At 37.9% G+C, this 47541-nt stretch carries 45 protein-coding genes, 3 pseudogenes, 1 riboswitch and 1 other annotated feature; of the genes and pseudogenes, 19 read left to right on the forward strand and 29 right to left on the reverse strand.

Features of this window, described 5'->3' with window-relative positions; all coding sequences use genetic code 11:
- Positions 1 to 376 (reverse strand): annotated as a pseudogene (locus tag ABH966_RS23710) (hypothetical protein); the annotation flags it as partial.
- A 492-nt stretch (positions 377 to 868) separates the two neighbouring features.
- The gene (locus tag ABH966_RS23715; protein WP_370082782.1) at positions 869 to 2242 is read right to left on the reverse strand and encodes an HD domain-containing protein; all 1374 of its coding nucleotides are present in this window, start codon (positions 2240 to 2242) and stop codon (positions 869 to 871) included.
- 108 nt (positions 2243 to 2350) lie between these two features.
- Between ABH966_RS23715 and ABH966_RS23720 the strand changes: the two genes are divergently transcribed.
- Positions 2351 to 2503: a hypothetical protein gene (locus ABH966_RS23720; protein WP_370082784.1), complete on the forward strand. Its 153-nt coding sequence runs from the start codon at positions 2351 to 2353 to the stop codon at positions 2501 to 2503.
- The gene (locus tag ABH966_RS23725) at positions 2503 to 2667 is read left to right on the forward strand and encodes a hypothetical protein (protein WP_370082786.1); all 165 of its coding nucleotides are present in this window, start codon (positions 2503 to 2505) and stop codon (positions 2665 to 2667) included. Before ABH966_RS23720 ends, ABH966_RS23725 begins: the two co-directional genes overlap by 1 nt.
- A gap of 189 nt (positions 2668 to 2856) precedes the next feature.
- Here the strand turns inward: ABH966_RS23725 and ABH966_RS23730 are convergent, their stop codons facing one another.
- Positions 2857 to 3081: a YuzB family protein gene (locus tag ABH966_RS23730; protein ID WP_049667962.1), complete on the reverse strand. Its 225-nt coding sequence runs from the start codon at positions 3079 to 3081 to the stop codon at positions 2857 to 2859.
- 247 nt (positions 3082 to 3328) lie between these two features.
- Between ABH966_RS23730 and ABH966_RS23735 the strand changes: the two genes are divergently transcribed.
- A complete protein-coding gene (locus ABH966_RS23735) occupies positions 3329 to 3976 on the forward strand; it encodes an RsfA family transcriptional regulator (RefSeq protein WP_370082788.1) in 648 nt (215 codons plus the stop codon).
- Between the two features lie 46 nt (positions 3977 to 4022).
- On the opposite strand, the gene lipL is transcribed toward ABH966_RS23735, so the two are convergent.
- Complete coding sequence (gene lipL, locus ABH966_RS23740) at positions 4023 to 4856, reverse strand: octanoyl-[GcvH]:protein N-octanoyltransferase (RefSeq protein WP_370082790.1); 834 nt, start codon at positions 4854 to 4856, stop codon at positions 4023 to 4025.
- A 157-nt stretch (positions 4857 to 5013) separates the two neighbouring features.
- Here lipL and hemQ point away from each other — a divergent pair, with 157 nt between their 5' ends.
- A complete protein-coding gene (hemQ, locus tag ABH966_RS23745; RefSeq protein WP_370082792.1) occupies positions 5014 to 5763 on the forward strand; it encodes a hydrogen peroxide-dependent heme synthase in 750 nt (249 codons plus the stop codon).
- A 50-nt stretch (positions 5764 to 5813) separates the two neighbouring features.
- Here the strand turns inward: hemQ and ABH966_RS23750 are convergent, their stop codons facing one another.
- A complete protein-coding gene (locus ABH966_RS23750; RefSeq protein WP_370082794.1) occupies positions 5814 to 5996 on the reverse strand; it encodes a hypothetical protein in 183 nt (60 codons plus the stop codon).
- Positions 5997 to 7175: 1179 nt separating this feature from the next.
- Here ABH966_RS23750 and ABH966_RS23755 point away from each other — a divergent pair.
- Both ABH966_RS23755 and gerQ read left to right on the forward strand, forming a co-directional pair.
- On the forward strand, positions 7176 to 7559 hold the full coding sequence (locus ABH966_RS23755) for a cell wall hydrolase (RefSeq protein ID WP_370082859.1): 384 nt from the start codon (positions 7176 to 7178) through the stop codon (positions 7557 to 7559).
- A 21-nt stretch (positions 7560 to 7580) separates the two neighbouring features.
- Positions 7581 to 7922 (forward strand): spore coat protein GerQ, encoded by a 342-nt coding sequence (gene gerQ / locus ABH966_RS23760; protein ID WP_142509394.1) that lies wholly within the window; start codon positions 7581 to 7583, stop codon positions 7920 to 7922.
- A gap of 274 nt (positions 7923 to 8196) precedes the next feature.
- On the opposite strand, the gene ABH966_RS23765 is transcribed toward gerQ, so the two are convergent.
- The 5 genes from ABH966_RS23765 to ABH966_RS23785 form a co-directional block, all read right to left on the reverse strand.
- Positions 8197 to 9375, reverse strand: a complete 1179-nt coding sequence (locus ABH966_RS23765; RefSeq protein WP_370082796.1) for a M20 family metallopeptidase — start codon at positions 9373 to 9375, stop codon at positions 8197 to 8199.
- A 216-nt stretch (positions 9376 to 9591) separates the two neighbouring features.
- Complete coding sequence (locus ABH966_RS23770) at positions 9592 to 9972, reverse strand: DUF423 domain-containing protein (protein WP_370082798.1); 381 nt, start codon at positions 9970 to 9972, stop codon at positions 9592 to 9594.
- A gap of 270 nt (positions 9973 to 10242) precedes the next feature.
- Entirely contained in the window at positions 10243 to 10509 is a 267-nt protein-coding gene (locus ABH966_RS23775; RefSeq protein WP_370082800.1) for a YwdI family protein, read from the reverse strand.
- Complete coding sequence (locus ABH966_RS23780) at positions 10506 to 10685, reverse strand: uracil-DNA glycosylase (protein WP_068985233.1); 180 nt, start codon at positions 10683 to 10685, stop codon at positions 10506 to 10508. The genes ABH966_RS23775 and ABH966_RS23780 overlap by 4 nt, the downstream gene beginning before the upstream one ends.
- A 141-nt stretch (positions 10686 to 10826) precedes the next feature.
- A complete protein-coding gene (locus ABH966_RS23785) occupies positions 10827 to 11504 on the reverse strand; it encodes a uracil-DNA glycosylase (RefSeq protein ID WP_370082802.1) in 678 nt (225 codons plus the stop codon).
- A gap of 527 nt (positions 11505 to 12031) precedes the next feature.
- On the opposite strand from ABH966_RS23785, the gene thiD reads away from it, so the two are divergent.
- Positions 12032 to 12862 carry a bifunctional hydroxymethylpyrimidine kinase/phosphomethylpyrimidine kinase gene (thiD, locus tag ABH966_RS23790; RefSeq protein WP_370082804.1) on the forward strand — a complete coding sequence of 277 codons (831 nt, stop codon included), beginning with the start codon at positions 12032 to 12034 and terminating at the stop codon, positions 12860 to 12862.
- 275 nt (positions 12863 to 13137) lie between these two features.
- Here the strand turns inward: thiD and ABH966_RS23795 are convergent.
- Positions 13138 to 13630, reverse strand: a pseudogene (locus tag ABH966_RS23795) (Rrf2 family transcriptional regulator).
- A 10-nt stretch (positions 13631 to 13640) separates the two neighbouring features.
- On the opposite strand from ABH966_RS23795, the pseudogene ABH966_RS23800 reads away from it, so the two are divergent.
- Positions 13641 to 13859, forward strand: a pseudogene (locus ABH966_RS23800) (NAD(P)H-dependent oxidoreductase); the annotation flags it as partial.
- A 34-nt stretch (positions 13860 to 13893) separates the two neighbouring features.
- Here ABH966_RS23800 and ABH966_RS23805 read toward each other — a convergent pair.
- A complete protein-coding gene (locus ABH966_RS23805; protein ID WP_142509401.1) occupies positions 13894 to 14445 on the reverse strand; it encodes an acyl-CoA thioesterase in 552 nt (183 codons plus the stop codon).
- Positions 14446 to 14627: 182 nt separating this feature from the next.
- Between ABH966_RS23805 and ABH966_RS23810 the strand changes: the two genes are divergently transcribed.
- The gene (locus tag ABH966_RS23810) at positions 14628 to 14957 is read left to right on the forward strand and encodes a hypothetical protein (RefSeq protein WP_370082806.1); all 330 of its coding nucleotides are present in this window, start codon (positions 14628 to 14630) and stop codon (positions 14955 to 14957) included.
- Between the two features lie 396 nt (positions 14958 to 15353).
- Here ABH966_RS23810 and ABH966_RS23815 read toward each other — a convergent pair whose 3' ends face one another.
- Positions 15354 to 15716 (reverse strand): DUF779 domain-containing protein, encoded by a 363-nt coding sequence (locus tag ABH966_RS23815; RefSeq protein ID WP_370082808.1) that lies wholly within the window; start codon positions 15714 to 15716, stop codon positions 15354 to 15356.
- A gap of 21 nt (positions 15717 to 15737) precedes the next feature.
- Positions 15738 to 17258, reverse strand: coding sequence for an acetaldehyde dehydrogenase ExaC (exaC, locus tag ABH966_RS23820; RefSeq protein WP_370082810.1), 1521 nt, complete (start codon positions 17256 to 17258; stop codon positions 15738 to 15740).
- 277 nt (positions 17259 to 17535) lie between these two features.
- Between exaC and ABH966_RS23825 the strand changes: the two genes are divergently transcribed.
- The gene (locus ABH966_RS23825) at positions 17536 to 17886 is read left to right on the forward strand and encodes a YojF family protein (RefSeq protein WP_049667947.1); all 351 of its coding nucleotides are present in this window, start codon (positions 17536 to 17538) and stop codon (positions 17884 to 17886) included.
- Between the two features lie 13 nt (positions 17887 to 17899).
- Positions 17900 to 18589 (forward strand): bacillithiol biosynthesis deacetylase BshB2, encoded by a 690-nt coding sequence (gene bshB2 / locus ABH966_RS23830; protein ID WP_370082812.1) that lies wholly within the window; start codon positions 17900 to 17902, stop codon positions 18587 to 18589.
- A 51-nt stretch (positions 18590 to 18640) separates the two neighbouring features.
- Here bshB2 and ABH966_RS23835 read toward each other — a convergent pair whose 3' ends face one another.
- A complete protein-coding gene (locus ABH966_RS23835; protein ID WP_370082814.1) occupies positions 18641 to 19384 on the reverse strand; it encodes a TerC family protein in 744 nt (247 codons plus the stop codon).
- Between the two features lie 245 nt (positions 19385 to 19629).
- Between ABH966_RS23835 and ilvA the strand changes: the two genes are divergently transcribed.
- A complete protein-coding gene (ilvA, locus tag ABH966_RS23840; RefSeq protein WP_370082816.1) occupies positions 19630 to 20892 on the forward strand; it encodes a threonine ammonia-lyase IlvA in 1263 nt (420 codons plus the stop codon).
- A gap of 237 nt (positions 20893 to 21129) precedes the next feature.
- Here ilvA and ABH966_RS23845 read toward each other — a convergent pair whose 3' ends face one another.
- The 7 genes from ABH966_RS23845 to ABH966_RS23875 form a co-directional block, all read right to left on the reverse strand.
- Positions 21130 to 22095 carry a nuclease-related domain-containing protein gene (locus ABH966_RS23845; protein WP_370082818.1) on the reverse strand — a complete coding sequence of 322 codons (966 nt, stop codon included), beginning with the start codon at positions 22093 to 22095 and terminating at the stop codon, positions 21130 to 21132.
- A 257-nt stretch (positions 22096 to 22352) separates the two neighbouring features.
- Entirely contained in the window at positions 22353 to 23147 is a 795-nt protein-coding gene (locus ABH966_RS23850) for an ABC transporter ATP-binding protein (protein WP_370082820.1), read from the reverse strand.
- On the reverse strand, positions 23140 to 24168 hold the full coding sequence (locus ABH966_RS23855) for an ABC transporter permease (RefSeq protein WP_370082822.1): 1029 nt from the start codon (positions 24166 to 24168) through the stop codon (positions 23140 to 23142). The genes ABH966_RS23850 and ABH966_RS23855 overlap by 8 nt, the downstream gene beginning before the upstream one ends.
- Before the next feature lie 511 nt (positions 24169 to 24679).
- The gene (locus tag ABH966_RS23860) at positions 24680 to 25699 is read right to left on the reverse strand and encodes an ABC transporter substrate-binding protein (protein ID WP_370082824.1); all 1020 of its coding nucleotides are present in this window, start codon (positions 25697 to 25699) and stop codon (positions 24680 to 24682) included.
- Between the two features lie 346 nt (positions 25700 to 26045).
- Positions 26046 to 26624, reverse strand: a complete 579-nt coding sequence (locus tag ABH966_RS23865) for a TetR/AcrR family transcriptional regulator (RefSeq protein ID WP_370082826.1) — start codon at positions 26622 to 26624, stop codon at positions 26046 to 26048.
- Positions 26621 to 28813 (reverse strand): FtsX-like permease family protein, encoded by a 2193-nt coding sequence (locus ABH966_RS23870; RefSeq protein ID WP_370082828.1) that lies wholly within the window; start codon positions 28811 to 28813, stop codon positions 26621 to 26623. Before ABH966_RS23870 ends, ABH966_RS23865 begins: the two co-directional genes overlap by 4 nt.
- A 17-nt stretch (positions 28814 to 28830) precedes the next feature.
- Positions 28831 to 29523: an ABC transporter ATP-binding protein gene (locus ABH966_RS23875; RefSeq protein ID WP_370082830.1), complete on the reverse strand. Its 693-nt coding sequence runs from the start codon at positions 29521 to 29523 to the stop codon at positions 28831 to 28833.
- 241 nt (positions 29524 to 29764) lie between these two features.
- Here ABH966_RS23875 and ABH966_RS23880 point away from each other — a divergent pair, with 241 nt between their 5' ends.
- From ABH966_RS23880 to trpB, 4 genes are all read left to right on the forward strand, one after another.
- Positions 29765 to 30010 carry a hypothetical protein gene (locus tag ABH966_RS23880; RefSeq protein ID WP_370082832.1) on the forward strand — a complete coding sequence of 82 codons (246 nt, stop codon included), beginning with the start codon at positions 29765 to 29767 and terminating at the stop codon, positions 30008 to 30010.
- Positions 30011 to 30082: 72 nt separating this feature from the next.
- Positions 30083 to 30478 carry a DUF1259 domain-containing protein gene (locus ABH966_RS23885; RefSeq protein WP_370082834.1) on the forward strand — a complete coding sequence of 132 codons (396 nt, stop codon included), beginning with the start codon at positions 30083 to 30085 and terminating at the stop codon, positions 30476 to 30478.
- Between the two features lie 303 nt (positions 30479 to 30781).
- Positions 30782 to 30826, forward strand: a riboswitch (PreQ1 riboswitch).
- Positions 30827 to 30832: 6 nt separating this feature from the next.
- Entirely contained in the window at positions 30833 to 31315 is a 483-nt protein-coding gene (locus ABH966_RS23890; protein ID WP_370082836.1) for a QueT transporter family protein, read from the forward strand.
- A 93-nt stretch (positions 31316 to 31408) separates the two neighbouring features.
- Positions 31409 to 31609 (forward strand) — a binding site (T-box leader).
- Positions 31610 to 31669: 60 nt separating this feature from the next.
- A complete protein-coding gene (gene trpB, locus ABH966_RS23895; protein WP_370082838.1) occupies positions 31670 to 32833 on the forward strand; it encodes a tryptophan synthase subunit beta in 1164 nt (387 codons plus the stop codon).
- A 43-nt stretch (positions 32834 to 32876) separates the two neighbouring features.
- Here trpB and ABH966_RS23900 read toward each other — a convergent pair whose 3' ends face one another.
- Positions 32877 to 34502: a long-chain fatty acid--CoA ligase gene (locus ABH966_RS23900; protein WP_370082840.1), complete on the reverse strand. Its 1626-nt coding sequence runs from the start codon at positions 34500 to 34502 to the stop codon at positions 32877 to 32879.
- 299 nt (positions 34503 to 34801) lie between these two features.
- On the opposite strand from ABH966_RS23900, the gene ABH966_RS23905 reads away from it, so the two are divergent.
- Positions 34802 to 35794, forward strand: coding sequence for a serine hydrolase domain-containing protein (locus tag ABH966_RS23905; RefSeq protein WP_370082842.1), 993 nt, complete (start codon positions 34802 to 34804; stop codon positions 35792 to 35794).
- Positions 35795 to 36108: 314 nt separating this feature from the next.
- Here the strand turns inward: ABH966_RS23905 and ABH966_RS23910 are convergent, their stop codons facing one another.
- Positions 36109 to 37062 carry an L-threonine 3-dehydrogenase gene (locus ABH966_RS23910; RefSeq protein WP_370082844.1) on the reverse strand — a complete coding sequence of 318 codons (954 nt, stop codon included), beginning with the start codon at positions 37060 to 37062 and terminating at the stop codon, positions 36109 to 36111.
- Between the two features lie 323 nt (positions 37063 to 37385).
- A complete protein-coding gene (locus tag ABH966_RS23915) occupies positions 37386 to 39059 on the reverse strand; it encodes a methyl-accepting chemotaxis protein (RefSeq protein WP_370082846.1) in 1674 nt (557 codons plus the stop codon).
- Positions 39060 to 39451: 392 nt separating this feature from the next.
- Here ABH966_RS23915 and ABH966_RS23920 point away from each other — a divergent pair, with 392 nt between their 5' ends.
- Positions 39452 to 40621, forward strand: coding sequence for an FtsW/RodA/SpoVE family cell cycle protein (locus tag ABH966_RS23920; protein WP_370082848.1), 1170 nt, complete (start codon positions 39452 to 39454; stop codon positions 40619 to 40621).
- 168 nt (positions 40622 to 40789) lie between these two features.
- On the opposite strand, the gene ABH966_RS23925 is transcribed toward ABH966_RS23920, so the two are convergent.
- The 3 genes from ABH966_RS23925 to ABH966_RS23935 are packed head-to-tail and all read right to left on the reverse strand — an operon-like array spanning position 40790 to position 45129.
- Positions 40790 to 42142: an aspartate aminotransferase family protein gene (locus ABH966_RS23925; protein WP_370082850.1), complete on the reverse strand. Its 1353-nt coding sequence runs from the start codon at positions 42140 to 42142 to the stop codon at positions 40790 to 40792.
- A 24-nt stretch (positions 42143 to 42166) separates the two neighbouring features.
- Positions 42167 to 43696 carry a CoA-acylating methylmalonate-semialdehyde dehydrogenase gene (locus tag ABH966_RS23930; protein ID WP_370082852.1) on the reverse strand — a complete coding sequence of 510 codons (1530 nt, stop codon included), beginning with the start codon at positions 43694 to 43696 and terminating at the stop codon, positions 42167 to 42169.
- 23 nt (positions 43697 to 43719) lie between these two features.
- On the reverse strand, positions 43720 to 45129 hold the full coding sequence (locus ABH966_RS23935; RefSeq protein WP_370082854.1) for an amino acid permease: 1410 nt from the start codon (positions 45127 to 45129) through the stop codon (positions 43720 to 43722).
- Positions 45130 to 45355: 226 nt separating this feature from the next.
- Here ABH966_RS23935 and ABH966_RS23940 point away from each other — a divergent pair, with 226 nt between their 5' ends.
- The gene (locus ABH966_RS23940) at positions 45356 to 46924 is read left to right on the forward strand and encodes a PucR family transcriptional regulator (protein WP_370082856.1); all 1569 of its coding nucleotides are present in this window, start codon (positions 45356 to 45358) and stop codon (positions 46922 to 46924) included.
- Positions 46925 to 46927: 3 nt separating this feature from the next.
- Here ABH966_RS23940 and ABH966_RS23945 read toward each other — a convergent pair.
- The coding region (locus ABH966_RS23945; RefSeq protein WP_370082858.1) for a hypothetical protein at positions 46928 to 47541 on the reverse strand (614 nt) is incomplete at its 5' end.

The raw sequence follows: 47541 nt of genomic DNA on the forward strand, positions 1-47541 counted from the left end.
GTTGTTCGACTTCACCCGTGGAACCAGTACTAGTCCCTTCACCATTTCCAGACTCTTTTGGTGTTTCAGGTTGTTCTCCTACACCTGTGGAACCAGTACTAGTCCCTTCACCATTTCCAGGTTCTTTTGGTGTTTCAGGTTGTTCGACTTCACCCGTGGAACCAGTACTAGTCCCTTCACCATTTCCAGACTCTTTTGGTGTTTCAGGTTGTTCTCCTACACCTGTGGAACCAATACCATCATCTTTTCCAGATTCAGCTGCAGGTGCTACAGGTTGTTCTTGCTCTACTGCAAACACTGAAATCGGTGATAATACCGTTTGGAATACGAGTAGCATTAAGATCATTGCTATGTTTAATTTTTTTAATTTCTTCATGTTTCTCTCCTTTTCTAAGTTCAGAGGGATACCTGTTGGTATTTGCTGACGACGTTGCATCCTTTCTGCATGTTGCAAAAGTATGCCACAAACAATAGGTTGGTCTCTCTTTCCTTCTATTCAGATGTCGTCATACATTCTATTAAGTACTCACGAGTAGGTATTCATGATGACTTATGTATGTTCGATGTACAATTCGAATGTATACATAGTACTTTTGTGACACCTTTAATAATCGACCTCACCCCCCTTAGGGTTTTAGGCTCATTATATAAGATGATACTAAACAATTTCTAAACAATCACGGACTTTCTATTTAAAAAATTCTAAAAAATTCTATATTATTTCCACTTTTTTCATCTTTATACACGACAAAAAAACAGTGAAAATAACTCAATTAGAGTACTTTCACTGTTTTTCACTATTTGTATGTTGAAATACTATTTAATTTAATTATTTTATATACACATTTTTATACATAAAAAAAATTTTTTAATTTTTCCCTTTTCCTTGAAGTAAGGCTAATATTTTCTTCTTAATATCGGAATGGGTACTGTTGTATTCTAAGAAATCTAGAGGGAAATAGACTTTATGATCTCGCTTCATGCGGCCAGAAATAGAATCAACAATAATAGATTCACGCGATAGCTCTCGTAGCTCTCCATTTTTCATTTCTAAGAAAATAGGAACACGCACTTCTTCCTCTCCAGGTCGATAAAAGTCATAAGGTAAATCTGCCGTCGTATCGTGGACAAGGTAATATTCTGGATTTAAATCAGCTTGCTTGAAGAGTTCTTGGAGTTTTTGATATTTATCTAGCTCTACACCTGGGTCTAAATCGATGTATTGAAATAACTTTCGATTAACAAAACGGCGGCTTAAGTCACTTAGTATAGCATCTTCCTCTTGCATCCAAAGCTGAAAATATGTAAAAAGAATACTTTCATCTAATGCAAGATAATCCTCAAGGGTAATTGAGTTGCGGAAAAACGCTAAGAAGTGTGTAGGCTCGTGCTTAAATTTGTAGCCTGCCAAGCTTAGTTGTTTAGCTCGTTTTAAAATATTATTTAAAACAACCTCTGCACTGCGAGATACTGGGTGGAAATAAATCTGTAAATACATTTGATAGCGGCTCATTATATAATCCTCTACCGCATGCATGCCCGTCGTCTTAATAACGACCTGATTTTTTCGTGGACGCATCACTCTTAAAATACGTTCCATATCAAAATGACCATAGCTTACACCAGTGAAATAAGCATCACGCTGTAAGTAATCCATACGATCTGCGTCTATTTGGCTCGATATTAAACTGACGACCTGCTTATTCGGATATGTTTTTTCAATTACCTGTGATACTTTCTCTGGAAAATCAGCTGATACTTTTTTTAATACTGCATTCACTTCTGTATCGCCGAGCAAAATTTGTCTTGTATAAAATTCATGATCAAGCTCAAAGACATTTTCAAAAGCGTGTGAAAATGGTCCATGCCCTAAATCGTGTAATAGGGCTGCACAAAGCACAAGCAGTCGTTCATCCTCATCCCATTCAGGACGACCTGCAAATATATCATCTACTATGCGGCGTACAATTTCGTAAACGCCAAGCGAGTGACTAAAGCGGCTATGCTCCGCTCCATGGAATACTAAAAATGTTGTACCGAGCTGGCGAATTCGTCGTAATCGCTGAAATTCTTTCGTGCCAACTAGATCCCAAATCGCTTGATCCCGTACATGCACATAGCGATGCACTGGATCCTTGAATACTTTTTCCTCTTGTAATTTAGCTTTTGCATAATGTGTCAATTGTACAGCACCCCCGTTTCCTATTTGTTCTATTATATGCGATAAATATAGGACTAGCATACATATTTCCTTTTAATTATAGAGACTATCAACCTAACTCGCTGTATTCTCGTCTTAATTTAGGATTCTATTGACCTAATTTCCATGCTCATCACCATAACGTGGGGGTTGATTTCCGTTCCAACTGGGCGCTTTCCTGGGAGTCTAACCGTCGCTTTGGCTCTTCTTTCCGTCACCTCGATGACTTTCCGTCGCTCTGATGATTTTATCCGTCGCTCCAGCTCTTCTTTCCGTCACCTCGATGGCCTTCCGTCGCTCTGATGATTTTATCCGTCGCTCCAGCTCTTCTTTCCGTCACCTCGATGGCCTTCCGTCGCTCTGATGATTTTATCCGTCGCTCTGGCTCTTCTTTCCGTCGTTTCGATGAGTCTTTCCGTCGCTCTGGTTCTTCCTTCCGTCACCACAGAGTCTTTCCGTCGCTCTGATGATTTTATCCGTCGCTTCGATGAGTCTTTCCGTCGCTCTGGCTCTTCTTTCCGTCACTTCGATGATCTTTCCGTTGCTTCAATGATTCTATCCTTCGCTTCAACTCTTCTATCCGTCGCTATATTAAAAATGCAGAAAAAACAAAAACTATCTCCAACTAGACTAGTGAAGATAGCTTTTTGTTTTACTTATTTTTTTAACTTTGCTAAAACCTTTTCCATTAGTTCTTCTTCCGTTAATGCAGCAACAGGACGGCTATTTACAAAGGTAAATGTTTTTTTACGTCCTGGGCCACAATAAGAATGACAGCCAATTTCGATGGTTGCATCAGGATCGATTTCCTTTAATTTTGGAATTAACGTTTTTAAGTTAACGGCCTGACATTCATCGCAAACTTTAAATTCGTTTGCCATTTTGTCAACAACCCTTTCTATATAGTATTTTTTTAATCAAAAAATCAAAAATTCGTCTCTATTGAACGTATGACTTTCACATAGTTAAGTATGTAGCATACGTACAAACCTACATCGGGTATTGTATCGCATTTTTCCCCTTGTATTCAAGCATAATAATTCCTTTCACATAGATGAATAAAAGGTTAAAAGATTGGTCATGCTAGTTGTAAATAAAAGTTCCAAATAAAGGTGGGAGGATTTTAATATGAGTAAAGTAAGACAAGATGCTTGGTTAGAAGAAAACGATGAATTATTAGCAGAGGCGGTTATTCGCCATGTGACGGAAGGTAGTACACAATTAAATGCCTTTGAAGAAGCTGGTGATGCTTTAAATCGTACTGCTGCTGCATGTGGTTTTCGTTGGAATGCTGTTGTTCGTAAAGAATATGAGGAACAATTATCAGAAGCCAAAAAGGAAAGAAAAGAAAGAATGCGAGTGTTAGGAGCTCCAGCAAGACGCCGTGCTTCTAGTATGTTTACAGTTAATAGTAGTGCTGCAGAGGGTAAATCGATTCCTCTATCTGCATTAAATCTTGATATTGTTATAGCCTATTTACTACGTTTACAACACTCTGGTGAAATAGGTAATGAGTCTTCAAAATGGAGACAACTAGTACACGTAACATCTGAGAAAAATAAAAAACTAGAGAAGACAATTACACAGCTAGAAGAGGAAAATAGAGCTATTCGAAAAGATTACGAGCAATTTGTTCAAATTATGAACCGTGCTAGACGACTAGTAACACTAGATGAAGAGGAAGAACGAATTGCACCTGTTTTCAAAATGGAGAAAAACGGAAATCTTGTTGTAAGTAGCACTTATACACAAGAAAATGGCGATGCGCTTAATTAGCAGCATCGCTTTTTTCTTTGAACATGGCACCCTTACTGATTATGCTTCACTTTGGTTCAAGCATTTTCTTATTCCGATCTAAAACACGTTGTAAATAAAACGCATATAGCGTCAATTCTTCATCATGAAAAGATTCAGCTCGAATGTCTTCTGCCATGTTGTGAAGAAGCTGCTGTAAACGAATAACAACGACTTCCACTGTTAATGATGCATCAATTAGTTCAGATAATGACGCCATCACATCAGGGACAATGTTTGGATACGTAAATTTTGTTTCCTCACCCTTTAGACTTTCCTCATAAAAGTCACGAATGAGTGCAGCTCGATCTGAACCGCTTCCTTCAATACATAAATAAATTTGCACTGCTACCCCTTGACGTAAGCGTCTCTGAGAAATACCAGCAAATTTCTTTCCTGCAATACTTAAATCATAGGAACCTGGACAATAGGAGCCTACAATTTCATAGGCTTCAATTTGATCCGCTACTTCAGGGAACAAGCCTTTTACTAGAGCTACCATGACATCATAGCCATCATTAATGCTTAGCGCTTCCGTTTGTTCAGATAAAACAATAGAAATATTCAGTACACCTTCATCAAGCACCACTGCTAATCCGCCTGAATTGCGTATAATAGGATCGTAGCCACGTTCTTTGAGCAAGTCCATGCCCCGCTGCACATATGGTAAACGGTGATCCTGAATACCAAGCACAACCGATGCATCATGTACCCATGTACGAATAGTTGGTGGAGAGGCTAATTGCCCAACTAACTGACATAAAGTATCGTCTGTTGCAAAGGATTCAAGTGGCGATCTTTGCTTTGCGCTAATGGATTGATCGTAAAAACGCCAAATCGGCTGTTGTAAAATACTTTTCATGATTGGAGCTCCTCTATCTACATCTATTCTCTTTAGAATACATTATCTATAGAAGGTGTCAAATTCGTGAAATGCCATCATGAACTTAGGGAATTTGTACAAACTATGATAAACTAAAATTTGAATGGTATTCACTTATAAAGGAGTGTTTTTAATAATGAATGAAGCAGCAATTACTTTAGATGGTTGGTACGCTTTACATGATTTCCGCTCAATTGACTGGGCTTCATGGAAACTAGTTTCTGCTGAGGAACGCCAAGCAGCAGTAGAAGAATTCATTGCATATTTAGAAAAATTAAACGAGGCTGATATCGCTAAAACAGGTGCTCATGCATTTTACGCAATCGTTGGTCAAAAAGCTGACTTTATGATTATGACATTACGTGAAACAATGGATGAGCTACAAGAGCTTGAAGCTGAATTCAATAAATTAGCGATCGCTGATTTTACTATTCCTACATATTCGTATGTATCTGTAGTAGAGCTTTCTAACTATTTAGCCGGTGATTCAGACGAAGATCCTTACCAAAATCCACATGTGCGTGCTCGTCTATATCCTGAACTTCCACGTGCTAAACATGTATGCTTCTATCCAATGGATAAGCGTCGTCAAGGCAATGACAACTGGTATATGCTTTCAATGGATGAACGCAAATCTCTAATGCGTTCTCACGGTATGATTGGTCGTGGCTATGCAGGTAAAGTTAAACAAATCATTACTGGTTCTGTTGGCTTCGACGATCACGAATGGGGCGTAACACTATTCGCAGATGACGTACTACAATTCAAAAAATTAGTTTATGAAATGCGTTTTGATGAAGTTTCAGCTCGCTACGGTGAGTTCGGTGCATTCTTCGTTGGAAACCTTCTTGATAACGAAAAACTTGTGAAATTCTTAACTGTCTAAAATGCTTTTAAATATAAAAATGCGAGTCCATAGTAGCGGACTCGCATTTTTTAATATTCATTTTCTTCGCTGTTCTCTGATTCCAATATTAAAATAATTGTATGAATAAAAAAGCCAGTTAGAATCATAAGAAAAACTAAATACCAATTATAAGGTTGATGATAGTATTCTGCTATACCAACGGCCATGAATGCACTTATGATAATTGCTACAAACGTACCAAAACTATGCATTATAACACTCCTTCATGAAAGCAAAAAATAATTTTCCACTTTAGTATGTCACAATTTGTTTTTAATATACTTGCAAAACATTAGATTTCATCTATTTAATCAAAAAAAATTAACAAAAAATAAGAAAGTGTCACCACAACGATGACACTTTCTTATTTTCATACCTCAAGACCTTTCATCCTTAACCTTCAAAATTAGTATGATTGTATGGATGAAAAATCCTACTACAATTATTAATATAAAGAGATACCAATGGAGTGGCTGTCCGTAAAAACTCCCTACTAAAAATGCCAGCACAGCACTCAACAAAATGCCTACCCAAACACCAATCTCCATACCCTATCACCTCACATGTATTCAATACACATGCAATTTCCTATCTCACATTCCCGATTATATTTTCTATCTCCATTTACCCATTTTTGCAAAATTTAGGATCATCACCATAACGTGGGGTTGATTTCCGTTCCGGCTAGGCTGTTTCCTGAGGACGTTGGGGCAAAAAATGTTTTCTGTGTGAAAGCGTAGCGCAGCAACAGAATGCTCATCACAAGGCGTTACCACGGGACGTGATGCTATTTGCCTTCGTTTCCCTACCCTTTTGCGCTTCGGGTCTTATCTGTGACGCTGTTTCCCAAGGAGCTCATCCTCACTCCAATCAACTTATATATGGCATACGTTTGGTGTTGAATATCTAAATTTTTAAAATCTGGCCCTCTTTTACAGACTACTCGTTATTACTAATATATGCTTAGCATTTTTAAATTGTGAATTTCTTTCGATCAACTATGCCTCGGCATAGTTGTTGCTGTCGCTTCGCTTTCGCACAGATAAACAATGCGCTCGGAGGCTTTGTTTTCTGTGCGAAAGCGTAGTGTTAACGCAGCGGCAGCAACAAGATGTTGGTCACTCAGTCATTGCCACAGGACGTGGCGTTCTTAGACTGAGTTCCTCTATTTCAGCAGGTGTTTTGGCATCCACTGAAAAGTAACTTAGCCCCGTATTCATCTCCCCGCCTATAGTGGTGGGAGACATCTGTACCTGTCGCTTCGCTTTCGGTCAAAAGACATCTGCTGAAAAAAGTTAAAATTGAACATGTCTACAATACCATCATGCATATACTGTCTGCGAGGAGGAGTGAAAATCGCCGTTATAAAGACGAATGATGCACAAACAGCCATGTTAGCAAAGCTTATGCGCTCTGAGGCAGAAGGTGAAGGAAATTTAGGTATGCTGATGGTCGGCAATGTTGGCGTCAATCGTGTACGAGCCGATTGTTTAGATTTTACGGATGTTCGTACAATTGAACAAATGGTTTTTCAGCGTCCTGGGGGCTTTGAAGCGACACAAAAAGGCTACTTTTATCAACGAGCACGTGATCAAGATCTTCGATTAGCGAAGAGAGTTATTCAAGGCGAAAGATTCCATCCGGCGACTCGTTCGCTATGGTTTTTCAGACCTGAGGGAGATTGTCCAGCGCAATGGTATGGTCAGTGGAACACGGGAAGATTCAAAGCACATTGCTTCTTCTCGCCAACCGAAGAAGATTGTCCTCAAATCTAAAAGAAAGAAGGTTGATAACTTATGATGCCTTATTATTGGACACCGACAACGCAACAACAAATGCCTCCACAGGTAATGCCTCCACAGACGACTGGAGCACGACCACCTGGACGGGAGCAATCGTATATTGAAAATATTTTCCGTTTGAATCGCGGAAAACCTGGTACTTTCCATTTTTCCTTCGAGCATGCGGTAGAGCAAGGGAAAAACACGAAAACTGTGCGAGGCGTTGTAGAAGCTGCTGGTCGAGATCATGTTATTTTACGTGAACTCAAATCGAATCATCGTTTCCTATTCCCAATGATTTACTTTGATTTTGCTGAGTATGATGAAGAAATGGCTTATTTTAACCAAAATCCATAAGAAATAAGCTATTCAAAAATTCATATTTTCTTATATGGTAAAATCCCGCTCCTCTATATGCGAATAAAATAAGTACAGAATCGGTTTGCTCCTTCGCTCCGTTTTACTCACGCTTCGTCGCATTGCAAGTTCCGCTAGACTGCCAATTGGGTCTGGTGTTCTTGCTTGCATTGCAAATATTTTCGTATGTAACGAGGAATCTGCATGGATATTTACCATTAGATCAAAAGAATTGGCATGTTAGGATACCTCCTAGCATGCCAATTTTTATTTACTATTGGTTTTCTTGTAAAAACTGCAATGTTGCTTTTCCTAATGTTTTAGCAGCAATCAACATTGCACGTTCATCAAAGTCAAAGCGTGCATGATGGTGAGGATATGCTACTTCCCATTCTGGCTTTTTAGCACCTGTGAAGAAAAATGTTCCTGGTACATTCTCTAAATAATACGCAAAGTCCTCACCAATCATAAATGGTGGGCACGTTATTATATTTTCTACTCCAGGTATATCTGCTGCAAGTTGTGCAATAAATTCTGTTTCTTTCACATGATTATACACAGGTGGATAGCCTCTTGTATAACGATAGTCATAACTTGCACCGAATGCCAAACAAGTGGCATTTAAAATGGCCTCAAGTTCTTGCTCCATTTGTTTACGTACCTGCTCTTCAAAAGTACGGACTGTTCCAGCTAATACTACCCGTTCGGCAATAACATTGAAAGGATTAATCGCCTCCAAATGACCAATCGTTAAGACGGCTGATTTTAATGGATCAATACGTCGAGATATAATTTGCTGTGCATTAACTACAAACTGTGACGCAAGTGTAACTGCATCTATAGAATGATGAGGCTCCGCACCGTGACCACCTTTGCCATGAATCGTAATTTCCACTTTATCCGCAGCAGCCATAATTGCTCCATCTCTCACCAATATATCCCCTAACGGTGTTGGTGCCCATAAATGTGTACCGAAAATAACATCTACTCCATCTAAACAGCCATCTTCAATCATAGGCTTTGCTCCACCTGGTGCCATTTCTTCTGCATGCTGATGAATAAATACCACATTGCCCGCAATATCATCCTTTATAGCATTAAGTGCTTTAGCAAGCCCTAATAATGTTGCAGTATGACCATCATGTCCACATGCATGCATTTTACCATCCACTTTTGATTTATAAGGGACGTCATTTTCCTCCTGAATTGCCAATGCATCAAAATCAGCGCGCAGTGCCACTGTTTTACCTGGCTTCCCTCCGCGTAAAGTAGCAACAACACCACGTTCACCTACATGCTCACGAACCTCATGTCCTAATGCTCGATGAAAAGCAGCTACATAGGCTGGTGTTTCCACTTCCTCAAAGGATAATTCCGGGTATTCATGTAAATGACGACGAATCGCTACCATTTCATCATAGTTATTATCTAGTAAAGTAAAAAGCTTCTCCATATCACAAAACCTCACTTCCTATTTGTCGAACTTATTTGATAATAATAGTGTACTATAAATCCTTACAAAAACAATAGGAATTAAAACTACCTTTCTATTGAAATAATATTGTTGATGAGGAAGGAAAATTCTCTTGAAAGAGGTCTGTAATAAAACAAAAACCCCCTCACACATTGTGCAAAGGAGTAACTTAGAAAGAAAATTTATATTCAATTTTTATCGCGCATGTTTAAGGGCAGCAACTATAATTAGAACCCAGCCAGTTAAAAATAGAACACCACCAATTGGTGTGATGGCACCTAGAACTTTAACGCCGCTAATTGCCAGTACATATAAGCTTCCTGAAAAGAAGACAATACCTAGGTTAAAAAAGATTCCAGCTAAATTTAACTGCTTTACTTCACCTAGTAGTTTCGAGCTCATCAATATGCCAATCACCAGTAAAGCCGTGGCATGAAACATTTGGTACTGAACAGCTGTTTCCCAAATTCCGCGACTATAATCGTCTAGAACCTCTTTTAAAGCATGTGCACCGAATGCACCCAATGCCACTGCTAAAAAGCCATGGAGTGCACCTGTTACGATAAATTTTTTCATGTCATTTTCCCTACCTTTTATCAATTTCACCTTGGCGAATTGTAGCTGACGCTTTGCTTTTGCTACAGAAAACATTTGCCGCTTTCGCGCAGATAAACAATGGTCCGGATTTTGAATTGTGCTTGCACAATTTATTCCTTTCAAAATCTGTGACATCCGCCGGAGGCTTTATCTTCATTCAGTAGGCGTTGGGACACCTACTGAAAAGGAACCACATCCGCATTCATTTAGCCACCTTCAGAGGTGGGAGTCTTCGCTGAATAAAGATAATTAAAAGTCAAAAATTGAATCACCATTTGCTCCGTCTTCTTCTTCAATTTTTGCCGTATATAGGCTTGTTTGCTTTGGCTCTGACACAAGCATTTGTGGCAGATGTTTTGACTGGGCTTTAGAAATGCTATCAGATGAGTCTAATACCACATCACATAATGCTCGGATTGCCGTTAAGGCTTCACGAATTTGTTGTTCGTCTCCTGCATTTTTGACACCAGATAATTGTTTTTCAAGTTGTTGAATAACGGCTTGATAAGGAATCATTGCATTCTCCCACTTTCTGCTTTTGGCACAAATTTTAGACAGTCTGTGCCAGAGGATTGTTTAACGACAACAGATGGTATTTGCTTCGTTTTAAAGCCATATGCTACACAGGCCCGTGGAGTTTGTGGGTCCCACGTTACTTTAAAATATTGACATTTGAAACAATTTACCTTCATCGTCGTTCCTCACTTTCTTCTATTAACTGTAACACGAAATGATGAGTGATGTGCATCAATTTCGCCTTGGTGTAATTGTTGCTGTCGCTTCGCTTTTGCTAAAAAATATTTACTGAATGAAGAAATACGATTTGTGCCAATCTAAGCTAGACTCCAATCAATTGGTTGCTCTCCCCATTCCACTAACTGTGTATTGATCTTGGAGTATGGTTTACTGCCGAAAAAACCTCGATAAGCACTTAGTGGACTTGGATGAGGTGCTTCTAAAATTAAATGTGGTGTTGAGTGTTTACGAATTAATTGTTTTTTACGTTGTGCTGGTTTACCCCACAGCACAAAAATAATTGGTTTATCTCTTGATGCTAATTTATCGATTACAGCATCGGTAAATTGCTCCCATCCTTGTTCTTTATGAGAATTCGCCTGACCTGCTCGAACAGTTAATACTGTGTTCAATAACATTACTCCCTGCTGCGCCCATTTTGTCAATGTTCCATTTTGAGGGATTGGACAGCCAAGATCATCTTGTAACTCTTGTAGCATATTGCGTAGGCTTGGTGGATGTTTAATTCCCGGCATGACCGAAAAGCTTAATCCATGTGCTTGGTTTGGTCCATGATACGGATCCTGACCTAAAATTACGACCTTTACATCTTGATAAGCCGTCGTATTAAATGCATTCATTATGTCATTTATCGGGGGATAAATTGTTTCTGCTGAATATTCATCTGCTACAAATTGACGTAGCTTTGTGTAATATGTCTTTTCTATTTCTTCTGCAAGTATTGCTTGCCAATCATTCAGGAATTCTTGTTTCATTGTAATATAAGCCCCTTCCTCTTCTTACAACGGTACAAAAAAATAATGTTGAATTCAAGTATCCCGTTCAATTATGCCTTGGCATAATTGTAGCTGACGCTTTGCTTTCGCTACAGATAAACAATGCGTCCAGATCGGCTTTGTGCTTAGACCTGCAGATGTTTTTTGTGCGGAAGCGCAGTGCTAACGTAGCGGCAGCGACAGATGTTTTTTGCGCGAAAGCGTAGCGGCAACAGCAACGATGCAGGTCAGTTAGCCTTTATCGCATGGATACAATGGTTTTAGGCTAACATCCTTATGAACTCCTTTCCGATTCTGTGACATCCGCCAGAGGCTTTAACTTCTTTCAGATGAAGAGTGAGAAAAACCCACATCCATCTCACCGTCTTTAGAGATAGGAGACTTCTACTGAAAGAAGTTAAACTGACCTTCTAAAAATATCTAACTCTGACTATTTTTATAACATCAGAATAAGACTATACTAGATGGTAATTTTAAAACTTTCATCTATAAAGGAGATATTCCACATGGCTCTTAAAAAAACTTTAACGATTGCTGGTTCAGATACATCAGGTGGCGCAGGTATGCAAGCTGATCTTAAAACATTTCAGGAGCACGGCACATATGGCATGGTGGCATTAACAGTTGTCGTAACAATGGATCCAAACGGTTGGACTCATAACGTAACGCCATTACCAACAGAGCTTTTACAAAAACAAATCGATACTGCTCTTTCAACAGGCATTGATGCCGTAAAGACCGGTATGCTATCAACAGAAGAAATTATTCGTATCGCAGGTGATGCTATCGCAAAATCTGGTACGGAAAATGTTATCATTGACCCTGTAATGGTATGTAAGGGAGAAGATGAAGTATTGAATCCTGGCAATACAGATGCCATGATTCAACATCTTTTACCATTGGCTGCAGTTACAACACCTAACCTATTTGAGGCTGGCCAATTAGCTGGAACTGGAACACCAAAAACTATCGAGGAAATGAAAATAGCCGCTCGTAAAATTCACGACCTTGGTGCCAAAGCCGTTGTGATTAAAGGTGGAAAAGCGTTAGCTACTGAAAAAGCAACTGACTTATTCTTCGACGGCGAAAAATTCTACTTATTAGAATCTGAAAAAGTAGCTTCTACTTATAACCACGGGGCTGGCTGTACATTTGCTGCTTCCGTAACAGCAAACCTCGCGAACGGTCTTTCAGTACAAGAGGCTGTAATTGAAGCAAAAGAATTCGTTTCTGCTGCAATCGCTCACGGTTGGGCATTAAATGACTATGTAGGACCAGTTATGCATGGTGCAAAATCTCGTTTTGGCGCACCACAAGTAACAGTGACAGAAATTTAAAAGCGAAAAGAGACTGGGACATAACTAGCTGATATCCAGACAAAGAGAAATCGATGTCATTCGATTTCTCTTTTTTCTTGGATTTATTGAGAAATCTATAAACGCTTTGTGCGCTTGTTTCGATACTTTTCGTTCAGAACGTAGTTTTTCAATTTTTTGATCATACGCTTGTACTTTTTCAACTAATGGAATACTGCCATTTTTGCTCCAAAAGAAAAAAGCGATTTCTCGTTATGAAAAATCACCAAATAATCTCCTTTTACTATTTCTAAAAGTTAACTTTTATTTCTTTTAAAGAATTCTTTTGCTTCTTCTATTTGCTTACTTGGTAAAGTGCGTAGTAATTCTTGTTCTAACCATGCTATTGTCTTATTCCGTAAATAATTTCGCATTTGTTCTTCAGCCTCAAGCATTACAATATTAATAGTACAGTTCGATTAACTCGAACAAGATTCACACTCTTTGTCTGTGTCTTGATAAGCAAAGTTTGCTTTAATATTCCTACACTGAAATATTGGCTTTTCACCTTCAACAGCTCGTACAACATCCCAAAACGAAATATCTTCTGGTTTCTTATTAAGACGATAACCTCCTTTTACGCCAGGTACTGAACTTACAATCCCTTCCTTAGACAACTTACCTAAAACTTTTGAGAGATAGGTTTCTGATAACCCTTGAAATTCTTATCCCAATGCTTTCACTTGGTGGTACATCTATTAAATAAACAAGACTGTGTAGGGCATATTCAACCATGACACTATATTTCATTATTCACCGGGTCGTTATACAGGCAAGTGGTTCACTCTATACAAATGACGATTGGTATACTGAAGTGGAATATTCCTATAAGTACCTTAAATCAATGTTTAATTTTCTTGGGATAGAAGATTTTAAAATCCTGCGTGTCCAAGGAACAGCATTATTGAATACAGAAGATATTTTACAAAACGCACTTAATGATTCGGACCAATTATCCGTTGAATTAGCTCATAAATAACGAAAAGGCATCTGATTAGTTTCAGATGCCTCTTTTACATATAGTAGTTCTCCATCATTTCGAGCCGATAATCCCATGGATCGTTCATCGAAATGAATTGAGCCAATGCCTTACTTTCCTTTTTACGATCTGCACGCGCCTTTGCTCGTTCAGATGCCGTTTCATGTAGTTTTGTTTCCTCTACTGTTTCTGGAATAACAGATGGAACTGGGGCTGGTTTATTATTTTCATCTAATGCAACAAAGGTTAATAAGGCTGTTGCCGCTACCTTACGTTCTCCCGTTTTCAAATTCTCAGAAATGACCTTGACGAAAACTTCCATTGAAGATGTCCCTGTCCACGTTACATAAGATTCGAAATAGACAGAATCGGTCGGGCGTATTGGATGCAGGAAGTCTACAGAATCCGTTGAGGCTGTCACACAATCTCTACGACTATGCTTAGCAGCAGAAATTGAAGCTACTTGATCGATGTCACTCATTAATCGACCGCCAAACAGTGTATTATGATTGTTAATATCATTCGGAAAAACTCGACTTGTACGCATAACTCTAGAATCTTTACAATATTTAAAGTTTTTGTTCACATCTATTCCCCCTAAAAACAACTGTTTATTTCTACTATATTGCTCTATTTTTCCATAAAAATCAAATAAATTATTTGAAAATTAAGAATTTTTATTTCAGCTGTCGTTTTTTATTAATTCTCTGGACAAGATACGCTACTACTTCATATGCCATATATTAGCTGTATACGGGAGGGAGAAAAATGGCAAGACGTAGACAACAACAAGACCCAAACGGAGAAGGGAATTTCCTAGCTGGTCAAGAAGCAGGTCTCCTAGGTGAAGATACAGGTACCCAAAGTGGAGATATAACCTCTACCAAAGTAGAATTAATATCTTCAATGGTTTTGACAATAGGGTATTCACTAGCAACCCTCTCCACCATTTTAGCATTGCAGGAAGAAGAGGCAAATGAACAAGCAAGAACATCCGACGCGCAAAATCAAAGTGTACAATTTAGACAAATGCATAAGCATCTATCACATCTCAACAATCGTCTAGATTCCATTGAACGAAAACTCAACCGATATTAACAAATACATACCCCCACAAAAACCGCTAATTATAAAAAGCCGCAATTCTCCGTCATAAAAGAGAATCGCGGCTTTTTTTACTATACTATGATAATGAACTTTCAGTCTTCTTCCCTTTTTTACAGCTATACATATCAATGCTGAAGGAATGTCATCTATTGTACCAAGATAGAATTCGTTATTACCTAGTTTAAAATTCCCTTCAACATCAAGCGCTGCCTTTCCGTCAGTTAAGGAAGAAATCATGGTCAGTATCTTTTCATTTGTGAAACCGTATACAATACAAAACGACACATTTTGTACAAAATTGCTTTCACACTCATTATATTGATATATTTCTATAATTTTTTCAAGGATATTGCTTGAAAATCTTCATAGATTAAAAGATGCAATCAATTAAAAGAGCTTTATTACTTCTCCATACTCTTCTGTTGTGAATACTCTAGAGTTTGTAATAAAATGCATATTTTCAACACTATCTAAAGAAAAACTTGCACCTCTGCCCTCAATCGCATGAATAATCAATTGCGTATGCTTAAAATATTCATATTGCGCTCTATGAATGTAAAAAGGAACGTCGCCTATTGTACCAAGATAGATATCGTTTTCACCAATTTTAAAATCTCCTTCTACATAACACATCGGTGCAGAGCCATCACAGCAACCTCCAGATTGATAAAACATGATAGCGCCATGCTGACTCTTAATTAACTCTATTAAATTTAAAGCCTCTTTTGTTGCAATCACTCGTTCTACCATGTTGTTATTCATCCTTTGGTATTAGAAAAATCCTTGTGCTTCTTTTTTGTAGCTCACTAAAAGACATTTAGTTTGTTGGTAGTGATCTAACATCATTGCGTGGTTTTCACGACCGATACCTGAAAGTTTGAATCCACCAAATGCAGCACCCGCTGGATATTGATGATAAGTGTTTGTCCACACACGACCAGCTTGAATAGCTCGACCTGCACGGTAAGCGATGTCACCAGAACGTGACCAAACACCAGCACCTAAACCATATTCTGTATCATTTGCAATTTCCATAGCTTCATCGAAATCTTTGAATGTAGTCACGCCAAGCACTGGACCAAAGATTTCTTCTTGGAAGATTCGCATTTTATTGTGACCTTTGAAAACTGTTGGTTTAATGTAGTTACCTCCTGCAAGGTCGCCTTCAAGAATATTTTCTTCTCCGCCTATTAAGCACTCAGCACCTTCTTCTTTCCCAAGTTTTAAGTAAGAAAGGATTTTTTGTTTTTGTTCGTTAGAAGCTTGAGCACCCATCATGACTTCTGTATCTAATGGATTACCAATTTTAATAGCTTTTACGCGTTCTAATGCAAGTTCAATGAATTTATCGTAAATGGATTCTTGAACAAGTGCACGTGAAGGACAAGTACAAATTTCACCTGAGTTTAATGCGAACATCACAAAGCCCTCAATTGCTTTATTTAAATATTCATCATCTGAAGCCATTACGTCCTCAAAGAATACGTTTGGTGATTTACCACCTAGCTCTAACGTTACAGGAATAATATTTTCAGTTGCATATTGCATAATTTGGCGACCAACAGCTGTTGAACCAGTAAAAGCAATTTTTGCAATTCTTTTGTTCGTTGCAAGTGGTTTACCAACTTCAACACCAAAGCCGTTTACAATGTTAAGTACGCCTTTTGGTAGAATATCTTGAATTGTTTCAATTAACACTAATAATGAAACTGGCGTTTGCTCAGCTGGTTTCATCACGATACAGTTCCCCGCTGCAAGTGCAGGAGCAATTTTCCAAGCAGCCATTAAGATTGGGAAGTTCCAAGGAATGATTTGGCCAACTACACCTAGTGGCTCTTGGAAGTGGTATGCAACCGTGTCGTTATCTAATTGTGTTGTACGTCCTTCTTGTGCACGGATAACACCTGCAAAATAACGGAAGTGATCAATTGCTAAAGGAATATCTGCTTTTAAAGTTTCGCGAACTGCTTTACCATTATCCCATGTTTCTGCAACAGCAATCATTTCTAAGTTTTCTTCAATGCGATCTGCGATTTTATTTAAAATAGAGGCACGCTCAGTTGCACTTGTTTTACCCCATGCATCTTTTGCTGAGTGTGCTGCATCAAGGGCAAGCTCAATATCTTCAACTGTTGAACGAGCTGCTTTTGTGAAAACTTGACCTGTTACAGGTGTTTTATTTTCAAAGTATTGACCTTTTACTGGAGGAACCCATTCGCCACCGATAAAGTTATCATATTTTTCTTTGAAATTTACTACTGCACCCGGAGTATTAGGATTTGCATATATCATAGTATCAATCTCCCCATATTTTATTTATGAAACCGCATACAAATTATAACGACACAATTTATATTAATCTGTTTCATGTGTCCTATATTGATACATCAAAATAGTTTTTTCAAGGAATTAACACTAATAATAGTGAAAAATAGTTTTTTTAAAATAAAGAAATTTCAGTATTTTATCAATAACATTTATGATTAGTTTGGCAACAAAGTCTTTCGATTTCCCTTTGTCATCTTTTTTAACTATACTTAAAGGAGAAATAATCGAGAGGAGTGTTAAGATGCAAGAAGTACAAGTAAAGACGTTGCAGGAATTATTGAATTCTTTCGCCAACAAAGACGTTTATATTCATCTTGAGACGACAAACGGTTCTTATGCAGCACACTATGATGAGAAATTTTTCAATGCAGGTGCTTTTATTCGCAATGCAAAAATCAACTATGAACTTGCTAAAGTGGTAGATGATTCACCCCATCGTGTCGGATTAAAAATGGCACATGGCTGGGTTTATGCTCAAGGCATCACACATTTTGAATTAGATGATTTAGGCCGTTTATTAATGGCTGGACTAGACTACTCAGGTAAATTGGCGATTGCACTCGAAATTAGCGAAACGCCATTTACTTACTAAGGGGGACAACTTTTTGAATTTACAACCACAACGTCATATTTTAATTGTTTACCCTCACCCAGATGATGAGGCTTTTTCAGTTGCTGGAACAATTGCCTACTATACAAAGAAAATGAATACACCTGTTACATATGCCTGTTTAACTTTAGGCGAAATGGGGCGTAATTTAGGAAATCCTCCTTTTGCAACACGTGAATCTTTGCCAGAAATTCGACGCAAGGAGCTTGTTGCAGCAGCAGAGGCTATGGGAATACAAGATTTACGTATGCTTGGTTTCCGTGATAAAACGATTGAATTTGAAGACGATGAAAAAATGGTAAAGCTTGTTGAAGGTTTAATAGAGGAGTTAATGCCTTCTCTTATCATTACATTCTTACCTGGTTTTGCAGTTCATCCTGACCATGAGGCAACAGCACGTGCTGTAGTAGAAGCTGTTCGTCGTATGCCAAAAGCCGCACGCCCACAAGTGTTAGGCTGTGCCTTTGCAAATGATACAATTGAAAAAAATGGTGAGCCACATGTTGTCAACGATATCAGTGAAATGAAGATGGATAAAATTAAAGCATTACAAGCACACGCATCCCAAACAGCTTGGATGATGCAAGAAACAGAAAAACGTGTTGATGACGGTGAGCCAATGAGTGAAAGCTGGCTTAATATTGAAAAATTCTATATTGTAAATCCTGATCAATATGTAAAATAACAATAAAACGGTTCTGTCCTCTTTCTTCTTTGAGAACAGAACCGTTTTATATTAAGCAACCTTCATTTTTTTTAAGAAATGAATAATGAAAGTAATAGCAAAAATAATAATTAATACAACAAAAAACATATAATGTGGAATGTGAATACCGATGACGCTGGCTAGCATTTTCAGTGCAATAATTCCAATAATAATAAATGCTGTTGCCTCTAATTCTGGTATTTTTTCAATAACGATTAAAAATAAGCCTGCAATAGTTCTCATCATTAAAATACCTAGCATTCCCCCGATTAGCAATATCCAAATTTGATTGGATATCGCAAAAGCAGCAAAAATCGCGTCAATTGAAAAGGCAATATCCATCAGTTCTACAGAAATAACCGTTGCCCAAAACGTTCCAAAAAGACGAACGATCAACCCTGTTTTTTTCATCTCCTTGGCACTATCCGCTTCCCCAATCTGCAGGAAATGAGCGACACATAGCCAACCTAAATACAGGGCTCCTAGCAATTTAATAAACCAAAACTCTACCAAATAAACACCTATTCCAATAAATAAAAATCTGAAAAAATAGGCCCCCAACATACCGTACATTAATGCTCGTTTGCGTTGCTTGTTTGGTAAATGCTTCACTAGCACTGCTAATACGAGAGCGTTATCTGCTGAGAGTAAACCTTCTATTATTACTAGCGTTGATATTAACCCCCAAGATACAGGGTCAGATAAGACCTCTTTCCACATTTCCCAATTGAAAAATTGAATGTATGTAGATAGAATTCCTTGAATGATTTCCAATTACATACCCTCCTACTTGTCCTAAGGTATTCTAGTATATGCTTGACCATTTTCGTTATGAGGAAATGTGTGCATCCTTTATTTCTACAAAAAATTCTCGTAGAAATTTAATTATTCTGCATTTTGTAGTTTCCTAGACGAAATAGACACCGAAAATTTAGAATTTACTAAAAATTAATAACAAAAAGCTTATAATATGTGCTATCATAGATAAATGTTTTATACGTATACGGAGGATGAATATTATGGAAGCTGCTGACACTAGAACTGTGCAGGTAGAAAATATCTTGATTGCACATCATTTCTTAAAAGACGTAGTGGTGCACACGCCGCTACAAAAAAATGACTATTTATCTGAGAAATATGGAGCTAATATTTATTTTAAACGCGAAGATTTACAGCATGTACGCTCATTTAAACTTCGTGGCGCCTATTATAAGATTAAAAAAATTGAAGAAGAGGCTCGTAAAGTTGGCGTCGTTTGCGCGAGTGCGGGTAATCATGCCCAAGGCGTAGCCTACGCCTGTGCACAATTGCAAATTCAAGCAAGTATTTTTATGCCTCAAACAACACCTAAGCAAAAAATTGACCAAGTGCGTATGTTTGGTCGTGAATATGTAGAAATTATTTTAGCTGGCGATACCTTTGATGATTCTGCAGAAAGTGCATTTGCTTACTGTGATGAACACGAAAAAATCTTTATTCACCCATTTGATGATTTTGATGTCATTGCCGGACAAGGAACCGTCGCTGTTGAAATTATGAATGACATGGAGGAACCGATTGATTACGTGTTCGGTAGTATTGGCGGCGGTGGCTTAATGTCAGGTGTTTCTGCCTATGTGAAAAACCTTTCTCCTAACAGTAAAATTATCGGTGTAGAGCCTGCTGGTGCAGGCAGTATGAAGGCTGCATTTGCAGAAGGTGGTGCAGTGGCACTTGATTGGATTGACAAATTCGTAGATGGTGCTGCAGTAAAGTGCGTCGGTAACCACACATATGACGTTTGTCGTCGCTACTTAGACGACATCGTACTAGTACCTGAAGGAAAAGTATGTACAACAATTTTAGATCTTTACAATAAACACGCTATTATCGCAGAGCCTGCTGGAGCATTATCAGTAGCAGCACTCGACTCCTATAAAGAGGAAATTAAAGGGAAATCAGTCGTTATCATCATTAGTGGTGGTAATAATGACATCGGTCGTATGCAGGAGATTAAAGAAAAGTCTTTAATTCACGAAGGCTTACTATACTACTTCATCGTTAGTTTCCCACAGCGTGCAGGTGCGCTTCGCCAATTCCTAACAAGCGTGCTAGGACCAAATGATGACATTACAACTTTCGAATATACAAAGAAAAACAACAAAGAAAGTGGTCCTGCCCTAGTCGGTATCGAGCTTGGCAATCGTGAAGACTACGAAGGATTACTCGCTCGCATGAACGAATTCGGCTTCAAATACAAAGAAGTAAACAACGACATTCAACTATTTGGCTTACTAGTCTAAAATAAAGGGTCACACTTGCTACTGCTAAAGTAAGTGTGGCTTTTTTAGGTTTATCGGGGCACTTTTGAGATTTATCGAGAACTTTTGATTGTTTATCTACCAACTTTTTTATTTATCTACCAACTTTATCGATTTATCTACCAACTTTTTTAATTTATCACCCAACTTTCCAAAAATATCGACATCTACCTTACAGGCGACACTATCTGACCGCACTGATAGTTTCTTCGCTTGCATTTAATCTAACAATTTGGCAGGAATTATATATTTTCTATTTTTATTTTCACCAACCACTTCAAACTTTAACTTTTTCAATAAGTAATGAGCTACTCTCTCTGAGTCAATATCAAAAAAATTACGAAATTGAGCATTAGAAATATTGTTTCCCATCATTAGTTGATAATCCTGTAACGCTACTAGCATCGATTTATTATCTGTTCGTTGACAATTGCTACAACACCATTTCCCAAAGAAATATTGTAAAGCATACTGATACTCACACTGCGAGCATAGCGCTCCTTTTCTTAGTTCACCCCAGTCCATTTCTGGTATCCATTGTGTTGGTTCATGCTTGTTTAAAATGAGTTCAGCGATATGCTTCAAATCTTTTTCACCTAAACAAACTTGTGAATGTCGTAAAAACAGCTGTTCTACCTTTTCTGTTAAACCACTCACATGAATAATCGGTTGCGCAGACAAACTTGACGTCATAATCATGTTCGGATTTGCAGAGACAATCATATAGACAATAGGTATATGATAGCCTGCCTTTTGAAAAATCTGATGCAAAAACCTAGCATGCCGCTTTACTTGATCAAAGGGATTTCTAAAACCATCTATTCTGCCATCAGAAGTAATTCGAATAAATTGATGATTATCTTCCATATATTCTATACGCCCAACGATATTTTTGATTTCCACTATTAAAACAAAATTTCGCGACATAAATAATGTATCAATTTGATGTATCGATCCACCAGCACTCTCAGCCTTAAGCTCTACATCATGCAATAAATAATACGCATGCTCCAAATAGATTTCCCGCCATTCTCGATCTACTCTTTGCTCGCCAACAATGCCTGCCTTTGTTCTTCCTAGCATTTCTTTAAAATAATCATACTTAGCGTGAGATTTAGATAGTCTTCTTTCGATCATTTCTAACACGAGCTGCTTCGATGAAACTTCGCGCTTTTTTAGTAACATAGTTTCACCTCCTTTAGCTAGATTATAATGCACTTTATCGAAAGAGTTTGCCTATTTATCGAGAACTTTTGATTGTTTATCGACCAACTTTTTTAATTTATCTACTAACTTTATCGATTTATCTACCAACTTTTTTAATTTATCTACCAACTTTATCGATTTATCTACCAACTTTTTTAATTTATCACCCAACTCCCAAAAATATCGACATCAAGCGAAAAACGCCCACACATTTTGTATGAGCGTTTTATCATTTATTATCCTAGTAGCGCACGGTCTGAGTTCATTTTCTCTCCGCGAATACGTTCGAACTCTGCCATCAAATCCGGGATGGTTAATTCATGCTTACGATCCTCGCCAACCTCTAAAATAATTTGACCTTTATCCATCATAATCAGTCGATTTCCTAAGTCTAATGCTTGTTGCATATTGTGCGTGACCATCAATGTCGTTAAGTTGTCTTTCTCAACTAAATATTTCGTAATACGTGTGATTAACTCTGCACGAGATGGGTCAAGCGCCGCCGTATGCTCGTCTAGTAATAAAATCGAAGGCTTCGTAAATGTTGCCATTAAAAGAGACAAAGCTTGACGCTCCCCTCCCGAAAGTAAGCCGACTTTTGCAGACAATCGATTTTCAAGATTTAAACCCAACATCTCCAACGATTCCTTGAAAAATTCCCGACGCTTTTTATCAACACCGAAGCGTATGCCTCTACTCTTATTCCGTGAGTAAGCTAATGCTAAATTTTCCTCAATCGTCATTGTTGGTGCTGTGCCAGCCATTGGATCCTGGAATACGCGACCAATATAGTGAGAACGCTTATATTCTGGTAAAGTAGTAACCTCATTCCCATCAATCGAAACCGAGCCGAAGTCTGGTGTTAGTGCGCCAGAGATCATATTCATCATAGTCGATTTACCAGCACCATTACTGCCGATAATTGTGACGAAATCCCCTGGCTTTAAGTGCAAATTAATTTCTGCAAGTGCAATTTTTTCATCAGGCGTACCTTCATTGAAAATCTTATTAATATCTTTTAATTTAAGCAAGGCGCTTTCCTCCCTGCTCAACTGTCTTTACGCTTGTCTTCTCTGCTGCGCGCTTCACCTTGCGTTTGCGCTCCTTACTCTTATTAATAAATTGAGGTAAAATTAGCGCTATGATAACAATGATAGCTGTTATTAACTTCATATCCCCTGAATCAAGGAAATCTACTCGTAATGCTAATGCTAAAATAATGCGATAAATGATGGCTCCAGCAATGACAGCGAAAGTTGTGCGCATAATCGTTTTTGTACCAAAGATTGCTTCACCGATAATAACAGATGCAAGGCCGATTACAATCATCCCAATCCCCATACTTACATCTGAGAACTTCGAATATTGTGCGATTAAAGCTCCCGAAAATGCAACAAGTGCATTAGAAATTCCTAGCCCTAGAATAATAAGTGTATCTGTATTTGCCGAGAAGCTACGAATCATACGCTTATTATCACCAGTAGCTCGAATAGCCAGGCCGATCTCTGTTTTCAAGAACCAGTCAGCAATGAACTTAATTAAAATTGTGATGATTAATACTACGATTATCGTACTCCATGTTGAAGGTAGTTGATGAACGCCGATGCCTTTTAATAGATTATTTAATGCCGTATCGATTCCTAAATTACTCCAAAATGCTTGAAACTTTGAAAATAAAGTCTCTGAATTTAATAGTGGTATATTCGGACGACCTATCGTATTTTCTGCCGTTGATCCCATAATACGTAGATTAATAGAATACAAAGCAATCATCATTAAAATCCCCGATAATAGAGGATTAATTTTTCCTTTTGTGTGAAGAATTCCTGTCATACATCCAGCAATAAATCCAGCAACAATTGCTACTAAAGTCGCTAAGATTGGATGGTAGCCAAGCATAATCATCGTCGCCGCTGTAGCTGCCCCTGTTACAAAGCTCCCGTCAACCGTTAAGTCCGGAAAATCTAACACACGGAATGTTAAATACACACCAAGTGCCATAATTGCATAGATGATCCCTTGCTCCATCGCGCCAAATATTGCTAAAGGCATAGTTGCATCATCTCCTCATAATTTCTTAATAAATATAAATTGGCTCATCACATAATTTTGGAGTTGATTTCCGTTCCGGCTGGGCGCTTTGTTGCTGTCGCTTCGCTTTCGCACAGAGCAAAGCTTCCTGGGGGCGTCCGATGAGCCGCTTGGGCCAACACGATGTTGGTCCCGAAGGCGTTATCACAGGACGTGATGCTTTTAGCCTTCGTTCCCCTGTGTGCTCGCTCCAGGGTCTCATCTGTGACGCTAATCCCCAAGGAGTCGCCCAGCCTCCACTCCAATCAACTTGTCCACATGACATACTTTTTAACAAAACTTATCGATGATGAACCATAACCTTCTCATAAATTAGTATTCTAATAAGATGAAACTAGAAAGGACTGCCCACATAATTGTGGATCAATACATAATTCATAAATGACTTCATTTTTTATTCTAAAAAGTAGATAAAGCGGGGGTAGTTTTAGTTCTCCCCCGCTTCGCTACATAAGACGATCATGTCAGGTCATTACTTTTCTAACAGCTCTGCACCCCAAGAATCTTTAATTTCGATTCCTAAATCATCCGCTACTTTTTTATTGATTAATAGTTTTAGTTTTTGTGGGTATTGCGCTGGTATATCAGCAGGTTTTGCTTCACCTTTTAGAATCTTCACAGCCATTTGCCCCGCTTCATAACCGATGTCATAATATTCAAAACCATATGCCGCTAAGCCACCACGTGCAACAGAGTCAAGCTCTCCTACAACTAGTGGTAATTTATTAGAGTTTGCTACATCAATTACAGACTCAAGAGCCGAAACTACTGTATTATCAGTAATAATATAGAATGCATCTGCTTTACCAATTAATGATTCAGCAGCTTGTTTTACTTCTGCAGAAGTTGCCGCAGATGCCTCAGCTACTGTTAGGCCTTGCTCAGCCATAACTTTTTTCACTTCTTTTACTTGTGCTACTGAGTTTTGCTCACCAGCGTTGTAAACCATACCTACTTTTTTCGCACCTAATTCCTTTAAGAATGCTACTGTTTTCGAAATAGTATCAGGATGTAAATCGATCGTTCCTGTTACATTTTTCCCTGGCTTCTCCATCGATTCAATAAGCTGTGCGCCAACAGCATCCGTTACAGAAGTGAAGACGATCGGAATATCACTAGTAGCTGTCGCCGCTGCTTGTGCAGATGGCGTAGAGTTAGCAAAAATTAAATCTACGTTGGCACTTACTAGATTGTTTGCAATCGTCGTGTTAAGACTGTTATCCCCTTGCGCTATTTGTGACTCGAATTCAACTTTTAAGCCCGATTCTTCAATTGCTTTTTTGAAACCTTCAGTTGCAGCATTTAAAGATGGATGCTCAACAATTTGAGTAATCCCAATCTTATATGTTTTGTCATCTGCATTGCTCTCACTTGCATTATTCTTTTCTTTCTCTTTCGAATCTGATGAACTAGAACCACCGCTACCACAAGCAGCAAGCATTAAAACTAATCCAAATAACAGGAACGAAAGCTTTTTTAAATTGCTTCTCACAAATAATCCCCCCGATATTATATTATCTTTGATATTTATCACACTTTATCCAAACAAAGTGTGAACGTATCGCTATATTATCTTTATTATATCGCTTCGTCAACAACATTATGAATGTTCTGACTTTTAAATTTAACAAAATATTTTATTTTTTCACTCAATTCGTCGCTTTAAACCGCTAAACTACGCTATTTTTACAAATTGATTTCTTTTTCTAACATAACAAAAATTTTTTTGACAATTTTCGCAAAGCTATTTTTCAGAGATTTGATTTTTTAAGAAATTTATAGAAAAACCTGACATTCCCATAAGAAATGTCAGGCCTTAAAATAGTTTTTATTCACTATTACTTCTTCAAGATATCTACTAACCAACTACTTTGGGGTAACGGGATATCCGGGAAGCATACGTGCGTTTGAGCAACACCTTGAATGGCTGAATAAAAACAACCCGCGAGTGCTTTAGGATCACCATCTCGTATTACTCCCTTAGCTTGACCCTCTTTTACTAAACTTTCGAATCCCTCAGATGCGGCAAGGTCCTTAGCAACTTGTTGAATAGTATCTGGTAGATTACTTGCTATTTGCGTTTGTGCAACTAACATTAGTAATTTTGCCGATAATGGATGAGTTTTAAAGGAATCAATGATCGACGTAACTATCACATTTAAATACTCGAACGGTTGTGCAAATTCCTCTTCTGAAATACCAATAACAGCCATACTAGTTTTAGCTCGATTTAAAAGTTCAAGGTATACCTCTTCTTTAGAGCCGAAATAATGGAACAGTAATCCTTGGCTAATTCCAACTGAATCACCAATCTCTTTTGTTGTAGTTCCTTGATAACCGTTTCTAATAAACAAATCCAAGCCCGCGTTTAGAATTTGCTCTCGTCTAACTTCCTTCTGTTCGCGGCGTTTATTCATTTCATCATAACCTCCTGCAATGTTACTGCATTCATGCTTTTTTTATAGAGTAACATAATGACCTCGTATGAAACAGCAAAGATCACGAGAGAAATTGTTATTACCTTGCTATCTGGTGTCATTGGTATTGCTACTGTTGATGATTTAGCCAATAAATCAAATAAAAATTTAGTTAAAACAATAGCATAGAGTGTGCCAATTATAAATCCGATGTAGGCAATTAATCTAAAGCCCGATAATACGATACGATTGCATTCTGCATTTGTATATCCAAATGCTTTCATCATCGCCAAGTATTTACGATTAGAGGAAATAATGATTTTCATTACAATACTAATCGTTAAAATACTTAAAGCTAAGCCAATTGAGATAAATAGAAAGGATAGCGCGAAATACGTACCTTTTTGCTGAGAACTTGCGTATAATACGTCTTCAAGTTTTGAAACAAACATATGCTGCTTCCTGTCAAACTCTACATTGTCTTCAGTAAATACACCATTATATTCTTCTTTTTTTAAAAGGCCCGCCGTGATTGCAACATTGATATTACTATAAACTACTTCCCCATACACTGATTGCTCAATAGCTGTTATAGGTAGCTGATAAGCAACATTATTTATATAAATTTTCACCGTGTCACCAATAGTCAAATCATATTTTTTGCGCATCCAATCATTCACAACAATGCCTTCCTGTTTAGAAATATCTATAGTTTCCTGGTTCTGTATACTATAGAGTTTATAAAGAGAAAGACTACTAGATAATGCCATAAACTGGCCATTATTTAATACCCCACCATTCGGAAATTCTATTTTACAATCTTCTGAAAAATAAGGTGTTTCCGAGTCTGAAAAATTCATGTCCCTCGCGTCAATAAATCGAACGTTACTTTTATATTCGGAACCTTTAAATGTTAATGAGGATACCTTATCAGACATTGTTTGCAAAGAAAAAGCAATCTGCAAATTAGCGCTAGCCATGAAACCTGTGAGCAAGGCTAAAAAGACTAATAGAATATTATTTAATACGATTGCTTTAAAGGCCACTTTTTTAAAAGGACCAGTTAGCCCTATTCGCTTAACAAGAAAATTCAATTTTGCTGACTCTGCCTTATGAATCATTTCCAATGGCGGTTTACGTAAGGTAAATACGGCAACCCCAAAAGCCATTACAGAAAAGATCAGAGCGGGGATTGCTGTAAACATTATGAATTGTACAGGATCAAAATTTTGTGTAACATTCGGCACGAGAAATGTAGCATTAATCCGATTAATAAACAAAGGACTAACTACATAGGAAACTAAATATCCTACAACGGTGCCTATAAACACGAAAGGTCCTATTAGGAAATATCTTTTAGCAATTTGTATTCTAGAGTAGCCAAGTGCTTTTAAAACACCCATAGTTGGTTTTGTCTCAGTTATATTTTGAAGAACAGTAGTAATAAGCAAAACCATTACAGTTAAACCGAAGAAACTTAAGGCGCTAATTAGACAGATTTTAAACATTTTTTCTTTTGCGATTAATGTAGAAAGTACTTGCGGATTATCTTCTTTACTCACCACGGACTTTACATGTGAATCCAATAGCATTTTTTCTAGAAAGATTTGTTTCTGTTCCTCAGACTCACTTTCCAAAAATCGGCCCGAATAACTTGTTTTCTCCTGTTCACCCCAACTTGTGTAAGCTTCCTCACTACATAGTATTAATGCTTGAGTAGCAGGTTTGTAGCTAACACCATTATCAGCTACCAATGGTGAAATTGCGTCCGGTAAAGTAAAAATCCCACTAATTGAATAAGTTATATTGCCAATAGTAACTGTATCTCCTAATGCTAATTTATTCTCCTGTGAAAAATTTTTATCTATTGCAATTTCAGTTACTTTTTTTGGCGCCAAGCCTTTCAAGTATATTGGAATATCAATGTTTCGAGTATTTTGCATAATACGATATACATTTTTTTCATCATAAATGACTTTATATGTTACAGGATCATACGTAAAAGAATACTTATTTGAAAGGTCCGTAATTTCCTCTCCCTGTAGAATAAGTGTAAAGTCCTGCTGATTTTGATGTTCTAGTGCCCTCTTGATGGAGTTTGTACCTTGAAGATAGAAAACAAGTAATGTACAAATAAACACTGCACAGGCAACAACTAGTACAAGCGGATACTGTTTTTTAAATGTCATCAAATGTACTCCCCTTCTCACCATGTAATTTCTTCAACATCTAGTGGGTTAGTATTGCTAGTTACTTCTACTATTTTCCCGCTAGTCATTTTAATAACCTTTGTTGCAATTTGAGCAATACTAACATTGTGCGTTACCATAATAATTGTAAATTTCAATTGTTTTTGAAGCTGCTTCAAATAAGTTAAGATTTGTTTGCTCGTTTCTTCGTCTAATGCTCCAGTTGGTTCATCACAAAACAAAAAATCCGGTTTTTTCGCTAAAGCACGTGCAATAGACACTCGTTGTTGTTGCCCCCCTGAAAGTTCATAAGGAAGGCGTTTTTCTAATCCATGAAGTCCTACACCATCCATTATTTCAGTAATATTTTTGTTCCCTTTTAAGTCAGCACCCATTTTAATGTTAGATTCTACATTTAAAAATGGCAGTAAATAATATGCTTGAAAAATAAAAGCTGTTTTATCACGTCTAAACAACGTAAGATCTTTCTGATTTAATCCACAAATCTCGTAGTCATCGCAAGTAACGCTTCCTGAATCTGGTTGCTCTAAACCAGAAATTACATTAAGGAGCGTAGATTTACCCGATCCAGAAGGGCCAAGAATGACAACGAATTCCCCATCACCAATTGACAATGAAACTGAATTTAATGCATAAAGCAATTCACGACCATTTTGATAACTTTTAACCAAATTTTCTACTCTTAACATGTTAGACCTCCAAACATTTCGTTTATTAATTAATTAATCAATTAATAAATAAACGATATTATTGATTAATTAATTTGTCAATAACCAAAATGCTCCGTTCAATCATGCATAGTAAAAAGCCCCATCTGGTTAGATGCGACTTAATTTTTCTACAGACACTATTCCTTTTCAGTCTCCTTTTTTACATTTAATGCATATGATGCAAATGAGACTAGTGCTGTTTTCAAAAAGGAGGATTACCATGAACAATGAAGATATCGATTTAAATCAACCTTCTGAAAAGCAAAATGCAAATATAGGAGATATTGACACAATCATTTCTGATCTTTGTGACAGTCTATTCGCATTTGCTCTAGATTTTGCCTTAAATGCCTTGGAATATACAAAAGATTTAGATGGAGAATTAGAATATTCGGATGAATTCAAAAAACAACTAGACGATATAATTTTTGAAATAGGAGAAATTAAAAATGTTTTAGATGAATAATTTCAATCAGAGACCTCTACTACTTTCGCTCCAAGGCATCCTCATTAAATTAAAAAAAGCAGAGGTGTCTAAATGCAAAGCTTTCAAGATATGTGTACAAAATTTGCTCAGATTGCCAACGGAAAAGCTTCAACGGAACATGGTGTATGCTCAGTAAAACTTAATCGAAATCTTAATGTTATGATTCAAGGTCGCCCAAGTCGTAGTGCACTTCATGCTGGGATAACATTCGAATCACTTGATATATATGGAAATGCACTTAACTTAGGTGAAGTTGTAGTACTTCAAGAGGAATTACCTCCATTTGTTAAGGTACTTGCAGAAAATAATTTGATTATAAGTGCTGTTCATAATCACTGGATCTATTCAGACCCAGTTATTTTATACGTTCACTTTCAATCAATAGAGCCCCCATTAATCTTTGCCCAAAAATTTGCCCAAGCATTTAGTGTTTTAAAAAACTACTGATAACTACACTTGTTAAAAGAACTGCTTAGAACAGTTCTTTTTAATTTAACTGGATAAATCACTCATTTTTTATTTTTCACAGTTGCTTCTCATCTATAGACCAATTTCATTCCAACTGTAAAGAAGCAAGTGTACAAGCCCCCTTCTTATGTATTCAAAATTCGAATCCGGTCAAACACACACCTATCTAACTAATGAGCAACGAACAAGAGCTAAATATTACCTTTAGCACTATGAATTTCTGCGTTTTTTTTACTCATCGCTATTTACAAGTAAGCTTGAACATTGATATGATTGCATTTGCTTCACGTGGTTCGTAACCATCCCACGTAAAAAAACTAAGGAGAAATGAATATGAAAATAAAATTTTTAGCAACGAGCGGCATTATTGCAGCTCTCTACATTGCTGTTACATTATTAGTCGGATCATTTGGCTTTACAGAGGTGCAGTTCCGTCTATCCGAAATGTTTAACCATTTGGTTGCCTTTAACCCTCGTTTTGCCGTTGGGATTATTATTGGTGTATTTATCTCCAACATATTTTCACCACTCGGTATCTACGATTTAATTTTTGGTGTCGCCCATTCGATGATTACCCTTGGGTTGTTCATTCTTATTTGTAAATTTGTCAAAAATATTTGGGCACGTTTAGTCATCAATACATTTTTATTTACATGTACTATGTTTATCATTGCATTTGAATTGAACTTAGCATTAGAACTACCATTCTTCTGGACATGGTTAACTGTTGCTGCAGGTGAATTTGTTGTCTTAGCGGTCGGTGCACCGATTATGTATACATTGAATAAACGCTTAAACTTCAAAAATTTAATTTAATTTAAAAGACGGATCTTATTAGATTCGTTTTTTTATTTTCTTGGCACCAAGATATCTTGACACTATTCCGAAAATACTTTACAATTCATTTCAATAAATGCTAAGAAAAAGAATAGTAGCAAGCGGTCGTACTTAAAGAGAGCTGATGGTTGGTGCAAATCAGTAGTACATACTTGTGAATGGGCTTTGGAGCAGCCTCATCAAAAGTGAGGACGAATTTACTCCCCGTTATCGGAGTACGAAAGCGCGCAATTTTTGCGAATGAAGGTGGCACCACGGTTACTCGTCCTTTTTACAGAAGGATTGTAGTGACTTTTTTTTATGGAAAAATTAGATAAGAGGAGTCGAGAGAAGATGAGTATAGTAGTAGAGAAAAAAGGATATTTCGGTGAATTTGGCGGTAGCTTTGTTCCTGATGAGCTTCAAAGTGTATTAAATATTTTAGATGGAAACTTCCAAAAATATAAAGACGATGAAGACTTTAATAAAGAGCTAGATTATTATTTCCATGAATATGTTGGGCGCAAATCTCCACTTTATTTTGCTGAAAATTTAACAAAACAATTAGGTGGCGCAAAAATTTTTTTAAAGCGTGAAGATCTTAACCATACAGGTTCACATAAAATTAATAACGTTCTTGGACAGATTTTATTGGCAAAGCGCATGGGTGCTAATCGTGTGATCGCCGAAACAGGTGCAGGTCAGCATGGTGTAGCAACAGCAACTGCTTGTGCAATGTTCGGGATGGATTGCACAATTTATATGGGCTTAGAAGATACCAAGCGCCAAGCATTAAACGTCTTCCGTATGGAGCTACTTGGTGCCAAGGTAGTAGCCGTTGATAAAGGTCAGGGGCGACTAAAGGATGCAGTGGATGCAGCATTTGCTGATTTAGTTGAAAACTACGAGACGACTTTCTATTTACTAGGTTCTGCTGTTGGACCTCACCCATTCCCTTCAATGGTCAAGCATTTCCAATCAGTCATTAGCCGTGAAAGTCGTGAACAAATTTTAGAAAAAGAAGGAAAGCTACCAGCAGCAGTACTTGCTTGCGTCGGTGGGGGTAGTAATGCGATCGGTGCCTTTGCAGAATATATTGCAGATGAAAATGTTCGCCTTATCGGCATTGAACCAGATAAAGCAGCAACATTAAATGAAGGAACACCGGGTGAATTACACGGCTTCAAATGTTTGGTACTGCAAGATGCAGAGGGCAATCCGCTACCAACCTATTCGATTGCCGCTGGACTAGATTATCCTGGAGCTGGTCCAGAGCACAGCTATTTAAAAACAACTGGTCGTGGAGAATATGTAACAGTGACGAATGAAGAAGTGCTTGAAGCATTCCAAGTGCTGTCAAAGGTTGAAGGAATTATTCCTGCACTTGAAAGCTCCCACGCAGTTGCTCATGCACTAAAACTTGCGCCAACACTATCTCCGGAAGAGAGCATTATTATCAATATTTCCGGGCGTGGAGACAAAGACGTGGAACAAGTATTCCAAATGTTAAGTAGATAACAAAATGAAAGAGCGACTTCCTTTATGGAAATCGCTCTTTTAACTATACGAATGAAGCTAATTTCGGATAAATTTCTGCCACATTATCTCGAAGCTTGGCTTTCAGAAACTTTCCAACTGATGTTTTTGGAATTTCATCTAAAAATACCACATCATCTGGTACCCACCATTTTGCAAATTGACTTTCTAAAAATGCCAGAAGCTCCTCTTCACTTGCTGACATTCCTTCCTTCAATACTACACAAGCTAGCGGGCGTTCTTGCCATTTAACATGCGGAATTGCAATAACTGCTGCCTCCAAAACTGCATCATGGGTCATTAACGCATTTTCTAAATCCACCGAGGAGATCCACTCCCCACCCGATTTAATTAAATCCTTAGTACGATCCGTTATTTTGATAAAGCCATCCTCTGTTCGTACCGCAATGTCCCCTGTATATAGCCAGCCACCTCGATACGCATCATTTGTACGTTCATCACGATAGTACTCGTGTGAAATCCATGGACCTCGAAGACGTAACTCACCCATTGTCTCTCCGTCCCATGGCACTTCTCCATGGTCATTAATAATACTCGATTCAATACCGGCCATCGTCATTCCTTGCATTGCTCGCGATTCAATACGCTTTTCAATTGGCCATTCATCCATCCAAGACATATAATTTGATAATGCTACAATCGGCGTTGTTTCAGTCATTCCATACACGACGATATATGGAATTCCATACTGCTCTTCAAATGTACGAATAAGTCGAGTAGGTGAAGCAGAGCCACCGCAACAAATAGCTCGTAGCGAACTTATATCTCGCTCACGCTTCTCTTGTTCCTGTAACGCGCCAATCCAAATTGTCGGCACTCCAGCTGTTAATGTAATCTTCTCCTGCTCCACTAAATCCAAAATGATTGCCGATGTGAATTGTGGACCAGGCAATACTTGTGTAGCACCCACATTGACACTTGCAAACGGTAAGCCCCATGCATTTGCATGAAACATTGGCACAATCGGCATCACGACGTCACGTTCAGAAATGCCCATTGAATCAGACATACTGAGCATCATACTATGTAGCACTAAACCTCGATGTGAATAAACAACCCCTTTTGGATTTCCTGTTGTAGCACTTGTATAGCACATACCAGCAGGCTCCTCTTCCCCGATATCTTCTGGGAACTCATAGTTTTCATCTGCTGCTGCTAATAAATCCTCATACGATAATGCATTCGGTAATGTCGTTTCTGGCAAAGTATCCTCATCCGTCATAATAATATAATGTTTCACTGTCTTAAGCTCAGGCGCAATGTTTTCAATAATTGGTAGCAAATCCACATCAATCATTAAAATCTCATCTTCTGCATGATTAATAATATAAATTAAATGCTCTTCTGATAAACGAATATTCACCATGTGTAAAATAGCGCCAGAACACGGTACCGCAAAATAAGCCTCTAAGTGGCGATGCTGGTTCCAGGCAAAGGAGCCAATTTTCATTCCTCTTGTCATCCCCAGCTTTGTAAGCGCATCTGCTAAGCGACGTGTCCTTTTCGCCCATTCTCCATATGTTAAACGGTGAATCTTTTGTGGGCTCGTCCGTGAAATAATAGTCTTTCTAGCAAAATAGCTTTCTGCTCGTTTAAAAAAGTTTGTTAATACTAACGGCGTCTGCATCATATAAACCATCCATCCCTTCGTCTTGTGAACTCCCTTTGTATAACCTTTGTGAAATATTAACAGCTAATTTAATTGAATACTATTAATATTTTGAATATGATTATAGTAGAAAATTATAAATTAAGCTATATATTCCAATAATTTTCTTTTTATTGTTAACTTTTTCTAAAATAACTCATTCACATACGTGGGGTTGATTTCGGTTCCGGCTGGGCCTTTCCTGGAGCGTTGGAGGGAATAATGAATAAAATTAACACTTGCATACATCAATATAAGTTTACTTAAAGGAGAGAGTAATGATGGGGTTTGACGAATGTATTAACGAAGATTTTAGTGGGGTCATATCAGTCACTCAAAATGGTAAAAATGTATACCGTAAAGCCTTTGGATACGCAGATTTACCAAATAAAGTATCAAACGAGATTGATACGAAGTTTGCAACAGCCTCAGCAGGAAAAGTATTTGTTGCCATAGCCATTTTGCAATTGATTGAACAAAGTCGATTATCTTTTGATAGTTGTATTGGGGACATCTTGAATTTTGATTTAAAGAATATTGATCCTCATATCACCATCAGGCAGTTGCTTAATCATACATCGGGAATACCCGACTATTTTGATGAGTCTGTCATGAAAGATTATGACGAACTATGGATAGATTACCCCAATTATAAAATTCGCACATCATCGGATATCATTCCATTATTTATACATAAGCCGATGATGTATCCTACAGGAGATAGATTTCAATACAATAATACAGGATTTGTTGTTCTTGGTCTTATTGTTGAGGCCATTACTGGCTCTTCATTTGATGTATATCTTAATGAACATGTTTTTATTCCTTGCGGTATGTTGAATACGGGGTATTATGAACTGGACAGATTGCCTGCTCAATGTGCGAACGGATATGTATATGATGACAGCAGGCAAGAGTTTTATACCAATATTTACAGTGTTGACGTAAAAGGAACAGGAGCAGGAGGAGCATTTACTACTGTAATCGATATTGAAAAGTTCTGGGCCAGTCTGATAAAGGGTCAATTGATATCGAAGGAAATGTTAAAAGAAATGTTAACTCCTCAAGTGAAAGAAGAATGCTATGGGTATGGGATTTGGCTGGATAAAAAAGAAGAAGGCATGTTTGATTACCACTTTGAAGGCTGCGACCCTGGTATAAGTTTTTATAGTTCATACGACAAACAACAAGATTTACTTATCACATTGGTAAGCAATTTTGGGTGTAACGTATGGAAAGTTTTCAGAGATATCAAAGGTTTGATCAAACGGTAAATACAACTATATTTTAACCCCGCCCTAAATTTAGGACGGGGTTATGCTTGTTTTAGGTTTTTAAAAATAAATAACTTTATTGTCTTTTACACAACGTAACGGCAACAAAAGGTTTTATCTGTGCGATAGCGCAACATGAGGTTGGTTGGTCATCTGTGACGCTAATCCCAAGGTTCGCCCAGCCTTCATATCCAATCAACTTATATACACGGTATACGTTTAGCAAGTGTCATTCCAATTTTAAGTGATTGCCCGTCAAAATAAAAAAAGACGAAGAAAACTAAATTCTTCGTCCGATTTTTAGGATTATTTGTTTATGAACAAGCTTTTGTTTGTAGCTTGATTTTTAATTTTTCTAGCATATCAACTGTCATTTTTGCTAGATCATACTGTGCTTTAAAGCCCCATTCTTTTTGTGCCGCTTCTATATTTAAAGAATTAGGCCAGCTATCTGCTATCGCTTGACGTACTGGATCTACATGATAATCCATACGGAAATGTGGCAAATGCTTTTTAATTTCCGCCGCAATCTCAGATGGCTCGAAGCTCATTGCAGTGATATTAAAGGCATTGCGATGAATTAGTTTGCTACTATCGGCTTCCATTACATCTACAATAGCTTGCAATGCATCTGGCATGTACATCATGTCCATGTACGTACCTTCTTGAATATAAGATGTATACTTCCCTTGCTTAATCGCTTCGTAGAAGATCTCTACTGCATAGTCTGTCGTACCACCTCCTGGAGGAGTTACGTATGAAATTAACCCTGGGAAGCGTACACCACGAGTATCTACGCCAAAACGATCGAAATAATAATCACATAATAGCTCACCAGCAACTTTATTTACCCCATACATTGTTGTTGGACGCTGTAATGTATCCTGTGGCGTGTTATCCTTCGGTGTCGACGGACCGAACGCGCCTATTGAACTCGGCGTAAAAAATTGCAAATTTAACTCACGTGAAACCTCTAACGCATTCATTAAACCACCCATATTTAAATTCCACGCTAGTAACGGATTTTTTTCTGCTGTTGCTGATAATAACGCCGCTAAATGCATCATCGTATCTGCACCAAAATCCTTCGCTAAATCATGCATTCTTTGTCCATCCGTCACGTCCAATACTTCAAACGGGCCCTTAGAATGCTCAAGCTTCCGGATATCTGTCGCTAATACATTGTCCTCTCCATAAATACTACGAAGTTTTTCTACAAGCTCAGAACCTATTTGACCTAGTGCTCCTGTAACCATTATCTTTTTCATTTCTCCAAACCTCCACCTGTGAACAATTGTACTTTCTGAAAGTACAATAATATATAACTAAACATTGGTTTAATAACACTTCTGATGAATTTCATTATATAGTGTTCATATTAAAAATACAACCGCAATATTTCCAATTTTTAAAAACAGAGCGTAAAATCCTTTATCATTAGTATATGAGGCCTATAAAATATTGTGCTAGAAAAACAAACAAAATACATATGTACGTCTCAAAAGTACATTTATAAGCAATTTTAATTTTGTTTGATACTAATCAAAAAAAGAACCTTCTTTGTATGCAAAGAAAGGTCCGTTTGTTCATATTAAATTGAGAAACGCTTTACGGCTATTTGTAAAACTTTTGATACCTTATGTAACTCTTTAATATAATCATGGAATTGCTGCTGTGCGGTTAATTGATCGGCTGTTAAAGTAGCTACATGTTTAGTGGATGCTGCATTCGTATCAGAAAATGATGTTAACATTACTGCATCTTCATTAACCTTTTTCGTATGGTTGGCAATTTCTTGAATGGTTGCAGATACTTCCATTATATATGGCTTCATTGTATGTACTTTTTCTAAAATTTGATTGAAGCTTGTTGCCGTATCTCCTGTAACCTGCACACCCTTTTCAGTTGCGACTAACACACCCTCCATCATTTGCACAGCATAGCTAGAATCTAAATGAATATTTTGTACAATGGACGTAATCGTTTGGGTTGAATGAACTGTTTGCTCAGCAAGCTTGCGAACTTCATTGGCCACCACCGCAAATCCTTTACCATGCTCCCCTGCTCTAGCAGCCTCAATAGATGCATTTAAGGCTAGGAGGTTTGTTTGCGCGGTAATTTTTTCAATCACTTCAATCATTTGATCGATTGTAGCTGCTCTCTCTACAAGATTAAAAATGGCCGTATTCGATTTTTCAACCGCAAGTTTAATAGCCTGTATTTGAGTTAAATTCGCCTGTACAATTTCCGTACCACTTTCTGCATCACGCGCAGTTTTATGAGCAAAATTTTCAACAACCTGCACTTTTTCTAAAATTACTTGCACACCATTTAGCACTTCCTCTAGAGATGCTGTATTGGAAGCTAATTTTTTAGTAGAAGCAGCAGTTGAATCTGAAATAGATTGCACATCCTTTGCAATTTTTTGCGTCGTATTAGACGATTGCTCGGAAGATTCCTGCAGTTTCCCAGTCATTTCTTCAACTTCATGTGCACTATTTGATACTGTATGAAGTAGTCTTTTCACCTCTGTTGCCATCTGATTGTAAGACAATACTACCTCGCCAAGCTCATCCTGCGCCACATAACTGGCATTCGCTGTGAAATCGCCCTGCTCCGCTCGCTTTAATAATGACTTCAATTGACGTGTTGGTATATTCACAGCTTTTGTTGCTATAAATCCTATACATATTACTAACAAAACAACAAATAAACATACTCCTCCTAATAACCAATAACCAAATTGCACATCTTTCTGGTATGCCTGTTGCTGTTCATTAGCTCTCTGAACCAAATAGCTTTGAGTTTCTTCTAATAATGAATGACTTTGCTGGCTTACAGATAAATAAGACTGACCATAAAATTGTTGCTGTTCATTTTGGCCCAATTGTTTATAGTTATTAATCAATTCCACCTGCTGTGCTAGTAAGGTCTTATATTTCTTCATCTGATGGTTCGTCTTTTGATCAATTTCTAGACTTTCTAAATGATTTAATGGCTGCTCAGCGTTTTTTAAAATGACAGTCATTTCTTGATAAGCTCCGGCTGAATCCACTAAATAATCTAATTGTCGCTGTGATTCCTCTAGTTCATTTAACCACCCAATTGGTACAAGCCCTTCAGTATAACTTTCACTTGCATGCCATGACATTTTCCGTAAATAATCAACACTAAAAACACCTAGCAATACATTCGATAGTACACAAACAATCATCAGTATAAGTAACTTGTCCTTCACCATTATGTATCGAAAAAAATGCATCATCTTTGGCCCCTTCTCCAACTCTTACCAATAATAATAGTATGAAGATATAAAGCCAGTGTTATATTTTTGTAAAGATTGCACGAAGAGTTGCAAAACTATATCGATTTATCCCAACACAAAGTTATCATATTAACAACACATCCTGTTACTGCGTTTTGCTTCCGCATATAACACAGTCGTAACCTAAAGAGCTCCCATCAGAAGAGCTCAAGAAATAAACCAAACGTGATTGTAGCAATTCATAAATCTACTCATATAGAATCAAATGTAAAATTAATATATTAGTAAAATTGGTTTATGATTTGTAATTTTTGTAATACTTATTTAACTTGCAACCTTCTGTATTTCCTTATCGTTGTCTATTAATAGTGTGGTAAAAAGGAGGTGTTTGAATGTTACAAATCAAAAAATTAGATAAAAGTTTAGTTATTAGCTTGGCATTGCTCGGTATCATTAGTTGTCTTTTTGTTCATTCCAGTAGTACGGTGTTCGAGCAGTATACAAGCTCGTTTATTATAAAGCAGTTTTTTTATTACCTAATCGGATTTTTAGTTATGTATGGAGTAGCAATGCTTGATATTGAACAACTACAAAAAATTGGCTGGCCGTTTTATTGGGCGATGGTCTTGTTAACATTTGCTTTATTTATTGCACCCGAAAGTATAGCTCGGACTGTTAATGAGGCGAAGCGTTGGTACCAAATTCCAGTGTTAGGATCATTTCAGCCGTCGGAGTTTTTAAAGTTCGCACTTTTAATTGTTGTCAGTAAGGTCATTGTTGCACATCGAGAGAAATATGTGCGCCCTACCTTTTTAACGGATATGCGGCTACTCTTAATCATTGCTATTATCACTCTTCCCCCTATGCTTGCTGTTTACAAGCAACCTGATACGGGCATGGTCATGCTTTATATGTCGATGATTGTACCGATGATTTTCTTTTCAGGTATACAAAAAAAATTGCTAATAATCTTTACAGCCATTCCAGTATCAATTCTCAGCGTTGTGGCTATTCTATATGTAAAATTTAATGAATTTTTTACAGACAAAATATTAAATAAAATGTCAGGGCATCAGATTTCTCGAATTAATGGATGGTTGCAGCCTAATGAATATCCGGACTCATCTTTTCAAACAAGGCAGGGATTTTCAGCAATTGGTACAGGACAGTTTACCGGAAAAGGTTACATGAACAATAATGTCTATGTCGTGGAAAAGCATACCGATTTCATTTTTGCCAACATTGCTGAAGAGGTCGGGTTCATTGGAGCGGCATTTGTTATTACTCTTTTATTTTTTGTTATTTACCGTATTGTTCTCATTACAGTAGAAGCACAGGACCCATTTATGACGCTGATGGGAGCTGGTATTTCTAGTTTATTAGCCTTCCAAATTACACAAAATATCGGTATGACCATTGGACTTTTACCTGTAACAGGTATGACTTTGCCATTTTTAAGCTATGGCGGAAGTTCACTCATATCCAATTTCATGTTAATGGGCATTGTGATGATTATCTACAATTCTTATAGCGGCTATATGTTTAAAACAACAAAGGAGTAAGGTGAAGGTGTGTATGGATGATACTTTAAAAAAGAGAATTTTATTGTTACTGTTCCTAACAGGAGTTGTTTTGTTCATACTCATAGTTCGCCTTGCATTTCTTATGCTGTAAGATAATCAAAAAGCTGTCTCAAAAGTTTTACTATGACTTTTGAGACAGCTTTTTATTTAAATTTTATGAATACTATCAATAACAGCTTTTATAATTGTATCAAGATCCTCTTGTACAATATTAAGTGGTGGAGATAATGTTAATACGTTATTGAAGCCTGCAACAGTGGCACCATTTTTACCGATAATAACACCCTGCTCCTTACATGCCGCAATAACAGCATTTACTTTATCTACTGGTAAAGGCTCTTTCGACGTTTTATCTGACACTAACTCGATGCCAATTAATAAGCCTTTGCCTCGAACATCCCCAACATTCGGGTGATTACCCAATGCTTGCTGAAGTGCTTGCAGAGTAGCAGCTCCAACCTGACTTGATCTTTCAAATAATGCTTCTTGCTGAAGAATTTCAATATTTTTTAATGCGACCGCACATGCGACTGGTGATCCACCAAATGTATTGACATGACGGAAATAACCGTATGCATCAGACTCGGTAAATGCCTCATAAATTTCCCGTTTTACCGCTGTAGCTGATAATGGTAAATAAGCACTTGTAATTCCTTTTGCCATCGTAATAATGTCTGGTTTTACACCGTAGTTCATAAATCCAAATGGCTTACCTGTTCGACCGAAGCCACAAATTACTTCGTCTACAATCATTAAAGCTCCATGTTTTTTACACACTTCTTCAATGCCCCTTAAATAGTTCTCCGGAGGCATGATGACGCCCCCACCTGTAATAATTGGCTCTAAAATCATAGCGGCTACTGTTTCACTTAGCTCCCATGTCATCGTCTTATCTACAGCCTTGACGCTTGCTAAATCTGCCGGGGCAAGTGTATCACTTTCATGTTCACGATATTGATCAGGTGGTGCTACATGGATAAAACCAGGAGATAGTGGTTCATATTTATATTTTCGTTCCGCTTGCCCAGTCGCAGCCAATGCTCCAAAAGAACTTCCGTGGTATGCACGGTAGCGAGAAACAATCTTATAGCGAGAGCTTTCCCCTTTTTGTTGATGATACTGACGCGCAATTTTAAACGCAGTTTCGTTAGCCTCTGACCCACTATTAGAGAAGAAAATAACATAATCTCCACCAAGCATTTCATTAATCTTTTCAGCCAGTTCAACTGCTGGTAAATGTCCCTGCGATAAAGGAGCATACGCATTTTTCATCATCTGCTCATGTGCAACATCTGCTAATTCCTTACGTCCATAACCCACATTTACACACCACAATCCCGCCATTGCATCAATATATTCAACGCCATCTGTATCAACAATCCTCGCACCATTTGATTTTTCTACTACATAGGTTGCTTGTGGATTGTAGGGTTTCATTGAATGCCATACATATTGTTCATCTTTCTTTAAAATATCACTTTGAAGATTTACTTGAACCATATCTATACACCCCTTTATGTTTTTTCACTTATTCGCATCGTTATTGCTTGGGAACGCAAATGAACTTGTCGTATCCTCTGTTTCATCTGGCCAGCGTTCAGAAATCGTTTTTGCTTTCGTAAAGAATCGTGCTTGGTCTGGTCCAAACATATGCCCTTCGCCAAACTTAGAGCGCTTCCATCCGCCAAAATTGTGATAGCCAACTGGAATCGGAATCGGAACATTAACGCCTACCATACCTACTTCAATTTCTTCTTGGAATTTGCGCGCCGCCGAACCGCTACCCGTAAACATCGTGACACCATTTCCAAGTTCGTGATCATTAATCAAATCAATAGCTTCTTGTAAGGTTTCAACGCCTACAACAATACGCGCAGGGCCAAATACCTCCTCTTTAAAAATAGTCATTTCTGGAGTCACATTATTTAATAATGTCGGACCAAGATAAAAGCCTTTCGACGTTTCGCATATTTTCGGATTTCGACCATCCGTCACAAGATTAGCCCCTTCCGCAATAGCACCGTCGATATATCGAAGAATAGTTTCTTTTGATTGCTGCGTAATAACTGGGCCAAAGTCTACCTCGTCATCTGTATATGGACCAACCTTTAATTTTAAAATTTTCTCTTTTAATATCTCTGTAAAGCGTTGTTCAGTATCTTTCCCGACGACAATCGCTCCTGAAATAGCCATACAACGTTGGGACGCCGCTCCATAGGCTGCACCTAAAAAGGCATTAGCCGTTTGCTCTAGGTTTGCATCTGGCATGACAACCATAAAGTTCTTCCCGCCACCAAATGCAGCAACTCGTTTATTGTGCTTCGTCCCTGTTTGGTAAATATACTCCGCAACAGGTGTTGATCCAACAAATGAAATTGCTTGTATCTCTTTATTTTCAAGCAGTTCATTAACCGCTTCTTTATCACCATTCACGACTGTCCAAATTCCATCTGGCAGTCCTGCCTCTTTCCATAAGTTACTTAAATATAAGGCTGACATTGGCACACGCTCAGACGGTTTTAAAATAACTGCATTTCCTACCGCAACTGCCATACTTGTAATCGCCAGTGGCACCATAACAGGGAAATTAAATGGAGCAATGGTTGCAACAACTCCAAGTGGAGCTTTTGCAGAAAAGGCATTAATATCGCCGCCTACATTAACCGAGTATTCCCCTTTCAGCATTTGTGGGGCACTTATTGCCATATCTACAGATTCAATGCCACGAACAATTTCGCCCTTAGCATCTTCCTTCGTTTTCCCACTTTCCTCACAAATTATTTTGATAAGCTCATCTTGTCTTTCCACTAATAACTGACGGAAACGATGCAAAACCTCAACCCGTTTACCAATCGATGTCTTTTTCCATGCAGGGAAAGCTACCTTCGCTTGCTGGATAGCCTGCTTCACCTCATCTCTAGTCGCTAACGGAACTTGCGCGATGACCTCTCCTGTTGTTGGATTATAAACTTCCGAGTAACAGCCACTAGTACCTGCTGTTTCAACCCCATTAATAAAATGTGATAGCGTTTTCACTTTTTGCTGAACTGTCATAATTTTCCACTCCTCGTTTATTGTTATTCAAAATCCAATTTTTCCTTTTGAAAAATAGAACTTGCTTCATCTACTGGGTTAGGTGACTTTTTCTTTTGTGTAACTATATAGAAAATCATCACTACTGCCACTACAATACATGTAAATAAAATTTGAGAACGCATCGATTCAATAAAGAACATAGCGACTAGCAAAGCTGTGATAACCAATATTGTGAAATACGTTAAATATGGGAATAACCACATTTTCACTTTTAATAGCTCGGGATTTTCTTTCTCAATTTTCCGTCGCATTTTTAATTGTGAAAAAGCAATGATTAAGTAAAGAATCAACGTGATTGCACTACATGAACTAAGTAAAAACATAAATACTTTATCTGGTGAAACATAGTTCATAATAACGGCAATATAAGAGAAGAATGTCGCTGTTAATATGGCATTAACAGGTGCTCCCTTTTTATTTAATTTCAAAAATGCTTTTGGGGCCTCCCCTTTCTCCGCTAAAGAAAATACCATTCGAGATGTAGCGTAAAGCGCGGAGTTTAAGCACGATAAAACCGCTGTTAAAACAACAAAATTCATGATTTGCGCAGCTGCTGGAATACCGATATAATCCAAAACTGCTACATAGGGACTTGTTAAAATATCTGAGGAATGCCAAGGTAATAATGTGACAACTACCGTTATTGATCCAACGTAGAAAATCAAAATACGCCAAGTAATTGAATTTGTAGCTTTTGTCACCGCTGCTAACGGTTCGTCAGATTCCCCTGCTGCAATAGCAACAATCTCCGTTCCCATAAAGGAGAAAATAACAATCACTACGCCCATCAAGACAGCACCAAAACCATTTGGTAAAAAGCCACCCTCACCGATTAAATTGGCAGTACCTACTGCATCAAAATTAGGTGCGATACCGAAAATAATAAATGCACCAAGTGCCAAAAAAGCTATAATACTTGTAACCTTAATAAGAGAGAACCAATATTCAAATTCACCAAAAGCTTTTACGGAAACAACATTTGTTAAAGTAAGTGCTACGGTTAATAAAAGACTTAGTAGCCATAAAGGGATTCCATCATACCAATATTGAATAATCGCAGCTGCTGCTGTTGCCTCTAAAGCAATGGCGACAACCCAGAAAAACCAATATAACCAGCCAATCATAAAACCAGCCCACGGACCAATTGCTTCATGTGCATAATGCGCAAAAGATCCACTTGTTGGATTGACAGCTGCCATTTCTCCAAGCATTCGCATGACAAGAATAACGATAATGCCCGCAAAGATATAAGATAAAATTGCGCCAGGGCCGGCTAAGTTAATTACTGAGCCACTTCCCATAAATAGACCGGCTCCGATAACCCCCGCAATAGCGATCATCGTCATATGCCTTTTCTTTAACCCTCTTTGTAAATGCGTCTGTTGCTCCATATCAGCCCACCTCTTTTATTAGATTGGAATACCGCTTACAAAAATTTTACATGTTACATAGAAACGAAGTAATAGACAAACTGTAAAATTCTATGCATTTGTTTTAAACATAATGTAAAATAGACTAAACATTCTTAAAATATGATATTTCGGTTTATTTAAGCAAAAACAACGCATCAATAAGAAATCTAGAAAAAGGTCTATGTTAAAAGGAATGGGGATAAAAATGAGTCAATTTAAGCTTCAAGTGAAGGATGTGTTAGAAAATACATACTTCCAAAGTGCAGAGGTCGTAGCTGGTGAAGATGGCTTATTACGCATTGTAAAATGGGCCCATGTTATCGAAATTATACAAGTAGATAATTTTCTAGCTGGTGATGAATTAGTTTTAACAACAGGGATCAGCCTTCAGCACAGCATAGAGAACTTTATCTTTTTCGTAGAATCCTTAATCAAAAAAAATTGCGCGGCATTGTGCATTGAATACGGGACTTCCATACAAACCATCCCAGAAGTAATTGTAGCCCTTGCTAACCGTCACAGCTTCCCTATTATCGTTTTTCATGACACGGTTCCTTTCGTCCGTATTACACAAGATTTACATAGTCAAATTATGAACCAACAATATTTAATGATCTCTACTTTAGAATCCTACTCTCAAACATTAAATAAAAACGCTCTATTAGGGCAGACCTCAGAAGAAGTCTTACAAAATATGTATCATAAATTAAAGACACAAATTATCTTTTCTATTAAAGGTCGAGAGCCTATCTTTTTTCCAAACATCCCGCATCATAAGCGCCAACAACTTTTAACGATGAAAAAATCAGCACCAGTATTTAAAAATGAACCCATCTTTATTTTTGATCAACATTATGCAGATTTAACGCTCTTTAGAGAGGATGGTCTATTTTCGGAGTTCGAATTACTTATTTTAGATCGTACAGCTACTGCGTTAGCGCAGCTGTTAATGAGAGAATTTTATATTGAAGAAAAAAGGGACATTGAGGATGCCTCTATTTTAGCGGATTGGATCGATCAAAAACTATCGAAAGAGGAAATTTATAAATTTATCGTAACCCATCATTCTAACTATAAACTTACTAGCGGAGCCATTTTTATTTTAGCAACTCCTAATGCAATTTCTAAGGTGCAGGAGGATATTGTCTATAGTAAGCTCTACTATCGAAACCTTTTTGAGCAAAATGGATTTATAGCATTTTTATTCGAAAGAAAAAGCTATGTCATCTTTATTTTACTCCATAAGAAAGATAGCAAATCGAGTCGCGAAGTATTAAATACGTTAGTTTCTTCCGTTCAGAAAACCGATTTTTATAAAAAACAAATGGCACAAGGTTATCAAATCGCCATTGGCAAAGTCGTTGCAGACGTAGAAGAAATGCCAAAGAGCTATCAAACGGCACTCGAAACATTGTATATTTGCAGTAAAGTACAAACAACATCTTATTTTTACGATGATTTACATCTGTATCACCTCATCTATAAATTACAGATGCAAGTCAATTTACAGGAAGTGATTCAAGACTATTTACAGCCTGTCATTGAATACGACAAAAAATATAACAGTAAGCTATTAGAAACTCTGCAGGTATACTTACAAACGAATGGCTCCAAACAACAAACAGCCAACCAACTGTTCATCGTTCGCCAAACGCTCTACCATCGTTTAAAAAAGCTTGAAAGTCTCTTAGGAGAAAATTTCATGAAGGGCCATAATCGGATTACGCTTGAATTTATGTTGCTTGCTAATTCTTTAATTGAGGAGAAAAATTAATTTCTAGTTGTTAATTGGGTTAGCGGCGTTGGTCGCCGGGTTGGCGGCGTTGGTCGCCGGGTTGGCGGCGTTGGTCGCCGGGTTGGCGGCGTTGGTCGCCTGGTTGGCGGCGTTGGTCGCCGGGTTGGCGGCGTTGGTCGCCGGGTTGGCGGCGTTGGTCGCCGGGTTGGCGGCGTTGGTCGCCTGGTTGGCGGCGTTGGTCGCCGGGTTGGCGGCGTTGTTCGCCGGGTTTGCGGCGTTGTTCGCGGGTTTAGCAGCGTTGGTCGCCGGGTTTGTGGCGTTGGTCGCCGGGTTGGCGGCGTTGGTCGCCGGGTTGGCGGCGTTGGTCGCCTGGTTAGCGGCGTTGTTCACCGGATTGGCGGCGTTGTTCACCGGGTTGGCGGCGTTGTTCGCCGGGTTGGCGGCGTTGTTCACCGGGTTGGCGGCGTTGTTCACCGGGTTGGCGGCGTTGTTCGCGGGTTTAGCGGCGTTGTTCGCGGGTTTATCAGCGATGTTCGCTACTTTATCAGCGATGTTCGCTACTTTATCAGCGATGTTCGCTACTTTATCAGCGATGTTCGCTACTTTATCAGCGATGTTCGCTACTTTATCAGCGATGTTCGCTACTTTATCAGCGA

Origin of the sequence: Lysinibacillus sp. RC46 (assembly GCF_041262385.1) — a bacterium.
Taxonomy (GTDB): Bacteria; Bacillota; Bacilli; order Bacillales_A; family Planococcaceae; genus Lysinibacillus.

What these genes read in the sequence shown, in the direction of transcription:
- ABH966_RS23715 (WP_370082782.1), bottom strand. Translation starts at nt 2,242, where the DNA reads ATGCTAGTCCTATATTTATCGCATATAATAGAACAAATAGGAAACGGG.
- ABH966_RS23725 (WP_370082786.1), top strand. Translation starts at nt 2,503, where the DNA reads ATGATTTTATCCGTCGCTCCAGCTCTTCTTTCCGTCACCTCGATGGCC.
- ABH966_RS23730 (WP_049667962.1), bottom strand. Translation starts at nt 3,081, where the DNA reads ATGGCAAACGAATTTAAAGTTTGCGATGAATGTCAGGCCGTTAACTTA.
- ABH966_RS23735 (WP_370082788.1), top strand. Translation starts at nt 3,329, where the DNA reads ATGAGTAAAGTAAGACAAGATGCTTGGTTAGAAGAAAACGATGAATTA.
- lipL (WP_370082790.1), bottom strand. Translation starts at nt 4,856, where the DNA reads ATGAAAAGTATTTTACAACAGCCGATTTGGCGTTTTTACGATCAATCC.
- hemQ (WP_370082792.1), top strand. Translation starts at nt 5,014, where the DNA reads ATGAATGAAGCAGCAATTACTTTAGATGGTTGGTACGCTTTACATGAT.
- ABH966_RS23750 (WP_370082794.1), bottom strand. Translation starts at nt 5,996, where the DNA reads ATGCATAGTTTTGGTACGTTTGTAGCAATTATCATAAGTGCATTCATG.
- ABH966_RS23755 (WP_370082859.1), top strand. Translation starts at nt 7,176, where the DNA reads ATGTTAGCAAAGCTTATGCGCTCTGAGGCAGAAGGTGAAGGAAATTTA.
- gerQ (WP_142509394.1), top strand. Translation starts at nt 7,581, where the DNA reads ATGATGCCTTATTATTGGACACCGACAACGCAACAACAAATGCCTCCA.
- ABH966_RS23765 (WP_370082796.1), bottom strand. Translation starts at nt 9,375, where the DNA reads ATGGAGAAGCTTTTTACTTTACTAGATAATAACTATGATGAAATGGTA.
- ABH966_RS23770 (WP_370082798.1), bottom strand. Translation starts at nt 9,972, where the DNA reads ATGAAAAAATTTATCGTAACAGGTGCACTCCATGGCTTTTTAGCAGTG.
- ABH966_RS23775 (WP_370082800.1), bottom strand. Translation starts at nt 10,509, where the DNA reads ATGATTCCTTATCAAGCCGTTATTCAACAACTTGAAAAACAATTATCT.
- ABH966_RS23780 (WP_068985233.1), bottom strand. Translation starts at nt 10,685, where the DNA reads ATGAAGGTAAATTGTTTCAAATGTCAATATTTTAAAGTAACGTGGGAC.
- ABH966_RS23785 (WP_370082802.1), bottom strand. Translation starts at nt 11,504, where the DNA reads ATGAAACAAGAATTCCTGAATGATTGGCAAGCAATACTTGCAGAAGAA.
- thiD (WP_370082804.1), top strand. Translation starts at nt 12,032, where the DNA reads ATGGCTCTTAAAAAAACTTTAACGATTGCTGGTTCAGATACATCAGGT.
- ABH966_RS23810 (WP_370082806.1), top strand. Translation starts at nt 14,628, where the DNA reads ATGGCAAGACGTAGACAACAACAAGACCCAAACGGAGAAGGGAATTTC.
- ABH966_RS23815 (WP_370082808.1), bottom strand. Translation starts at nt 15,716, where the DNA reads ATGGTAGAACGAGTGATTGCAACAAAAGAGGCTTTAAATTTAATAGAG.
- exaC (WP_370082810.1), bottom strand. Translation starts at nt 17,258, where the DNA reads ATGATATATGCAAATCCTAATACTCCGGGTGCAGTAGTAAATTTCAAA.
- ABH966_RS23825 (WP_049667947.1), top strand. Translation starts at nt 17,536, where the DNA reads ATGCAAGAAGTACAAGTAAAGACGTTGCAGGAATTATTGAATTCTTTC.
- ilvA (WP_370082816.1), top strand. Translation starts at nt 19,630, where the DNA reads ATGGAAGCTGCTGACACTAGAACTGTGCAGGTAGAAAATATCTTGATT.
- ABH966_RS23845 (WP_370082818.1), bottom strand. Translation starts at nt 22,095, where the DNA reads ATGTTACTAAAAAAGCGCGAAGTTTCATCGAAGCAGCTCGTGTTAGAA.
- ABH966_RS23855 (WP_370082822.1), bottom strand. Translation starts at nt 24,168, where the DNA reads ATGCCTTTAGCAATATTTGGCGCGATGGAGCAAGGGATCATCTATGCA.
- ABH966_RS23865 (WP_370082826.1), bottom strand. Translation starts at nt 26,624, where the DNA reads ATGAATAAACGCCGCGAACAGAAGGAAGTTAGACGAGAGCAAATTCTA.
- ABH966_RS23870 (WP_370082828.1), bottom strand. Translation starts at nt 28,813, where the DNA reads ATGACATTTAAAAAACAGTATCCGCTTGTACTAGTTGTTGCCTGTGCA.
- ABH966_RS23875 (WP_370082830.1), bottom strand. Translation starts at nt 29,523, where the DNA reads ATGTTAAGAGTAGAAAATTTGGTTAAAAGTTATCAAAATGGTCGTGAA.
- ABH966_RS23880 (WP_370082832.1), top strand. Translation starts at nt 29,765, where the DNA reads ATGAACAATGAAGATATCGATTTAAATCAACCTTCTGAAAAGCAAAAT.
- ABH966_RS23885 (WP_370082834.1), top strand. Translation starts at nt 30,083, where the DNA reads ATGCAAAGCTTTCAAGATATGTGTACAAAATTTGCTCAGATTGCCAAC.
- ABH966_RS23890 (WP_370082836.1), top strand. Translation starts at nt 30,833, where the DNA reads ATGAAAATAAAATTTTTAGCAACGAGCGGCATTATTGCAGCTCTCTAC.
- trpB (WP_370082838.1), top strand. Translation starts at nt 31,670, where the DNA reads ATGAGTATAGTAGTAGAGAAAAAAGGATATTTCGGTGAATTTGGCGGT.
- ABH966_RS23900 (WP_370082840.1), bottom strand. Translation starts at nt 34,502, where the DNA reads ATGATGCAGACGCCGTTAGTATTAACAAACTTTTTTAAACGAGCAGAA.
- ABH966_RS23905 (WP_370082842.1), top strand. Translation starts at nt 34,802, where the DNA reads ATGGGGTTTGACGAATGTATTAACGAAGATTTTAGTGGGGTCATATCA.
- ABH966_RS23910 (WP_370082844.1), bottom strand. Translation starts at nt 37,062, where the DNA reads ATGAAAAAGATAATGGTTACAGGAGCACTAGGTCAAATAGGTTCTGAG.
- ABH966_RS23915 (WP_370082846.1), bottom strand. Translation starts at nt 39,059, where the DNA reads ATGATGCATTTTTTTCGATACATAATGGTGAAGGACAAGTTACTTATA.
- ABH966_RS23920 (WP_370082848.1), top strand. Translation starts at nt 39,452, where the DNA reads ATGTTACAAATCAAAAAATTAGATAAAAGTTTAGTTATTAGCTTGGCA.
- ABH966_RS23925 (WP_370082850.1), bottom strand. Translation starts at nt 42,142, where the DNA reads ATGGTTCAAGTAAATCTTCAAAGTGATATTTTAAAGAAAGATGAACAA.
- ABH966_RS23930 (WP_370082852.1), bottom strand. Translation starts at nt 43,696, where the DNA reads ATGACAGTTCAGCAAAAAGTGAAAACGCTATCACATTTTATTAATGGG.
- ABH966_RS23935 (WP_370082854.1), bottom strand. Translation starts at nt 45,129, where the DNA reads ATGGAGCAACAGACGCATTTACAAAGAGGGTTAAAGAAAAGGCATATG.
- ABH966_RS23940 (WP_370082856.1), top strand. Translation starts at nt 45,356, where the DNA reads ATGAGTCAATTTAAGCTTCAAGTGAAGGATGTGTTAGAAAATACATAC.